Annotated in this window: 52 protein-coding genes and 1 CRISPR repeat array (1 of these 53 running past the window's edge); of the genes, 20 read left to right on the forward strand and 32 right to left on the reverse strand. The window is 48.6% G+C overall.

All coding sequences use genetic code 11. The annotated features are described in order from the left end of the window. Positions 1-33 precede the first annotated feature (33 nt). A CRISPR array of direct repeats spans positions 34-5,561; the repeat unit is 31 nt; unit sequence GTTTCAATCCACGCACCCGCGAAGGTGCGAC. Positions 5,562-5,778: 217 nt separating this feature from the next. The 7 genes from cas2 to LQZ19_RS04975 form a co-directional block, all read right to left on the reverse strand. Beyond that, positions 5,779-6,069: a CRISPR-associated endonuclease Cas2 gene (gene cas2, locus LQZ19_RS04945; protein WP_010259982.1), complete on the reverse strand. Its 291-nt coding sequence runs from the start codon at positions 6,067-6,069 to the stop codon at positions 5,779-5,781. Positions 6,070-6,074: 5 nt separating this feature from the next. Continuing rightward, the gene (cas1c, locus tag LQZ19_RS04950) at positions 6,075-7,106 is read right to left on the reverse strand and encodes a type I-C CRISPR-associated endonuclease Cas1c (RefSeq protein WP_411046549.1); all 1,032 of its coding nucleotides are present in this window, start codon (positions 7,104-7,106) and stop codon (positions 6,075-6,077) included. Further along, the gene (gene cas4, locus LQZ19_RS04955) at positions 7,090-7,764 is read right to left on the reverse strand and encodes a CRISPR-associated protein Cas4 (RefSeq protein WP_411046550.1); all 675 of its coding nucleotides are present in this window, start codon (positions 7,762-7,764) and stop codon (positions 7,090-7,092) included. The genes cas1c and cas4 overlap by 17 nt, the downstream gene beginning before the upstream one ends. Further along, positions 7,757-9,976 carry a CRISPR-associated endonuclease Cas3'' gene (locus LQZ19_RS04960; protein WP_411046551.1) on the reverse strand — a complete coding sequence of 740 codons (2,220 nt, stop codon included), beginning with the start codon at positions 9,974-9,976 and terminating at the stop codon, positions 7,757-7,759. Before LQZ19_RS04960 ends, cas4 begins: the two co-directional genes overlap by 8 nt. Further along, positions 9,973-10,857 carry a type I CRISPR-associated protein Cas7 gene (locus LQZ19_RS04965; RefSeq protein WP_411046552.1) on the reverse strand — a complete coding sequence of 295 codons (885 nt, stop codon included), beginning with the start codon at positions 10,855-10,857 and terminating at the stop codon, positions 9,973-9,975. Before LQZ19_RS04965 ends, LQZ19_RS04960 begins: the two co-directional genes overlap by 4 nt. 69 nt (positions 10,858-10,926) lie before the next feature. Further along, on the reverse strand, positions 10,927-13,059 hold the full coding sequence (locus LQZ19_RS04970; protein WP_411046553.1) for a hypothetical protein: 2,133 nt from the start codon (positions 13,057-13,059) through the stop codon (positions 10,927-10,929). Next, complete coding sequence (locus LQZ19_RS04975) at positions 13,049-13,549, reverse strand: Cas5 family CRISPR-associated protein (RefSeq protein WP_411046554.1); 501 nt, start codon at positions 13,547-13,549, stop codon at positions 13,049-13,051. The genes LQZ19_RS04970 and LQZ19_RS04975 overlap by 11 nt, the downstream gene beginning before the upstream one ends. A gap of 489 nt (positions 13,550-14,038) precedes the next feature. Here LQZ19_RS04975 and LQZ19_RS04980 point away from each other — a divergent pair, with 489 nt between their 5' ends. The 3 genes from LQZ19_RS04980 to LQZ19_RS04990 are packed head-to-tail and all read left to right on the forward strand — an operon-like array spanning position 14,039 to position 16,945. Continuing rightward, on the forward strand, positions 14,039-16,027 hold the full coding sequence (locus LQZ19_RS04980) for a DUF5724 domain-containing protein (RefSeq protein WP_411046555.1): 1,989 nt from the start codon (positions 14,039-14,041) through the stop codon (positions 16,025-16,027). A 60-nt stretch (positions 16,028-16,087) separates the two neighbouring features. After that, positions 16,088-16,327, forward strand: coding sequence for a DUF7737 domain-containing protein (locus tag LQZ19_RS04985; RefSeq protein ID WP_486401702.1), 240 nt, complete (start codon positions 16,088-16,090; stop codon positions 16,325-16,327). Between the two features lie 3 nt (positions 16,328-16,330). After that, positions 16,331-16,945: an MBL fold metallo-hydrolase gene (locus LQZ19_RS04990; RefSeq protein WP_411046557.1), complete on the forward strand. Its 615-nt coding sequence runs from the start codon at positions 16,331-16,333 to the stop codon at positions 16,943-16,945. Between the two features lie 200 nt (positions 16,946-17,145). Here LQZ19_RS04990 and LQZ19_RS04995 read toward each other — a convergent pair whose 3' ends face one another. Continuing rightward, positions 17,146-17,958 carry a WGR domain-containing protein gene (locus LQZ19_RS04995; protein ID WP_411046558.1) on the reverse strand — a complete coding sequence of 271 codons (813 nt, stop codon included), beginning with the start codon at positions 17,956-17,958 and terminating at the stop codon, positions 17,146-17,148. Between the two features lie 124 nt (positions 17,959-18,082). On the opposite strand from LQZ19_RS04995, the gene LQZ19_RS05000 reads away from it, so the two are divergent. The 7 genes from LQZ19_RS05000 (at position 18,083) to LQZ19_RS05030 (ending at position 24,735) form a co-directional block, all read left to right on the forward strand. Next, entirely contained in the window at positions 18,083-19,330 is a 1,248-nt protein-coding gene (locus LQZ19_RS05000) for a hypothetical protein (RefSeq protein WP_411046559.1), read from the forward strand. A 218-nt stretch (positions 19,331-19,548) separates the two neighbouring features. Continuing rightward, complete coding sequence (locus LQZ19_RS05005; RefSeq protein ID WP_411046560.1) at positions 19,549-21,237, forward strand: hypothetical protein; 1,689 nt, start codon at positions 19,549-19,551, stop codon at positions 21,235-21,237. Positions 21,238-21,247: 10 nt separating this feature from the next. Then, positions 21,248-21,616 carry a hypothetical protein gene (locus tag LQZ19_RS05010; RefSeq protein ID WP_411046561.1) on the forward strand — a complete coding sequence of 123 codons (369 nt, stop codon included), beginning with the start codon at positions 21,248-21,250 and terminating at the stop codon, positions 21,614-21,616. Between the two features lie 127 nt (positions 21,617-21,743). Further along, the gene (locus LQZ19_RS05015; protein ID WP_411046562.1) at positions 21,744-22,466 is read left to right on the forward strand and encodes an amino acid ABC transporter ATP-binding protein; all 723 of its coding nucleotides are present in this window, start codon (positions 21,744-21,746) and stop codon (positions 22,464-22,466) included. Between the two features lie 21 nt (positions 22,467-22,487). Further along, on the forward strand, positions 22,488-23,276 hold the full coding sequence (locus tag LQZ19_RS05020; RefSeq protein WP_411046563.1) for a transporter substrate-binding domain-containing protein: 789 nt from the start codon (positions 22,488-22,490) through the stop codon (positions 23,274-23,276). Positions 23,277-23,281: 5 nt separating this feature from the next. Continuing rightward, entirely contained in the window at positions 23,282-24,046 is a 765-nt protein-coding gene (locus LQZ19_RS05025; protein ID WP_411046564.1) for an amino acid ABC transporter permease, read from the forward strand. Next, the gene (locus LQZ19_RS05030; RefSeq protein WP_411046565.1) at positions 24,043-24,735 is read left to right on the forward strand and encodes an amino acid ABC transporter permease; all 693 of its coding nucleotides are present in this window, start codon (positions 24,043-24,045) and stop codon (positions 24,733-24,735) included. The genes LQZ19_RS05025 and LQZ19_RS05030 overlap by 4 nt, the downstream gene beginning before the upstream one ends. Before the next feature lie 105 nt (positions 24,736-24,840). Here the strand turns inward: LQZ19_RS05030 and LQZ19_RS05035 are convergent, their stop codons facing one another. From LQZ19_RS05035 to LQZ19_RS05060, 6 genes are all read right to left on the reverse strand, one after another. Further along, positions 24,841-25,845, reverse strand: coding sequence for an RNA ligase (ATP) (locus tag LQZ19_RS05035; RefSeq protein ID WP_411046566.1), 1,005 nt, complete (start codon positions 25,843-25,845; stop codon positions 24,841-24,843). 3 nt (positions 25,846-25,848) lie between these two features. Then, the gene (locus tag LQZ19_RS05040) at positions 25,849-26,445 is read right to left on the reverse strand and encodes a hypothetical protein (protein WP_411046567.1); all 597 of its coding nucleotides are present in this window, start codon (positions 26,443-26,445) and stop codon (positions 25,849-25,851) included. Between the two features lie 115 nt (positions 26,446-26,560). Then, a complete protein-coding gene (locus LQZ19_RS05045; protein ID WP_411046568.1) occupies positions 26,561-26,818 on the reverse strand; it encodes a hypothetical protein in 258 nt (85 codons plus the stop codon). After that, positions 26,806-26,964: a hypothetical protein gene (locus tag LQZ19_RS05050; protein ID WP_411046569.1), complete on the reverse strand. Its 159-nt coding sequence runs from the start codon at positions 26,962-26,964 to the stop codon at positions 26,806-26,808. Before LQZ19_RS05050 ends, LQZ19_RS05045 begins: the two co-directional genes overlap by 13 nt. Before the next feature lie 219 nt (positions 26,965-27,183). Next, positions 27,184-27,354, reverse strand: coding sequence for a hypothetical protein (locus LQZ19_RS05055; RefSeq protein ID WP_411046570.1), 171 nt, complete (start codon positions 27,352-27,354; stop codon positions 27,184-27,186). Positions 27,355-27,593: 239 nt separating this feature from the next. Next, complete coding sequence (locus tag LQZ19_RS05060) at positions 27,594-28,499, reverse strand: CsgG/HfaB family protein (RefSeq protein WP_411046571.1); 906 nt, start codon at positions 28,497-28,499, stop codon at positions 27,594-27,596. A 415-nt stretch (positions 28,500-28,914) separates the two neighbouring features. On the opposite strand from LQZ19_RS05060, the gene LQZ19_RS05065 reads away from it, so the two are divergent. Both LQZ19_RS05065 and LQZ19_RS05070 read left to right on the forward strand, forming a co-directional pair. Then, positions 28,915-30,030, forward strand: coding sequence for an ATP-binding protein (locus LQZ19_RS05065; protein WP_411046572.1), 1,116 nt, complete (start codon positions 28,915-28,917; stop codon positions 30,028-30,030). Next, positions 29,991-32,750, forward strand: coding sequence for a DUF5682 family protein (locus LQZ19_RS05070; RefSeq protein ID WP_411046573.1), 2,760 nt, complete (start codon positions 29,991-29,993; stop codon positions 32,748-32,750). The genes LQZ19_RS05065 and LQZ19_RS05070 overlap by 40 nt, the downstream gene beginning before the upstream one ends. A gap of 51 nt (positions 32,751-32,801) precedes the next feature. On the opposite strand, the gene LQZ19_RS05075 is transcribed toward LQZ19_RS05070, so the two are convergent. The 3 genes from LQZ19_RS05075 to LQZ19_RS05085 all read right to left on the reverse strand — a co-directional run bounded on the left by LQZ19_RS05075 (position 32,802) and on the right by LQZ19_RS05085 (position 35,848). Further along, the gene (locus tag LQZ19_RS05075; RefSeq protein WP_411046574.1) at positions 32,802-33,026 is read right to left on the reverse strand and encodes a hypothetical protein; all 225 of its coding nucleotides are present in this window, start codon (positions 33,024-33,026) and stop codon (positions 32,802-32,804) included. A 71-nt stretch (positions 33,027-33,097) separates the two neighbouring features. Beyond that, on the reverse strand, positions 33,098-34,291 hold the full coding sequence (locus LQZ19_RS05080) for a PD-(D/E)XK nuclease family protein (RefSeq protein WP_411046575.1): 1,194 nt from the start codon (positions 34,289-34,291) through the stop codon (positions 33,098-33,100). A gap of 39 nt (positions 34,292-34,330) precedes the next feature. Then, positions 34,331-35,848: a hypothetical protein gene (locus LQZ19_RS05085; protein ID WP_411046576.1), complete on the reverse strand. Its 1,518-nt coding sequence runs from the start codon at positions 35,846-35,848 to the stop codon at positions 34,331-34,333. 349 nt (positions 35,849-36,197) lie between these two features. On the opposite strand from LQZ19_RS05085, the gene LQZ19_RS05090 reads away from it, so the two are divergent. The 3 genes from LQZ19_RS05090 to LQZ19_RS05100 are packed head-to-tail and all read left to right on the forward strand — an operon-like array spanning position 36,198 to position 39,519. After that, positions 36,198-37,409, forward strand: a complete 1,212-nt coding sequence (locus LQZ19_RS05090; RefSeq protein ID WP_411046577.1) for a VWA domain-containing protein — start codon at positions 36,198-36,200, stop codon at positions 37,407-37,409. Then, complete coding sequence (locus tag LQZ19_RS05095) at positions 37,385-39,223, forward strand: SWIM zinc finger family protein (RefSeq protein WP_411046578.1); 1,839 nt, start codon at positions 37,385-37,387, stop codon at positions 39,221-39,223. The genes LQZ19_RS05090 and LQZ19_RS05095 overlap by 25 nt, the downstream gene beginning before the upstream one ends. Further along, entirely contained in the window at positions 39,220-39,519 is a 300-nt protein-coding gene (locus tag LQZ19_RS05100; RefSeq protein WP_411046579.1) for a hypothetical protein, read from the forward strand. Before LQZ19_RS05095 ends, LQZ19_RS05100 begins: the two co-directional genes overlap by 4 nt. 136 nt (positions 39,520-39,655) lie before the next feature. Here LQZ19_RS05100 and LQZ19_RS05105 read toward each other — a convergent pair whose 3' ends face one another. Then, positions 39,656-41,161: a hypothetical protein gene (locus tag LQZ19_RS05105; RefSeq protein ID WP_411046580.1), complete on the reverse strand. Its 1,506-nt coding sequence runs from the start codon at positions 41,159-41,161 to the stop codon at positions 39,656-39,658. A 110-nt stretch (positions 41,162-41,271) separates the two neighbouring features. On the opposite strand from LQZ19_RS05105, the gene LQZ19_RS05110 reads away from it, so the two are divergent. Then, entirely contained in the window at positions 41,272-43,026 is a 1,755-nt protein-coding gene (locus LQZ19_RS05110) for a hypothetical protein (protein ID WP_411046581.1), read from the forward strand. On the opposite strand, the gene LQZ19_RS05115 is transcribed toward LQZ19_RS05110, so the two are convergent. Then, complete coding sequence (locus LQZ19_RS05115) at positions 42,998-43,387, reverse strand: hypothetical protein (protein ID WP_411046582.1); 390 nt, start codon at positions 43,385-43,387, stop codon at positions 42,998-43,000. The two genes, LQZ19_RS05110 and LQZ19_RS05115, sit on opposite strands and share 29 nt — an antisense overlap. Before the next feature lie 25 nt (positions 43,388-43,412). After that, entirely contained in the window at positions 43,413-43,895 is a 483-nt protein-coding gene (locus tag LQZ19_RS05120) for a hypothetical protein (protein WP_411046583.1), read from the reverse strand. Between the two features lie 136 nt (positions 43,896-44,031). Between LQZ19_RS05120 and LQZ19_RS05125 the strand changes: the two genes are divergently transcribed. After that, positions 44,032-48,078 (forward strand): WGR and DUF4132 domain-containing protein, encoded by a 4,047-nt coding sequence (locus tag LQZ19_RS05125; protein ID WP_411046584.1) that lies wholly within the window; start codon positions 44,032-44,034, stop codon positions 48,076-48,078. Beyond that, a complete protein-coding gene (locus tag LQZ19_RS05130) occupies positions 48,075-49,784 on the forward strand; it encodes an ankyrin repeat domain-containing protein (protein WP_411046585.1) in 1,710 nt (569 codons plus the stop codon). Before LQZ19_RS05125 ends, LQZ19_RS05130 begins: the two co-directional genes overlap by 4 nt. A 6-nt stretch (positions 49,785-49,790) precedes the next feature. On the opposite strand, the gene LQZ19_RS05135 is transcribed toward LQZ19_RS05130, so the two are convergent. The 4 genes from LQZ19_RS05135 to LQZ19_RS05150 form a co-directional block, all read right to left on the reverse strand. Then, entirely contained in the window at positions 49,791-50,768 is a 978-nt protein-coding gene (locus LQZ19_RS05135; RefSeq protein ID WP_411046586.1) for an ankyrin repeat domain-containing protein, read from the reverse strand. Positions 50,769-50,852: 84 nt separating this feature from the next. Beyond that, positions 50,853-51,857, reverse strand: a complete 1,005-nt coding sequence (locus tag LQZ19_RS05140) for an AAA family ATPase (protein ID WP_411046587.1) — start codon at positions 51,855-51,857, stop codon at positions 50,853-50,855. Further along, the gene (gene pnuC, locus LQZ19_RS05145) at positions 51,854-52,585 is read right to left on the reverse strand and encodes a nicotinamide riboside transporter PnuC (RefSeq protein WP_411046588.1); all 732 of its coding nucleotides are present in this window, start codon (positions 52,583-52,585) and stop codon (positions 51,854-51,856) included. The genes LQZ19_RS05140 and pnuC overlap by 4 nt, the downstream gene beginning before the upstream one ends. Positions 52,586-52,618: 33 nt before the next feature. Then, positions 52,619-52,936 (reverse strand): hypothetical protein, encoded by a 318-nt coding sequence (locus tag LQZ19_RS05150; protein ID WP_411046589.1) that lies wholly within the window; start codon positions 52,934-52,936, stop codon positions 52,619-52,621. A gap of 275 nt (positions 52,937-53,211) precedes the next feature. Here LQZ19_RS05150 and LQZ19_RS05155 point away from each other — a divergent pair, with 275 nt between their 5' ends. Both LQZ19_RS05155 and LQZ19_RS05160 read left to right on the forward strand, forming a co-directional pair. Beyond that, a complete protein-coding gene (locus tag LQZ19_RS05155; protein ID WP_411046590.1) occupies positions 53,212-53,799 on the forward strand; it encodes a DUF2281 domain-containing protein in 588 nt (195 codons plus the stop codon). Further along, a complete protein-coding gene (locus tag LQZ19_RS05160; protein WP_411046591.1) occupies positions 53,796-54,212 on the forward strand; it encodes a PIN domain-containing protein in 417 nt (138 codons plus the stop codon). The genes LQZ19_RS05155 and LQZ19_RS05160 overlap by 4 nt, the downstream gene beginning before the upstream one ends. Before the next feature lie 787 nt (positions 54,213-54,999). Here LQZ19_RS05160 and LQZ19_RS05165 read toward each other — a convergent pair. The 8 genes from LQZ19_RS05165 to LQZ19_RS05200 form a co-directional block, all read right to left on the reverse strand. Beyond that, positions 55,000-55,215, reverse strand: coding sequence for a helix-turn-helix domain-containing protein (locus LQZ19_RS05165; RefSeq protein WP_411046592.1), 216 nt, complete (start codon positions 55,213-55,215; stop codon positions 55,000-55,002). Positions 55,216-55,261: 46 nt separating this feature from the next. Next, on the reverse strand, positions 55,262-55,549 hold the full coding sequence (locus tag LQZ19_RS05170) for a hypothetical protein (RefSeq protein ID WP_411046593.1): 288 nt from the start codon (positions 55,547-55,549) through the stop codon (positions 55,262-55,264). Further along, entirely contained in the window at positions 55,539-55,757 is a 219-nt protein-coding gene (locus LQZ19_RS05175) for a hypothetical protein (protein WP_411046594.1), read from the reverse strand. Before LQZ19_RS05175 ends, LQZ19_RS05170 begins: the two co-directional genes overlap by 11 nt. A gap of 135 nt (positions 55,758-55,892) precedes the next feature. Further along, a complete protein-coding gene (locus LQZ19_RS05180) occupies positions 55,893-56,171 on the reverse strand; it encodes a hypothetical protein (RefSeq protein ID WP_411046595.1) in 279 nt (92 codons plus the stop codon). Then, on the reverse strand, positions 56,168-56,782 hold the full coding sequence (locus tag LQZ19_RS05185; protein WP_411046596.1) for a hypothetical protein: 615 nt from the start codon (positions 56,780-56,782) through the stop codon (positions 56,168-56,170). The genes LQZ19_RS05180 and LQZ19_RS05185 overlap by 4 nt, the downstream gene beginning before the upstream one ends. 252 nt (positions 56,783-57,034) lie before the next feature. Continuing rightward, entirely contained in the window at positions 57,035-57,256 is a 222-nt protein-coding gene (locus LQZ19_RS05190) for a helix-turn-helix domain-containing protein (protein ID WP_411046597.1), read from the reverse strand. Between the two features lie 13 nt (positions 57,257-57,269). Then, the gene (locus tag LQZ19_RS05195) at positions 57,270-57,428 is read right to left on the reverse strand and encodes a hypothetical protein (protein WP_411046598.1); all 159 of its coding nucleotides are present in this window, start codon (positions 57,426-57,428) and stop codon (positions 57,270-57,272) included. A 106-nt stretch (positions 57,429-57,534) separates the two neighbouring features. Continuing rightward, positions 57,535-57,671, reverse strand: the 3' end of a protein-coding gene (locus LQZ19_RS05200; protein ID WP_411046599.1) for a hypothetical protein. The gene runs 211 nt beyond the window's last position; 137 of the gene's 348 nt are visible here — the last part of the coding sequence; the start codon falls outside the window, past its right edge — the gene reads right to left on this strand; it ends in the stop codon at positions 57,535-57,537.

Genomic DNA, 57,671 nt, shown 5'->3' on the forward strand with positions numbered 1-57,671 from the left:
GAGCTCAGCCGGTTTACGGGTATTGGGGACGGTGTTTCAATCCACGCACCCGCGAAGGTGCGACCGCCGGCGCCGTTCTTGGCCTACGTGAATCCCCTGGTTTCAATCCACGCACCCGCGAAGGTGCGACGAGCTCAGCCGGTTTACGGGTATTGGGGACGGTGTTTCAATCCACGCACCCGCGAAGGTGCGACTTGCGTACCGTATACAAGGAGTGGAGCCATATCGCAGTTTCAATCCACGCACCCGCGAAGGTGCGACGGATATACCGTCATAGGCAGGGGAAGTCTTTCAAGGTTTCAATCCACGCACCCGCGAAGGTGCGACGATTATGAGTGAAGAGCCTTCGAGGCCAAAGTCTCTGTTTCAATCCACGCACCCGCGAAGGTGCGACCGCCCATGAACGTACCGGAAAAGCTTCAGGGGAAGGGTTTCAATCCACGCACCCGCGAAGGTGCGACCTCGTAGGGTATCATCACCCTTGTACGCGCAACGGGGTTTCAATCCACGCACCCGCGAAGGTGCGACCTAGATACTTTTTTAGCGAGTGGAGTTTATAGTCCTGGTTTCAATCCACGCACCCGCGAAGGTGCGACCATTCCTTCCCCTTGATGCATACCCCAGCAAGGCTGTTTCAATCCACGCACCCGCGAAGGTGCGACATGCGTGTGTCACGCATACCTGCATATATCGCCGGGTTTTAATCCACGCACCCGCGAAGGTGCGACGTACCCGCCGTACAGGGCAACCTGGAATGAAAGTTTCAATCCACGCACCCGCGAAGGTGCGACACCTGGATTTCCGGCGGCCGCAAATGGTGGTATGTTTCAATCCACGCACCCGCGAAGGTGCGACCCCCGGTATTGGTTGGTAAATCCGTTTCTTTTTTCGTTTCAATCCACGCACCCGCGAAGGTGCGACTATTCCGTTTACCTCGACCTGTTCATTGCCAGTCCAGTTTCAATCCACGCACCCGCGAAGGTGCGACTGAGATTGCGCCGTATCGTACTTTCATCTGCGCCTGTTTCAATCCACGCACCCGCGAAGGTGCGACGTCAAGAGAAATTTACGCCGTTCGGAGGAAAAATGTTTCAATCCACGCACCCGCGAAGGTGCGACATGGCTCCTCCCAAAAACCTCCGCTTCAAGCTTCCGTTTCAATCCACGCACCCGCGAAGGTGCGACCCATCTGATCCCAGGTTTTATACAGGCCTGCCCGGTTTCAATCCACGCACCCGCGAAGGTGCGACCTAGCAACGGGGACCGCAGATCGGCAGCGCATTGTAGTTTCAATCCACGCACCCGCGAAGGTGCGACTAGCAATGGGGAGGGCTAGCTAGTTTGGGCTAGCTTGTTTCAATCCACGCACCCGCGAAGGTGCGACGCGCCGTGTATCGCTCATAGGGGCGCAACCGCTCCTGGTTTCAATCCACGCACCCGCGAAGGTGCGACAGGCGTAGGTACCGCTGATATAATCGGGTATGCGTGTTTCAATCCACGCACCCGCGAAGGTGCGACGATGATACCGAAAAAAGCTTGATCCAACTGTATGGTTTCAATCCACGCACCCGCGAAGGTGCGACATGGCTGGATCATCAGCCACCAGAGATACAGCAGGTTTCAATCCACGCACCCGCGAAGGTGCGACGTTGGTCATAGTTGAAGTCGGTGTTAAGCGCATAAGTTTCAATCCACGCACCCGCGAAGGTGCGACACCAACTTCCTCGATAATTTCATCGATACCAAATTTCGTTTCAATCCACGCACCCGCGAAGGTGCGACCCAGGACACGGCGGACAAATTGATCGCCCTCTATGGCGTTTCAATCCACGCACCCGCGAAGGTGCGACCTGGACACTACCAGCTAGGGGGGGATAGATATAATGTTTCAATCCACGCACCCGCGAAGGTGCGACGCACCCTTACCTTGGATCGTGACTAGTCCAGTCCTGTTTCAATCCACGCACCCGCGAAGGTGCGACGATCGCAGCGTTTGCCTTTATCTGCCGTTGCTCCCGGTTTCAATCCACGCACCCGCGAAGGTGCGACAAAATCGGGCTGGAAGATGATTCCCTAGAGGAACAGGTTTCAATCCACGCACCCGCGAAGGTGCGACCTCCGCCGGCAGCACCGCCGTAAAAGAGCTCCAGGGTTTCAATCCACGCACCCGCGAAGGTGCGACGAACAGTACGGCGTTAAGGATTGGGAGGAAAAAGTCGTTTCAATCCACGCACCCGCGAAGGTGCGACGCTCCGCATAGAGATTTCCCCCCTCGTCCCGGTAGTTTCAATCCACGCACCCGCGAAGGTGCGACTTATCCCGGGGTGAGCGGTGCTGCGGGCATTTTTCAAGTTTCAATCCACGCACCCGCGAAGGTGCGACCATTTTTTCTATTTCATGCTTCAGCCCTACCGGCAGTTTCAATCCACGCACCCGCGAAGGTGCGACGTGGCGGAGGTGAAGCCTCAGCCCGGCCATGGCCGGTTTCAATCCACGCACCCGCGAAGGTGCGACACTTTTAAATGATTGGAGTTTTTTTGATGTTTGCGTTTCAATCCACGCACCCGCGAAGGTGCGACCTAACTTCCTCGATAATTTCATCGATACCAAATTTCGTTTCAATCCACGCACCCGCGAAGGTGCGACCAGAGCTTCTATCGGGAAATGTCGTCCGCGTAAAGAGTTTCAATCCACGCACCCGCGAAGGTGCGACGTGAAGCTCATCAAGAAAGAGGCCACTGCGTACCGGTTTCAATCCACGCACCCGCGAAGGTGCGACCCACTGAGAGAGCTGGCTCGGGCTGAACCGCAATGTTTCAATCCACGCACCCGCGAAGGTGCGACTTCCTCCGTCAGTTTCTCGGTACCATCGATCCATGTTTCAATCCACGCACCCGCGAAGGTGCGACGAGGGCGCGGCTACCTACGCGCTGTACGGCAATCTGGTTTCAATCCACGCACCCGCGAAGGTGCGACTGCATATGGCGGATACACCCTTCCTCCCCCTAACTGTTTCAATCCACGCACCCGCGAAGGTGCGACGCGCCGTGTATCGCTCATCGGTCCCCGTATATAGTAGTTTCAATCCACGCACCCGCGAAGGTGCGACGTGGGCTTTTATGTCCACTAGCTAGGTATTCCAGAGTTTCAATCCACGCACCCGCGAAGGTGCGACACCATGCTCTTTTCTTACCCTGGCGATCTGGCTGGGTTTCAATCCACGCACCCGCGAAGGTGCGACTTAGATACTAAGTTTTGGGCTCCGCATTCGCTCTTGTTTCAATCCACGCACCCGCGAAGGTGCGACCGGAGTTTCAAGCGATCAATTCAAGCTGGCTTTCCAGTTTCAATCCACGCACCCGCGAAGGTGCGACATCAGTCTGCACCTGGAAATCTGTCAAGCGTTTCCAAGTTTCAATCCACGCACCCGCGAAGGTGCGACTTCACCGCAACGGTAGAAATTATAAAGATAAAAAAAGTTTCAATCCACGCACCCGCGAAGGTGCGACAGTTTCATACACCATACCAACAACACAAACAATGTGTTTCAATCCACGCACCCGCGAAGGTGCGACAATTGTAAAAAACCTCTTGACGTTTAGGGCTTTATGTTTCAATCCACGCACCCGCGAAGGTGCGACCCCCGGGAGGGGGGTTAATTCTTTCGGCAAATATCGGTTTCAATCCACGCACCCGCGAAGGTGCGACTTTGCAAATCTACTTTTTTCGCTCCGTACCGGGTTGTTTCAATCCACGCACCCGCGAAGGTGCGACTCTATGCGTACAATGCCACAATAGCCGTACCTATGGTTTCAATCCACGCACCCGCGAAGGTGCGACTATATTTTTTGCGATGGACCTTGCCCGAAAAGCTAGTTTCAATCCACGCACCCGCGAAGGTGCGACGTGAAAGTACTCGAGGCCCTAGCCACTGGTACCCAGGTTTCAATCCACGCACCCGCGAAGGTGCGACGTAGGGAGTATCGGATGCATGCATCCACTGCCGATAGTTTCAATCCACGCACCCGCGAAGGTGCGACTTCTGTAAGTCCACCACGGCAGCATCGTGAGCTGCGTTTCAATCCACGCACCCGCGAAGGTGCGACTTTTTTTTGCTATGAGCTCCGGTCCAGCTTTTCTGTTTCAATCCACGCACCCGCGAAGGTGCGACAAGTATCTACTATATAACGTCGCCATTTAGCGATTGTTTCAATCCACGCACCCGCGAAGGTGCGACATGATCTGGGGTATACGACCCACGGCAGAGGTCATGTTTCAATCCACGCACCCGCGAAGGTGCGACGGGATCCGTGTGGGCGGTCATAAGGTCAGAGTGCATGTTTCAATCCACGCACCCGCGAAGGTGCGACTACCGACAACCCGATCAACGGCGACCTGCTGCTCAAGTTTCAATCCACGCACCCGCGAAGGTGCGACTTAAAGAGATACTGTCAGCTATCTATGAGCCCTGGTTTCAATCCACGCACCCGCGAAGGTGCGACATTTCATCTTTTATAAAAAGATAAGGGGTATTTTATGTTTCAATCCACGCACCCGCGAAGGTGCGACGTGGTATACAGGGCCTTGTACTGGGGTAGTGCATCGTTTCAATCCACGCACCCGCGAAGGTGCGACGATATGATCTCCCAGGACTATGGAGATAAGGCCAGGTTTCAATCCACGCACCCGCGAAGGTGCGACTACCTGCATACATCGACGGTGCATATGAGCTCACCGTTTCAATCCACGCACCCGCGAAGGTGCGACGCCGTGTACAGGGTCTTGTACTGGGGTAGTGCATCGTTTCAATCCACGCACCCGCGAAGGTGCGACAAGCTGCCGTCAGGGAAAGAATCGAGCAGGACTATGGTTTCAATCCACGCACCCGCGAAGGTGCGACGATACTGCGGTATACGAATTATAAGCAATTGGGCCGTTTCAATCCACGCACCCGCGAAGGTGCGACGCAAATGGCGCCCTTATATAGTAGGTTTTTGATCTGTTTCAATCCACGCACCCGCGAAGGTGCGACGTCTTATAGCGTGCCAAGCCGTCGATGATGGCTTGTTTCAATCCACGCACCCGCGAAGGTGCGACCCCAGCTCTTGATCATACGCATACCGCAGTATCTTGTTTCAATCCACGCACCCGCGAAGGTGCGACAGTCGTATGTGCCGTCTATGTATGCCGGTATCCTAGTTTCAATCCACGCACCCGCGAAGGTGCGACGGGGTGGCTGGGGTGGTTAAGGCGATTGCTATATCGGTTTCAATCCACGCACCCGCGAAGGTGCGACGAGAATCCGTGAAGCAATGGCGACAGGCGAGACTGTTTCAATCCACGCACCCGCGAAGGTGCGACGCAGTAAGGGAGAGAGTGGAACAGGACTATGGGAGAGTTTCAATCCACGCACCCGCGAAGGTGCGACGTATCGCTCTGATGCTGCCACGGTGCATAGATATCCGTTTCAATCCACGCACCCGCGAAGGTGCGACATGATGAGCAACTGGGCGCTCATCTCACTTTTTATGTTTCAATCCACGCACCCGCGAAGGTGCGACTCACACTCTATTATATTCATATATTACAACAAGTTACAGCCCCTTATTCGCGAAACGTCATATAAAAGGTGCATTAATAGTTGGTTTTCCCTTCCCTGTTTTGTCAAATATCTATCCTGTAAGGAATTATAGTCACTGCGAACCTGCCGGACTATTCTGTGTCATGGGGGTTCGCAAAACAAAAGGCTGATCTGTAAGAAACTGCTAAAAAGGGATTTTAAACGACTAAAGGACCGTCTACGTCGTAGGAAGGTTTTGCGCCCACATGTTCTATCCGCCGTTTGTAATTGGCGCCAAGATAATAATACCGCAGACTGTCTATCTTGTCATCTATTATTTTCTCCAAAGTGTTCTTTAGATTGACCCATTGGGCCGGATCAACCACACATTCAAAGACCGAATATTGAACCCGCTGCCCGAAGTTTGTACAGGCTTTCGCCACTTTTCGCAAACGGCCGGGGCCGCCCGGGCTGGTTACCATCACATCATAACTTACCAGTACCATCATTACTGTTACCTCCAGAAAAAGGGAGGGTACCCGTCAATATCCCCGCGAATATGATGGGCCATGAGGTTTGCCTGAATAAAAAAGAGCAGCCCAATAGGAACCGTTTCCTCAATATAAGGATGATACACCGTATCCTGTTTACGGCTTTGATATTCGGTAAGCACCGTTTTCCGGGTAGCGTCATCCATGGTTACCGCTCCATTGGCTGCTTTACTAAATCCTTTTTTGGTAATCTGCCGGCGATTGATAAGAGAAAGTACCAGCCTGTCCGCAATCACCGGGCGAAACTCCTCCATAATGTCCAGCGCCAATCCCGGCCTACCGGGCCTGTCCCGGTGAAGAAAACCAACGGCTGGATCAAGCCCAACTGTTTCCAGGGCAGAGCGGACATCGTGGGCCAGGAGGGTATACATAAACGAAAGCAGTGCGTTTACCTCGTCCAACGGAGGCCGACGGTTCCGCTCGGTAAAAACAAAATCGTTTTTCTGTTCGATAATTAAATGATTAAACACCTTAAAATATTCCGCCGCCGCCTGACCTTCAAAGCCCCGAATCTCATCGGAACTTTCCGCCCGGGGAATCTTATCAATAATGCGATCAATCGCTTCGGAAGCGGCCTTCAATGCCGGAGCATCAACCTTTGCTGCGTGGTCCCGAATCGTCCGGTTCATCACAATACGGCAGTTTGCCAACTTGCCGCTTATTACCTGGGAAGCAATACGCCGGATCGATTCATCATCATCGGCCATCCGGTACTGACGGCGCCGCAAGAGAACATTCCCGCTTACCGGCCCTCGGACCGATGCCAGAAACCGTCCATATTCACTTAAAAAAGAAACCGACACATCCCGTTCGGCACAAAGCCCTAATAAAAAGGGAGAACAGAGTACATTGCCAAAACAAACAATTCCGCCAATGGTATGGATCGGAAGCTGCAAGAGCCGCCGTCTTTCCTTCTCCACCACCACGGTTTCCCCTTCCTTTTGAAGATAGGTTCCCTGGGTACTCACATAAAGGGTATTAAGAAGCTTCCTCATTTTTACCTTCTCCGTTTTTTATTAACCGAAGTTGATTTTGTATAAACCGATCTACCTTTTTAGAAGCTGCTCCGCTATTTTTCGGCATACAAATATCGACCAGAGAGCATTTATCGCATTTTCGTTTCTCATATTCCGCGACAGGAGTCTTTCCCATTTCTCGAATTCTTATGATTCGTTCAATTAGGGCCTGGGTTTTATCCCGAATATCCTTGTCAAGACTTACATCTACTCTGCGGTGCTCTTGTAGATAATAGAGCTGTCCGGACTCAACCGCAATATCAAGCATCTTTTCAAGACATAAGGCTTGAGCGCAGAGCTGTATTCGATCCACATCGCTTTCTTTCTCCCGGCCCCGCTTGAATTCCACCGGCGATACTCGGTTCACTCCGCCACCATCGGTATACCAGAGCTCAACCAGATCACATTTACCGATAAGCCCCTGTTCTAAAGACCTTACCGCCATCCCATATTCCTGCCGAAACAAACGCCGGGATTCGTGATGTTCCACATCCACCCGCTCATGCAACGCCTGCCCTTCGGCGGTAAACTGATTTTCTTCCCACTCATGTTCCAGATGTACCAGGGCATAACGCCGTTCACAATAACAAGCATGGGATAAGGCGGAAATAGGAATTAGATCGTCCTCATTAAACATTGATATCAGCCCCGCTGGTAAATTTTGCTACCGGTAATACACCGGCCATATATCCTATAAAATTATCATAAGTCAGCGGCCATTCATAGATACCCGAAAGAATTTCTTCTGCCTTAGTTTCTTTCAGAATACATTTCCTAATCTGTACGGAATTTTTCTGTATAGTCTGCCAATCTACTTTTTTATGCGCCCTTATTTTTGCAATTAGTTCTTTATCTACCAGGGTTATCCGGGTATCGGTGCTGATAACTTTAAATAATTCTTCGACTTTTTTAAATTCATTATTTCTTTCATATTTAACCAATTCCATAAATTCTGAGGATCTTCCATAGGCGACTATTTCTTCTTCAATGGATTGGGTGCTTAGTTCGGGTGTGATTTTTATATTATCTTCAAAATATTTTTGGAGTATGGCTGCGGAATCCTTAAAAGAAGGATGTTTTCTCAAAAGCCCTCCTTCGGCGATCTTGAATGTCCATATTTCAGAATCATCGTATTCGTCATTGCGGTTTATACGCCCCGATGCCTGCAGCAATGATACCAGGGAGCAGCATTCTCTGAACCCGTTTCTGAATGAAAAATCAAGTCCCGCTTCCACACAGGATGTGGCTATAAAGGTCCAATCGGTGTCAGACTTATCTTCCAGGCGTTTCTTTACCCTATCAATTATGTCTTCTCTATCAACAGATGTTAAAGCCGTGGACAGATGTTCCACATTATCTTCTCCATAGTGTTTTCGGAAATAATCTGCCATGGCAGCAGCGCTTTGAACAGTATTTAATATCAAGAGCCTTGGGCCTTTAAAGCTTGTTACCCATGATGCGATTTCCTCAATGTTTTTAGGTGCAGAATCATATTGATAGCGAATCCGCTTCTTTTCACTTTCTAATAATTCAGAGCGAAGTTTATCATCAAGTAATTCGGGCACATTACAGGTCTCATCATTGTTGATACCCTTGATTTCCCAGAACCGGTTTAGAGAACCTGAAGCCAGAACCCAATAACAATTCCACTGGGCCGCGTATATATTGATCCACCTCCAGGCCAAAGGAAGCAATTTAGCGGGCAAGGCGGCGTGGGATTCGTCAATAAAAACGGCGCTTCCCGGCAGTTCATGGAGACGGCGCAGTGTGGCGGGGGAATCGGATGCCAGGGTTTCAAAAAAAGTGACCGCCGTGGTTACAATAATCGGCGCTTTCCATAGGGCGGTTAAATGCCTGCTCTCCGGATTTTGAAAATCCGCCCGATGATGTAATTCGGCAACGATCTTTTCAGGGTCTTCCCAAGGGAAAACAAGTGTTTTACGGTACCTGTCAACCGATTGTTTTATGATATTGGTAAAGGGCAGAACAACTATAATTCTGCGGAGGCCCCGTTTTTTCGCCTGTCTTAAAAGATGAGCCATTACGGCGGTGGTTTTTCCGGAGCCCACAGGGCTGTCACAGGAATTGACGGTGCTGTTGGTATCGGCGTCCCTGCATGCGTGATACATTTTGTTTCTCAAGGGAGACTTGGGATCGTCTTTATTTTTCATGGAATCAATACAGCTATCTAATAGCTTAAGTCGTTCTGCGGGTTTCAATTCTGCCGCATATTCGGTTTCATCATAATTTTTATAATGAACCGCCGTATCGGTATGATCTGCATCGGCCATGCAGGAGAGCATAAGCCGTAATAGTACAGGCATATCTCCCTTTGCCGGATCATACTTTTGATCGGTATTTTGTATCAGCGAGCCATGAATTTTTACCATATCCGGCAAGGTTTTATTTACATATTCCATAACTGTTATATCATTCTGATCCCCCGCTAATGAATTAAGGTTACGGAATATTGCCTGTTCTTTAATTTTCTCTTCGGAGAGATCATTATAACCACTATGATGAGCCTGAATTATCATGGCGGGAAAAAGAAGTCGATTTGTTCTGTTTAAAAAATAGGCGGCCCCCGCATCAGCATGAGGTATTGGTAGTCCTTGCGCTTTCTTTTCACCTGAAAGTATCTCCTGGTTGGCCTTGTCCAGTTTTCCCAGATCGTGAAATTCCGCCGCCTGTTTAAGCGCCCCAAAAAACAGCTCCCTGTCATTGTGGGCATATTTGCAAAGTCTCTCCGCAGCCTTTTCTGCCCGCTTCATCACCCCACAAATATGCCCTTCATAGGACTGAGCCCCAATGCCTTTCTTTTTATCAGGACTATGGGCGTAATACATCATAGAGTAACCAAATCCACACAGGATTCAATCTTCTCTTTGATAGCCTTAGGCAAATCGTATACATCTTCATAATCCTGCCAGGATGTAGAAAAATCATTGATATTACCTTTCCGTTTTGGAGTTAGGGCTTCAAAAAGTACATAATCGGGGCAGCTTCCCAGACTGTTTTTATGCTCAATGAACCAGGCGTGACGCAGCCGTACATCCGGCCTGATAGCCGATTTGGTCTGATCATAAGCGTAGGGTATAAGGATCTTGAGGAGTTCTACATCCTTTGCAGTGCAACCCGTCTTGTATGCGTAATTTGGGTTGATAAAAAAGGGCATACAATAGACAGCATGTTCAACAATGCGGTACGCTAGGGGTGCCATGCCCTGGGACTTGTCCGATTCCACCCCGGCTTTGTTCGTATTGGTATGCCGGATAATATTAATGGGAGATATTGAAACCCCCACTGCAAACTGGGCAGCGCCGGTTTTTATATACCCCTTATTGGCTTCTTTTTCGAGAAAAGTATTGCCGAAAAGCCGGGCATCCCAATATTTTCTTACAAATTCACTTTCAAGAAATTCCTTCTGATCGAATTTGCTTATATTCTTGGCCATTTCCTTTATTATTGCAGGTCTATCCCTTCCCCGGGATTCTAATATCCGGTAATTTTTGGAATCCAGAGAGTGTTTTTTGCATATTTCCTTGAAAAAAGGACTGTCCGCATCTTCCACTAAATCCCGGAGCTTGCGCTTGAAAGAAACCGGTGAAATTTCCCCCCGCCCATTGGGCCTCTGGCGGGGATCGCTTTCCCGGTCAGGATCGCCGTTCGGATTGGAATTAACCGCCTCAATAATCAATAAACCGGTAACCCTTTTGATTTCGTTAGCCATGCTTTTCTCCTTCAAAAAACAATTGAATTACTGTCAATACTCATGTTGACAGCCCGACCTTAAACTTTTCTACTTAGTTCCAGCAGCCTTCCCGGCGTCTTCCGTTTGTTTATTAGAAAGATCCGCAAGATACCCGATAAAAAGCTGGGATTTTTCAAGATCATCAAATCTATGCGATTCGGTAAAATCCATTTTACTTGCGATTTTCCCATACAACTTGAGATACCAGCCAGCCATCCAGGGCTTTGGTTCATTTTTATTGCCTTCAGCTTTATCCTCACCTTCTTTTTCTTTGTTGTTACTGTATTGCTTCGCCCAGGTAATATAGGGGAGCATCCGTTGGCATAATAGCCTGAGCGCCTGATCCGGGGTATCCATAGCGGCAATCACCAAGCCATTTCCCGCTAATTGGGGGGGGACTTCCCCTTTCCTCACTACCTTGCAGTAGAGTACATGCAGTTCATCAGATATTTTTAATATCTGTCCGAGTAAATAGGGAATAGTTTCCATGTATTCCTCCTTCTTTTTATTGAGTTTAAATAGTAGCAGCCCGAATAGAGGCATTAAGAGCAAATAATAATACGGGGCGATTTTTTCGGAAATTAGTTTGTTCCTGTACAATGTATCACCCAGATGTACAATCAACCCCTGAGAATTAGCGACCAGGGCATGCAATATATAGGATTCCAGCCCGGCAAGATCACTTTCAAAAAGCAATTCGAGTCCCTGATAGTATTTTACCCGGTTCACGGTTCCGGAGCTGCTTCCATCCATCTTCCATACCCGGTTTACTACACCGGCTATTTCCAAAGGTTTGGGGGTTCTCGACTCCGACCACTCGGGATTTTTACTTCCCTTTACCCAATGGTTAAAATGCATGGAGGGAATATTATCGCAGGCTTTTTCCCATTCCCGGGCGGATTTAATGAGCCGCGGTGCGTCATAGTTGCGGTAATACACCACCTTGGAGCGGGCTTTGTCCATTTTTCTGATAGAAAAAATTTGTATATTTACGGGGTTGCCTGTATGGGAAAGTTCATATAGTGCATCAATAACCTTTTTAGAAAGAATTTCAAATCTTTCCGGGGTATCATCATCAACTGTGGCTGCGCCAAACATTGCGGTAAGGTCTATATCCACCTGGGGCAATACCGAAGGGTATACAAAAATCAGTTCCTTTCCATCGGCCTTTCCCCAGGTCTTCATCTTGCGCTCCGGGGCGCTTAGCCATTCCAATGCACCCTTTATCTTGGCCCTGTTTTCCCCGTTTATGGGATAGGAGCCGCTTTCTATCAGTTCGTAGCGAAATTGGCAGGCGTGATCCTTGAACAGGGATCGGAGCTTAACATCCCCAAGCCCTTCAAGTTTAACGCTGGGCATTTTCTCATCAGTATCCTCGTAGGGGCCGCCAAAGGCATCAATAGCATTATTTTTCCCGCCAGCTTTGGCCTGCCCATTAATAAGAACAGCATTGATCCATTCCATGGTTTTTGTATCCGCAATGGGTCTTCTCGTCCCCTGCCGCTCCAGGTCAAGTACCACCGAAAGGGCGCCCCGATCTTTTTTTGGATCCTTTGAAGGATCCCCGGCATAAAACAGTATCCGCAGCAGGGTATGCTGGTCCTCCTTTTTTATTCTCTGAAAAATATATTTTTCCAACTCTTCCCTAAAATCTTTCCTGTCCCTCTTGTGTGATTTTTCTGACACATCAAAATTACTTAACAATCCTATCAACTCCACAACCGAATCTCCGCCCCTTGTCTTTTTTTCAATGATTTTTTCATGCAGTCTTGACGGAATTTCGTGAAGGCATTTTTCAAGTTTATTGCTAGTGTTTTCGTCCCAATTATCTGCATCCGGGACACACCAGGATTTTATTTCCTTAAAATCAAAGGGCGTTTTGCCTTTCAACATACCATCCAGCTTCTTGATTTTTTCCTGTTTGTCTATGCGGTACAAGGGCGGGATATTAAGAGCCGGAAAAGACGAGCCGTTATTCGGTTCCCATTTTCTCAGGATGACCGCAAGTTCCGCAGAGATAGTGTCTACCTCACAGATAGACAGATCCGGCGAAATCCGTATCCTGAAGCAGGGTGCCTTCGCGGTTGCCTTTGGCAAAGGCTTGAATTCCCTATGCCATTCCTTGGGGCTGATTTCTGCCTTGTCCATGGCCTCGGAGAGGGCGTATAGTTCATTTACCATAATCAGACTCCTTTACCGGAAATTCCAAAATCCCATTGACAATTTTCACATCCTGATCAAAAACAACCGAGACTTCGGAATTGTACCCCTGTGAAAAAACCTGCCGTAACATGGAAGGGATAGTGGTGTTGATATCCGCCTGCACCTTAGTTGCCTCCCGGAAAGGGCCGAAATAGGATGGGGCAAATTCTTTCCAGCCCAAAAAGGGGATAGCATAACACTGTCCTCTTTTCAGGCGCCGGTTGAAAATTTCCTGGTATGCGTGGCCTGGGGAAGTGGTTCGCTTGTCCCATTGCTGAGTTTTGTCCGATAAACCGGTTTTGACCTGGACTGGGACAATGTCGGCATAGATCCGGTATCGAACATCTACCAACACCGTAGCCAGAAGCTGGAAGCTGTTTCCTTCCTTGACCGCACTGGCCTGCCGCAGCGGTCCACCATAGTTAGTGTAGTAAGGATGATATTGAAGCGGAGCACATATAGCCGCCATTCTGGGGACCACCATCGAGTCCATCCCCAACAAAACTGACTCAAATATTGCCTTAACACTCGCGAATGTTAGACATGGATAACTTACTGGGGTATCCCCCGAATCGGGTCTGGTCCACATCGCTGTCTGTCCTTCAATCTCCATTTGTATCGAATAATTATGCATATTAATACCTCTAAATAATAAAATACTATTTTCCTAATACTAACAAAAATATTATATACTCTCTTACTTGTATTTGTCAAGAAAAAAATATAAGCTAACTAAGAAATTTGCGTTCTTAATTAGTGCATGATTTGAAATTGGGGCAGCCAAGGATAGTATTCCCATAACAAGTCGTACCTTCACGGGTACGTGGATTGAAACAGTATAAGGAGTATAGTTTTTTGGCATCAGGGTATCTGGATTTACCGGATACCCATCCCTCACCAAGGAGGCCCGCCCCTGAACATCTATATCCGCGTTAAAGCCGCCGGAAAGCGGCGGGACATGCTGGAAAAGCGGAGCTTGCCCATTCTCGACGATCTCGACACCGCGGAGAAGCTCATTGCCCATCTGGTGCGGGAGAATGTGCGCGCCTACAATGCGCGGGCCGTGGATGGGGCGTTCTTTCGCTGTCTTTCCCAGCGGGAGCTGGAGGATGGGGTGTACACCGGGAAAGTGGGGTTCGGCGGCCGCATGAACGAAGGGCAGGCTGACGAAGAAGAGGCGGTGCGGAACGCTCTCCAGTGTTTCGAGGACGGTATTTTCCGCATTGTGCTGAACGATACGGAGCTTGAGGGGAAAACCGTCTGTGTCCTCCGCGAGGGTGAGTCAAGCATTGCTGATATTTATCAGAGACTCTTTCGATCCGCTTTTGCGGCGGTACACGGCGAGGCGGTTGCGGAGACCGCGGGCAAAGCGGCAGGACGGCTCAACCTGTATGTGTATTCCTCCTCAATGTACCGACGGTCTTTCCACACGAAGGATCCCTATCCCTACTTTGAACGGTTTGCAGAAATTTTAAAGACCCTCTTTTTTTCCTGGGGAAAATTCGATTTTCTAACGGATCTGGGCGCGTGCCGGAATGATAACCGTGCTATTCAATGCGATAACAGCAGCAGTGGTGATGACAACGAGGATGGCAAGCTCTCCATCCTGGTGTACGGCGATTTTCTTGCCCTTCGTATTGATGAGGGGGATGCGGCCCGGGAGCTGCAGAAGGCCCTGTCCCTCGTTATTACCTGTGTTATGGGCGAGAAGCATCAAAAATTGGCGGGCCTTTCCTTTTTGTGCAGCACGGAAAATCCGTGGTTTCAGTATAGAATTGCATCAACTCTCCTGAACGAAACCGGCCTGGATGTGCTCGCCCTGGTTCTGGTAAATTATCCCCTCAAGTTCGGCTGGAGCTGGCCCAGGTCCAGAAAAGATATTTTCCAAAACTGTACGCAGAATTACTTTCTTGCAGACAAGAAAGACCGGGACAGTCAGTTTGAAAAGATCCTCGTTGCCGCAGGCTACGACTGCGATTCTGAAAAGACAAGCCGCCTTATGGACTGCATCGCTTCCACGGATTCAAACAACCGCGCCATTTTTGTCCGCTGCTTCCTCGAAAAACCCGAAACGAGGCGGGAGCGTGATTTTCTCTTTGCCGCCCTCAACGACAAGAGCATGAGCGTCCGTACCCAGGCGCTGGAAACTATTCTTACCATCAAGCCGCCGCCGGACGAAGCTGTAGAACTGCTCTCACTGATGCCTGCAACAACAGATACGGAAGCGGTGCTGGTCAAGGCCCTACGTACCGAAGAGGCAAAATACTCTGCGGCCAACGGTTTCGGCCTCTATGATCCGGACTATGCTCCCCAATTTCCGCCTTTGCAGAGTGACGGTGTCCACACCCTCAAGAGCATCTTTGATTTTTCCGCCGAAATGATGGAGACCCTCATCGGTTCACTCTGCCAAACGATCCGGGAACACCAGGACTATACCTACCGTGTCCATTCCTGGGATGACAGCGTTACCATGGCGATGTTGGGAACCCTTGAATGGCCCCAGCCCCGGCAGGAAGTGTATAATGACGATACGCTTTCGCATTTTGAACAGTTCGTGCTTCACGATGTCTGGCAGGAATGGCTTAAAAAGAATGCTCTAAGCTATAACGAAGTGTTTCTTTTCAGCTTTCTCCTTAAAGTGGAAGGCTATCATAAAAAATACGAACCGGATTATCTACCCTGGGCGCGCACGCTGACAGAAATACTGTTTAATTCTGCGGGGATCAACCGCCTTATTAAATATTACCAGCAACAGGAATACGGAAAATTAGCCATACATATAATTGATATGCTTAAAACCGAGTATCCTGAAGAAGAACGTTTTGCTGTACCCCGGGGTATCCTGCTCGATCTCTTTACCATGGTTGGGGAAGATGACTGGAAAAACCCTGTCCCGCCGTTATGCGGGTCATCAGGTACAGCCGTCGAAAACGGTCGCCCTCCTTAAAAGCCGCCTCTGGACCGTGGACTACGAAGAGGGGCTCCAGCGGGTTTACTATAGGGAAGTCTGGGGGAATATACGGTTCACCTGGGAAGCGCCCAGGTACACAAGATGGGCCGCGGGGCAGTAAACATACTTGCCGTCCCCAGCCAGCACCGGGGCCGTATCTTCCTCCCCTTTGCCGACGAGGACCCCCGGACCGCAGAAGTTATGAGTAAGATCATCCTCCTGGCGGAGGACAAAACCATCAAGGACCCGGCGATTCTTTCGCAGATTGGGTATGAGGATTATACGTTACTGGAGTAAACAATGAACGTAATGCCAAAATTATACTATCAGGGACACGGCAGCTTTCGTATAAGCGCCAATGATGGACGAGTGATATATGTTGACCCCTATGCGGGTGACGGATATACTTTGCCCGCCGATATTGTACTTATCACTCACCAACATAGCGACCATAACAAGATAGAACTGGTCACACAAAAAGACAGCTGCCGCGTTATTACGAATGTCGAGGCGTTGGCCGGTGGTAAACATAACAGTTTTGATATAAATGGAATTTATATTGAAGCCGTTGAAGCAAAAAATCTTATGCATAACCCAAGCAAGTGTGTCGGATATATCATCTCACTTGATGGTATATCTTTGTACGCTTCCGGTGATACATCAATGACAAAACAAATGGAAAGTTTTGCGGAACGTAAACTTGATTACGCATTATTTCCCTGCGATGGCGTTTTCAATATGAGCCTCAAAATGGGGACGAAATGCGCCGAGATGGTCGGGGCAAAACACAACATACCCATTCATCTGAAACCTCTAGCACTGTTCAATAGGAAACGCGCAGATAAATGGGATGCTCCAAATAAGCTCATTATCGAACCAGGACAAGAAATAATCTTGAGTTCAGAGCATGGGTAAAGAGATTTTATGCCATGCCTTTTGCCGATGGCCTGTCCGCAATGGTTTGCTTTGCGTTTATACTATATGAATTAAAACATCTTGGGAAATTACTAAAACAGAAAAAGTATTAAAGCGGGCGTACTGTGCATCAGTTCTTTAATATTAACAAACAGGCGGCAGGGACTTTGCTGTGCAATAGACCTTGCCGCTGAAAATATTCATTTCCGTTTTTTTTCACACTCCGCCAAAATGTCCAGATAAGGTTTAAAGAATTCTTCCAACCTGAATTTTTCTGTTTTGGGACGGCAGCCCATATACAGCGCCTCCCGGTCGTTAATTTCGATCATCACGTATTTTTCGATTTCATCTTTCCGGTTCCACCGGGCCGCAGAATAGGCAAGCCCTATGGCAAGCTGGCTGTTTGTTGTTTCCGCGGGAACATGGCTGCGGATAAAACTGTCCAGCTTTTCATCGTTCTGAATAGCCGCAACCCGAAGGCCGTATCCGTAGAGGCTTACAAGATCATTCGCCGTTTTTTCATCCGCGCCCTCCAGTTTGGGAAGGCGATAGGTAAAATCGGTAATGGCGTCAAATTTGACTTCTCCGTGACATTCAACCCTAAAATAAAAAGCCGAAAATAAACTCCACACCAAGTCTGCAATCCCGTAGTTCACCCGCAGCGGTTTATCCCGTTTGTCCATCTCCGCCAGTACCGCGGGCAGTATCGAATCTTCTTTGTGATGGTGGAGGTATTTGATTTCATTATACAGATTGATAAACACTTCTTCCTGTTCCGAATACCCGTCTTTGATTTTTTTGGCAATAGCTTTTTCCGCCTCTTTTGCACATTCGGCCTCGGTATCAAACATCTTTTCTGTCTTTGTGCCAACCGAACAGAGTTCGGGGTTCCTTTTCATGCCGCTTGCACGGTCATAGCTTTTGCCGTAAAAAGTAACCATCTCGTCTTCGTTAGTCTCAATCACCCAAAACTTGTCGGATTTTTCATCCCGGTAGGTAAAATAGCGTTTCATAATGGCCCCCTGTTTGGGATAGTGTACCGCTTTATATTTTATTGTTTCAATACTCCGGCTATTTCGTTGACCGGGGAAAGGGATGGATGTATAATGACGCTTGGCATCATAAAAGGAGTTTGCCATGACCAAAAAAGAATTTGAAGAAGAATTGCTGGACAAGCTGACCCTAAGCTTTCGCCGTAAGCTGCCCTCGGGCGGAAAAATCGAATTTTACGCCAACCCAAAAAAATACCATGAAGAAATTACCGAAGAAAAAAAGGCCTTTTGGAACGAGACCCGCGCCTGGGTTAGCGGGAACGGACAAGCTCCCGAAAATACGGTTATAGATTACCCCGACAGTATACAGGCGGCAATCAGAGACGGACTGCGGGAGCCGGAAGTACGGGAACTTGCCTTAACGCTCCTTAAGAGTCTGTCCAACATGGAATTCTTCAAGGCAGATCGTATAGGCGCCAAAGATCTTAAGGATATGGGCTGGGATTTTCAACGCTACCTTGCGGGGAACATCAAGCAGGATACCCCCGATCACCGTACTACCGTTCCCGAATCTTTTGCCAGAGGCGCCGTCAAGGTTTTCCCCGAAGAGGCGGAGGTTTGGACAAAGGAGACCCTTAAAGGAGAGCCTGTCGATACCGACAGCCCGTATTTGCGCTCCATTTATTGCGCTATCAATTTTTTGCTTTTGGACAGCAAAAAATATGCTTGTTTTCAGGAAACTATAAACCGTCATGTGCAGGATTCCTATGCAGGCTACCTGAAAGATCCCGCTTACAAGCCCAAATACTACGCCCTTCGTGATCTTATCAATGACTACCGCCCGGCAAGCGCGGAGATACTCAAGGTGTTCAAGCAGCTTTCCGAAGAGCAAAAAGCCGACATGGTTTCAAAAAATTCCTGGGGCGCTCTCTGCGATGAACTGGAACTGCCCGATTTTACCTATCCGCTTATGATTATCCGGGAACAGGCCTTTACCCCGATAATAGACGACGAGCGTATTCCTGTAGCAGCTTTTTTTACCGATATGCTTAAAACAAATCCGGACCGCTTTATTCATACCTACGAAAAATTACTGGAAGAAAAGGACCCCTGGCTTTTGCGACTGATTAAAATAGTACACGTTACAGGTGCGGGCAAGGAGCTCAAGCCGCGCTGCGATGCCCTGATCAAGGCCGAAGGCGCAGCAGAGGCGGCGTTCTGGACGCAAATAGAAAAGAGTTCCGCTTCCGATTGGGAGAGTCCCTTCCTTGAGTCTTTAGCTGCGGCCTCTCGCCTACGTGCCTGTACTGGGCAATACATCGAAGAAGGTAGTGGATATCGCGGAAAAGTTTATCTGCGCCGCTGCTCCCGCAGACCGGCCTGCGCTCATTGAAGCCGTCAGCACAGCGCTCCCCAAGCTAAAGAAAAACGGCGCCGTTGCGGCGGAACGGATATTGATTAAGCTAAAGGCCGCAAAATAGGAAGAATAATGAACCACGAAGGAGGAAATAGAATAATGATAATTTTGAATTCCTTTGTGTACTTCGTGTCCTTTGTGGTGAAATTCTTCTTACCTGTTAAGGCAATGGTACCGCCATAAAGGAGTTTTCCATGACAAAGAAAGGACTGACAGACGCTTTAATCGATCACTTGGACGCAGCCTTTAGCCGGGATACCCCGCAGGGCAATATTGAATTTTACGCAAAACGGGCAAAGACTCAGGCGGAAAAGGATTTTAACACCGAAGTGCGCACCTGGATAGGCGGCGGCAAATTTCCCAAGGGCGGGAAATTTTTGGGATTCCTGACCTTTCAGCATCTGCTCTGTGATGCACTTGAGGAGACGGGGGATGTGCGTGATCTTGCCTTAAAGCTTTTTGATGATATTTCCCACCTGAAAAAGTTTAGTTCCACCCGGCTGGATGCCGCGGACCTTAAAGACATGGGCTGGGATTTTAAAAAGTACCTTGCGGCGAGCCTCAAGGACAAGCGCAGCAAACTCCCTTTTGCCGAAGGCGCCGTCAAAGCATACCCAAAAGAAGCGGAAGAGTGGGCGGGGGAAATTCTAAAAAACCCACAGGACGAACTATATCTCTGGGCGATTTATTGCGCTCTGGAATTTTTAAGTTTAGACACGAAAAAATATACCGCTTTTCAGGATACCGTTGACGCCTATGTCCGGGTAAGTTTTGCGGAATTTCTTAAAGACCCCAAGAAAGATTTTTCTGCAGGGCAGCTTATCAATTCCTACCGTACGGCAAGCAGCGAAATACCACGGCTGTTTTTGGAACTTTCCGAAGCCCAGCAGATCGCCCTTGTTTCAGAGTATGCCTGGGGCGGCATTTGTGCCGATCTTAAACTGCCCGGCTCTACCTATCCGCTTATGGTCATTCGAGGTTTTGCCTGGACCCCGGAAATAGACGCGCGCCGTAACGTTACCCTCTGGGATTTTTTTCATGGGCTGCTCAAAAATGATAGAGAGAGTTTTATCCAATGCTGCGAAAAATTATTGGAAGAAAAAAACCCTCAGGTCTTGCGGCTGATTAAAATGCTCTCCGTTGATGCCAAATCAGGCCCCGGCAAAGCAGAGGCGGCGCAGGGGGTATCGGCGGCGAAGTATGTGGATGCCCTGAATACCCCCGGCCCTGAGGCAGAGGCTTTCTGGAGCCATCTGGAAAAAGACTTTGCCAAAGACCGGGATGAGGACAAACTTGAATCCCTCGCCGCCGCCTCTGACATAATCCCCCGTGCGCGGGGCATCTATACTTCGATCCTTGATGCGGAACGGCAGCTAAAAATAAAAAAGCAGAGTAATAAATTCAACGCCCTGGTAAGCAGTTATTTTAAGGGACGGGAAAAATGCTGGTACGATGAAAAGCCCGGCGCTATTCTGGACGAGCTTGTTTCCAATAAACTCATCAGCACAGAAGAATTTTTTACCGTGTATGCCGAATTAAGGGACCGCAATAAAGCTCTGCCCGACGATGCAGCGAACCATGCCCTAACCCGCTATGCAGACAAAGCGGAAGCCTACACCCTTGCTGCGGCCAAGCTTCTTGATAAGGACGCTTACCTGGAATGGCTTACGTTTACCGAAAATAAACTGCGGCCCCTGGCCTATGTGCCCATACTGGGCAATGCCTCAAAGAAGGTAGTAGACCTGGCGGAAAAGTTTATTTGTACCGCCGCCCCCGCAGACCGGACCGCCCTTATCGAAGCCGTCAGCGAAGCGCTCCCCAAGTTAAAGAAGAACGGCGCTTCCGCGGCGGCGCGGATTTTGGCGACATTTAAGGCCCGCTAAAAGGATGCTCATGAACTATAAAAAAGAACTGCCGCTCAAAACAAAAAAAATCATCCTCTCCATCCATGACTGGAAAGTGGAGGGAAATATGATTATGGGCGTCTGCAATGAGCGTACCATAGAAATTACCGAAAGCTCGGAAATCAACAAGATAGCCGGTTTTATCAGCACTTTTAATGTACCTATTATTAAAGGGCTTGGCATTCAGGGTGAAATTCTCTGGTACGATGCGGATAACCGGCTTCTTGTTTCCATGTCCTTTGATGTGGTTTGCGATACATTTCAGTTTGAGTACAAAGGCCGGCTGTACCGAAAACGGATTGCCGGGGCGGGAAAACAGTATTTTGAAGGACTTGTACGTTCATACCCGTCAGCCTGAACGGTAACCTTCAATATAAATTGTACTTCTACCGGCCCTTGTCCCTGCTGTATGCCAATCCACCGTCTTGCATAAATTTTCATCTTTATGTATAATTATACACGATTGGAGCTTATGGAGGGTTTTGATGATCGAACTAAAGGGGGTTTGCAAATCTTTCGGCCATTTGAAGGTCCTGAAGGATATCTATCTCCATGTCCGGGCAGGTGAAAAGCTGGTAATCATCGGCCCCTCGGGGTCCGGCAAGAGCACCCTTATCCGCTGTATCAACGCCCTGGAAGATCCTGACGATGGGGAGGTTTTTCTCAATGGGGAACCCCTTTTGAGGACCACCCGTACCCATCTGGTGCGATCCTACTGCGCCATGGTGTTCCAGCAGTTCAACCTCTACCCCCACATGACTGCCCTGGAGAACATCACCCTGGCGCCCATCAAGCTGCAAAAGAAGAGCAAGGCTGAGGCGGAGGAAATCGCCTACCACTACCTGGATGTGGTGGGGCTCCGGGATAAGGCTGCGGCCTATCCTGCAACCCTGTCCGGGGGGCAGCAGCAGCGTATCGCCATTGCCCGGGCCCTGGCGACCAAGCAGAAGATACTGCTCTTTGACGAGCCTACCTCGGCCCTGGACCCGGAGATGGTTCAGGAGGTGCTGGACGTGATCGTCCGGCTTTCCCGGGAGTCCATCACCATGGTGGTGGTGACCCACGAGATGGGCTTTGCCCGGCAGGTGGCGGATCGGATTATCTTTATGGACAACGGGGTCCTGGTTGAGGAAGGGAAACCGGCGGATTTTTTTGAACATCCAAAAAACGAACGCACCAGTGCGTTCTTAAGTAAAATTTTGCGTTAAAAGGAGAGGAGAATGAAGTTTATGAAAAGAATGGTATGTGCGGCTTTGATTCTGGGGTTTATTGCAGGGCTTATGGTTTCCTGTGAAAAGAAGGAAACCGCCCAAGGCGGTCCGGCGGACAAGATCAGGAACGCCGGAGTTCTTCGGGTGGGGGTCAAATCGGATGTGCCGGGATTCGGGCTCCAGAACCCGGCCACCGGGCTCTATGAGGGTTTGGAGATTGAGCTTGCCAAGCGTATCGCCCAGGAGATCTTTGGTGATTCTTCCAAGGTAGCTTTTACCCCGGTAACAGCCAAGACCCGGGGCCCCCTGGTGGATAACGGGGACGTGGATCTGATCCTCGCTACCTTTACGGTTACTGAGGAACGGAAGCTGACCTACAACTTTTCTACCACTTACTACACCGATGCGGTGGGTATGCTGGTAAAGAAAGCTGCGGGTATCTCGGGCCTTAAAGACCTGGGGGGCAAGACTATCGGGGTTGCCCAGTCCGCTACCAGCCGGGTGGCGATTAAGGATGCGGGGGACAAGATCGGGGTAAGTTTCAGCTTTTCGGAATTTGCCACTTACCCGGAGATCAAGGCAGCCCTGGATTCCGGCCGGGTTGATGTGTTCTCGGTGGATAAGTCCATCCTGGCCGGTTACCTGGACAATGAAACGGTGATCCTGCCGGAAGCCTTTTCTCCCCAGGAGTACGGTATTGTCAGCAAAAAGTCCAATACCGAATTAGCCTCTTATATAGATGGCCTGATTAAAAAGTGGCTCAGTGACGGAACCATTGCCGGCCTGGTCAGCCAGTTTAATCTCTAGGAAACGTGAGCAGCGGACCGTTTGCCCTGTGGCGTTGGGGGCGTTTATTTAAGGATTTCCCGGGCTTTCTGGAGGGCTTTAGGATCACCCTGCTGGTGTCGATCCTGGCCCTGCTCTTAGCCTTGATCCTTGGAATCATTTTTGGCCTTTTTTCTACTTCCAACAAAAAAATACTACGGGCTATTGCCAGGGTGTATGTGGAATTTTTCCAGAATACGCCCCTGGTGGTCCAGGTGTTTTTTGTGTATAACGCCCTGCCCTATGTGGGGATCACCCTGGATGTGTTCTCCATAGGGATGCTCTGTGTGGGTATCTACCACGGGGCTTATGTGTCCGAGGTGGTCCGGGCGGGGATTAGCTCCATAGCGAGGGGGCAGATGGAGGCCGCTAAGTCCCAGGGCTTTTCCTATCTCCAGGCCATGCGCTGGATCATCCTCCCCCAGACCCTCACCATCGTGCTGCCCCCCCTGGCAAACCAGGCGGTAAACCTCATCAAGAACACTTCGGTGATGGCCCTTGTCGCCGGGGGGGACCTTATGTACCGAGCTGATTCCTGGGCGTCTAACGGTACCCTGAGTTACGGCCCGGCCTATATCATTACCGGGGTAATGTACTTCATCCTCTGCTTCCCCCTGGTAAGCTGGGCCCGCCGTCATGAGCTGCGAATCAAAAACCGGGACACCGGGACAGGACCTATCGGCCCTGCAGTTCCGGCTAAACCCGGAATTGCTGCAAGTACGGACTCTATGCACCAGGAGGCGGCGCTATGAACACCCAGGTTTTTGCGGATATTTTTACCCCTCCTAATGTCCGGTATATCCTGATCGGCCTGCGGACCACCTTGTTCATTTCCCTTGCCACCGTGGCGGCCAGCGTTGCCTTAGGCTCTGTGCTGGCCCTATGCAGAAACTACGGGCGCCGGTTTTTTGGCAGGATAGCTTCTATATATATAGAAGTGTTTCGCAGTACCCCTCTCTTATTGTGGATACTGATCTGCGTGTTTATGCTGCCTTTCGGCACCTACCTTATCCGGGGTGGTCTGGCCCTGACTCTCTACACTTCCTCGGTGATCGCAGAAATTGTGCGGGGCGGGCTTAATTCCATCGCCAAAGGGCAGTTCGAGGCTGCGCGGTCCCAGGGGTTCAGTTTTCTGCAGGCCCTCAGGTACATCGTGCTGCCCCAGTGCTTCATGCGCATAGTCCCCTCCCTGATGAGCCAGATCATCACCACCGTTAAGGATACTTCCTTTTTTGCCCAGTTCGCCATTGCGGAATTTTTCTTCAACAGCAAAAACCTCATGGGAGTGCTTTCCAAAAATACCGTGGTGAGCAGCGCCCATATTTTTGTGCTCTACTGCTTTATCGCCTTGGTTTACTTTGTCATCAACTTTTCCCTTTCCTGTATTGTGCGGAAGCTTGCTAGAAATGAACAAGGGCTGTCCCTGCACCCGGAACAGTAGGCTTTTCTCTGAGCGAAGAAAAGCATAGGGGAAATCAGTCATCATCTGTGTTGAAATCATCGAGGGGACAAGGTCAAGAAAAAGATAGGCGACTGGTTTGGATTCTTAGTCCTTCTCCTTGAGCAGCGCATCGTTGTTAAGCACCTTGAAGGACACCTGGTGCGGCGATTCTTTATGACGCACGACTATCCCCTCTTTGTCCAGGCCGCTGGGATATTTGCCACGCGCTTTTTCCAGGAGCGTTTCCAGGGTGTATGAGAAATGTTCCCCCTCTTCCTCAAGCGGCACGGTCGGAACACCAAGTGCGGCGCATGCTTCTACCATTTCTTTATAAGAGACATAAACGCCGCTGTCCCATTCTTTATAATCAAACACATACCATTCATATTGGGGCAGGCGTAGTTTGTTTTTTTGTATGCCCGGCCCGCAGAGCTCGCCGGTTAGCACTGCATTTTTGCCGAGGACTTTAAGCTTTTCTTTTAGTCCATAACGATACACCGGCGCCCAATACAGCGCGGTCTCTTCGTCCTTGATCTCATGATTTCTGCTGCAGCAGCCGATTTTTCCGTCAATATAATACACGATGCAGGAGGTACCGTCCATTTTTGTAGTAATGTAGTAGGGTTCTCCGCCGAGGCTTTCCAACAGCTCCGTTGCCGACTGAATGCGTATCTCGTCCGAAGCCGGTATGCCGTAAGGCCTGTCTCCGATCATCACGCCTGTAGCATTGGCGACCTCCGGAATATACCATTTTTTAACATTGAGGACCTCGGTGACATCAGCGCCCACAGAACAGCCCGCCAGTTCCGGAAAACCTCCGATCGGAAGGATCAGCCCCTGGGATAATTGACCGCGCAGTTTTATAGTTTTGATACGAAAACCCTGCCCGTTATCAACGTTATCCCGCCAGGATGTTTTGCGCAGAAATTCATAACGAGCGTCCTCGGGCAAAAAGCTGTCTACTTCAAAATACACAGCCAAATCGCCCGGTTTGAATTCGCCCTTCTTTACAACACACTGCCAGCCCATCACATGGGCAAGCTCCAGAAAATCCGAATCCGCAATGGGGGTAATGGTTCCAACTTTTTGAACACTGGCTAATGAACGCATAGATCACCATACCCTGAGCTTGGCTTCATCAGGGGCAAGAATATTAAGTGTATCGGCCGACTGCTCAATGACATAGAAGCCTTGTTTGAGAGCATAATCCCGGACATTATCGGGGATTATGGCCCCTGCAACAGCGCCGTAGAGCTGACGTTTATCATCATGCAGATCCGCCCATTGACGTAATTTTTCCATGCGTTCCACATGATCACGAATATCATTATTATTGGGCTGGGTTTTAATTTCCACCGCCATTGCACAGTCTCCGTTCTCAAGGAAAACATCAACTTCGGCATGAATTTGATGAACGCGATCCTGAATAAGCACATTCGCCGAAGATTTTCCAAAGGTGTAGCCGAATTGATGAAAATTTTTATGCAGATTGGGAATAAACATATGTTCAACAACACTGCCCAATTTTTGCCCCAGCTCGCTGAGAAATTTTCGGGTTTCCTTGATCTGCCGATCATTTTCTTCCCGCGATTTTTTCATATCTTCCTGAAATTTCCGGTCACTTTCTCTAAATTTTTGATCAGTTTCCTGAAACATGGCCCAAACCTTTTCAAAGTTTAAGTCTGAATTATGTTGAATCTGTGCTTCCATCACCTGCTCCTGATAAAACATACCATACAGATGTTAAGATGTCAATAAAAATATTAAAAAAAGTGTTTCCACAACTGTGATTATAGAAACACTTATACTGTTGCTCATGCCCATTCTATTTCCCCAGTATTGCGGGTTCCGATATATCGGAGTTTATCTTTTCCCGTACCAGTTCGCCAATAAGACGTGATACCGTTTTATGAGTGGATGCTGCCTTTGTAATAAGATAATTTGCGGCCACTTCGTCAAGAGAACGCAACAATTCCCGCTGACGAGTCAGAGGACCTCCAACACCTATCCGTATGGGAGGGATCTTTTTTGTATATAGCTCATCAAGGGCATTCGCTTCTTCTTCGGTCATTATAGCTGCCATAGTGTTCTCCTAAATATTTGCAGATATTTGTCCTCCTCACCTTCGATTGGCTCTTCAAGGACAAAGGTTTTAAAGGCCCATCGAATATCAGCTTCCGTAACTTCATGCTTAAAGGCTGATTCATGGAACGAAATATCTAATTCCATAGAATAAATTATACCCTTTTTACCGTTAAAGTAAAGACGGAAATTAGATGTCTGCACCGCTGTGTTGCCTCTGAACTAAGGTGCTTTTTCCTGTAATTTACCAAATAAAGGAAAAAACTTTAGCTTGGAACACAATAAATACGCCCTATAATCAGAGCATAATTTTTGGGTTTTAGCCTAGAATTTACAAGTTTTAGGGCAACTTGGGTATATTTTACCCTATTTTTGCGCTTCGATGATAACGGTATCAATTCCAGAGGCCACTTTTGCAAGAATATCCGACTTGATTGCCTCTAAATGCTCCATTTGGGAGGGTTTTATGTCCTTTGCCGTCGTCTCGTCGTAAAAAAGCTGATAGGCTTCGATGTCCAGAGCTTCGGCAAGTTTCACAATAAGGGCAAAAGAAGGCGTTCAGGGCGAAAAAAGGTACCTGTCACCATACGCGTTCACTTTAGAATAGATAGGCATAAAGGACCGATGAATTACGGCATTAAACATAAGTTAGAAGGGCTTAAAAATGCATACTTGCCAAAATTCTCATCCTAAGTAAACGCGTATGGTACCTATCACCCAAATACCGTCTGGTTATGTGCCGTAAAACTTGCAACAATAATTGCTAACAATTTCCCCTAAAATTGTTCTCTTGTCATTGTAATAATTTCAGCAGTTGTTATATCAAGAGCTTTTATTGTAAGTCTCTGTGCTGATCCACTACCTGTGATGCTACCAGTAATCACAATATTCGCGCCCAGCATTTTACCAATTGAAACGGCAGACTCATCACTTACTTCTCCTGACATCTGAAAATTTTGTTCCGAACGTATAATATCCAATGTTTGCCTGTCAACCATTCTAAATTTGTGTGATTCTACTAATTTATATTCAAGTTCACTAATTACATATTCAGAATTCGTTGTATCGTTTGAAGAAATATTCAATACCCCAACAATAGAATTACGGGGCAGTTCATTTAGTATTCTGATACTGGTTCTATTTATAGCACCCTCAATACCACGATTATTTGAATTTGCTGTTGGTAGAGCCCTTCTATATTCACCTCGAGCAACTATGTCGCCAGTTGCAGTAATTTTTTGAAAACTTCCACTTAAAAAAGAGCCAAGCACCAAACCGCTGGCCGCACCAATATACTGTCCAACGCTCATTGAGCCATTTGGTTCGGATTGGGGAATATTTCCACCAATAAGAAAACCAGTAAATGAACCAGCCGGTACTGTCAATAAATTCCATGCGGAAAATGATCCTTTGACATTAATATTATAAACATCCATTTCACCCTGATATTTTTTATTCGCCTCCGCCAATAATTTATTATATGCTTTTTCAAGAATACTTCTTTCCGATATGACAAAATGCAATGGGTGATAAACTGTGAATTGCACTGTGACTGTTTCAAGCATTTCAGTCCCACTTGAATCAGATGTATCAATTTGTTTACCCGAAAAAGAAACACAAGAAGCAAAAAAAATGATTAATCCCAAAAAAACAACCAGTTTAAATACCCGCTGATTTTTCATAACATCCTCCATTATTTTGTACCACCATGCATGACAAATTTTCTTACTTTATATCTTTTTTTTAATATTGTCAAGTAATCCTCAAATTTTATGGCGTATAACTTCTTTTATGCGTATTTTGTATAACATCCTCAGCCAATGATAATATGCGTGCAATAGCTATACTCTCCATGCGGAACAGGGGGAATCAGTCATCATCTAGGTCGAAATCGTCGAAGGGTCGGGTGTCAGTCACCCTTGGGGGCGTAACAAAGGTGACTCCTTCCGGCGGGGGCGTTGCGGGGGTGGAACCCCCGCTGAGGGGGGTGCCGGAAGCCCAGAGGGCTGGAGGCAGGGGGGAGACTTCCCCTCCTCCTCTGTTTTTACAAATTTTAAAGGGCTTGTACGTTCGTCATGAAATTCTTTATAGTAGACCATGGACTCAAATAACATCCAACGGCCCTTGGCGGAAACCCGCTTCAAGGAAGAACTGGAAGCTCTCAAGGCCAACGATTCCGGGGACAGGCCGGCCAACTGGGTACTCTCACCCCGTGCGGTGCGGGCCTTTATACTCGGCGCCGATAAGCCCCTCCCCCTGGGCGAAAAAAAGCTGACGGTCATCCAAAAATTCTATGGCGATGATGCTCTGGTGGAGCGGGCTATTGTGACCCTGGCGGGAAACCGGGGGCTCATGCTGGTGGGGGAACCGGGGACGGCCAAGTCCATGCTTTCAGAATTGCTCGCCGCGGGGATTTCCGGGAACAGCGCCAATACGATCCAGGGGACCGCAGGAACCAGCGAGGACAGCATCAAGTATTCCTGGAATTACGCCATGCTCCTTGCAAAAGGTCCCGTGCCGGAAGCACTGGTACCGGGGCCGGTGTATATAGGCATGGAAAAGGGGCTTATCACCCGCTTTGAGGAGATTACCCGCTGCCCCCTGGAGATACAGGATAGCCTTATCAGCATCATGAGCGACCGGGTGCTGCATATTCCCGAGTTCGGCGCAGAAGGGGTGCGCTTTGCCATGGGGGGGTTCAACATCATTGCTACCGCAAACACCCGGGACAAGGGGATCAATGAAATGTCCAGCGCCTTAAAGCGGCGTTTCAATTTTGAAACCGTGGAAGCGGTCAAGAGTGTTCAGCTTGAGGGGAGGATCATTTCCGAACAGTGTGCGGATCTCTTTGTTTCCTCGGGGGTGGAAATGCAGATTCAGGATGATGTGGTGGAGGTTCTTTCAACTACCTATAACGAATTGCGTTCCGGCGCTTCCTTTGAAAAGGCGAAGATACAGAAACTCGACGCGGTGATGAGTACCGCCGAAGCGGTCTCGGTTTACTTTCAGTCCGCCCTGGACGCCCACTACTACCGGGACGGCAAGATACGCATGTCGAATCTGACGGAAAATCTTTTGGGGGCGGTGATGAAGGAAAACCGGGATGATCTGCCCAAGCTGAAAGACTATTTTTCAGGCGCGGTTAAACTCAAGGCAGAACGGCTGGGAGGAATATGGCAGGAATACTACGAGAGCCGCAGAGTAATCAAATAGAGGACAATCTGGCCGCGCACGGTCATGTTGTCCCGGCTTTCAACGCCGCGGAGCTTGAGGAACGGTACCGCCGGGCCTTTGATTTTTCCGCACCTCTCCTCTATTTTCCGGTGCGCCACCACTCCCCTGCTTGCTCCGTGCATCTGCAAAAAACCATAAGTCGCTATAAACCGGACATTATCCTTATTGAAGGGCCTTCGGATGCGGACAGGCTCATTCCCCATATCGCTGATGCCGGATCGGCGCCGCCTTTCTGTATCTACTATAGTTACGACGATAAGGAAGAGCTAATCAGCGGCGAACAGGAAAAGTACCGGGCCTATTATCCTTTTCTCGAATATTCCCCGGAACACATCGCCATCAAAACTGCGGCGATCCTGGGGATTCCAGCCACTTTCATCGATCTGCCCTATGCGTCACTCCTGGTAAACCGAAAGGAAAAGACCGGCGTCCGCTATAGGTATAATGAAGATACCGAATACGAAGTTAATTCCTATTCCGCTATGGTTGCCCGAAAGGCGGGGTTCAGGACTTATGCGGAATTCTGGGAAGCGTGTTATGAGATCCCCGGCGCGGGTATGGAGACTGAGACTTTTGTGCGGGCTATGTTTTATATGGCGAGTTTTATGCGGATGGCTGAGGATGATGGGATTGAGGATGGAAGAGAAGATATAACCACGAAGGACACGGAGGAAGACACAGACAATATAGAAGACAGAAGAGAAACCACAGAGGACACGGAGGGAAGCACAGAGGTCACGGAGGAAGAAGGGAGGGAAGAGAAGAGGGAAAATCGCGAAGGCGAAGAGGAAAACGAAGATAATATAGAAGACAGAAGAGAAACCACAGAGGACACGGAGGGAAGCACGGAGGTCACGGAGGAAAACGAAGAGAATGCAGAGATCTCAGGGGACAGGCTGGAAACCCTGTTGCGGGAAACTTGTATGGCGGAGCATATCGCTGGGGCGATGAAAAAGTATGCCAAGGTTTTAGTGGTGTGCGGGGCTTTTCATGTGCCGGGGTTGATGGATATTCTGGGCGCGGACACCGGGGAAGGCAGCGCTGCCAGCAATGCTAATGGAGCTGCGGCTTCCGATCTGCGGAACTACGACAAAAACAACGCGGCGGTTTACCTCATGCCATATACTTTTGCCGAGATGGATGGCCGAAAGGGGTATGCTGCGGGGATGCCCTTTCCCGCTTACTATCAGGAGATATGGAAACAGTTCACCGCAGGGACGGGTGGCAGTGATACTGTTTTTGACAACACCGCTCTGGACTTCATCGTCAGGACTGCCCGCTTTTTACGGGGGAAAAATCCCGTGTCGATCCCCGACGAGGTGAACGCCCTTAGTATGGCAAAGTCACTTGCGAGCCTTCGGGGGAAAAAAGCGCCGGGGGTGTACGACCTTATCGACGGGGTGCAGAGCGCTTTTGTAAAAGGCGACATTAATCAGACTGTTACGACGGAACTTGATTACCTGCTGCGTATACTCTCCGGCCTGGGCGCGGGGAAGGTCGCTTCCGCAACCGTTGCCCTCGTTCCGCCATTGGTACAGAACTTCCGCGAGCTTTGCCGGGAGTTCAGGATCAGGACCGATACCATACTCCATCAGGAAGTTACCCTGGATATTCTGAAGAAGAGCGGCCATTACCGGAAGAGCCAGTTCTTCCATCAGATGAGTTTTCTCGAAACCGGGTTTTGCAAACGCAGTTCAGGGCCTGATTATGTTACCGGCGCTTCAAAAAATCTGGTCCGGGAGATCTGGACCTTCCGTTTCGGCCCCCAGGTGGAGACCGCCCTGATTGACCAAAGCGTATACGGCGCCACCATCGCCGAAGCCTGCGGGACAATAGCGGCCAGACAGTTCCGGGACAGTATGACCGCTGCGGAAGCAGGGAAGCTCCTCATCGCAGCGGAGGTGATGGGCCTCGACAGTTTTTATGATACCTGGCGGGACGAAATAGACGAGGTCCTTGACCGGGAGGGGAATTTTATCAGCGCCGTTTCCTGTCTGGGGAGTCTCCGCTACCTCAAGAATCTGGAAATAATGCTCCGGTCCGAAGCGGACGCCTTTCTCCTCCCCCTCATTGCCCGCTGTTACCGCCGAGGGGTGGAGCTTATGGAAGCGGGCCGTAACTCAGGCGGCGATGAAGAACAGAAAACCTGCGAAAGTCTCCGCTCCCTTTACGCCCTCACGGTTGAGGAACCCGCTCTCTGCAACCCCCGGCTTTTAGCAGATCAGGTGGAGGCGATTCTGAACGAGGGCTTCTGCAACAGCCGTTTCTACGGCGCCCTTTTGGCTATCCTCGAAAAGCAGGGGCGCATCGACATGGCGGAATTCGCCCGGCGTATCAACGCCCGGCTTGTCTCATCCGCAGACAGCCCGGATGAGGCGGCCTCCTTCATAGGCGGTGTTTTCCTTCTGGGACGGGACGCTCTTTTTGCGGGCCAAGCTATTCTGGAAGAAATCGACCGGGTGATAGCCCGCATGGATGACGATGAATTCCTCGCCCTGCTCCCCAATTTCCGCCAGGCCTTCACCTCATTCCTCCCCACGGAAACCGACCGGCTGGGCCGCATGGTCGCCAAACTCTACGGCGCTTCCGCCAACGATGTTATCCGCGCAGAAATTGTCAGCCGGGAAGAACTGAGCCTGGGCATGCAGTTGGACAAGCTGGCAGCGGCGGCCATGGACAAGTGGGGTATGTTGACATAATACAGATAACAACATTCATTCTTGCTCTATACATGGGTAACCTAACTTCCATTACGGATCAACCTTTTTACCTATTCTCGCCATATTCATCATCAGTTTAACCTGTGCCTCCCAAATGGTGGACATACTGGTTGCATATTCCTTTGCCAGGAACGCAGTGCTTGGGTATTTCCCAGAGGCAATCTCCCTATCGATAAAGTAAATCCGCGGTAAAGCAACCTTTTGAAGGCTCTTTTTGTCTTTTATGGCCCTACTATAATATGATTGGTCTGTCATATAAAGACAGATCAGATTGAAATTTCCGCAAAACTTACTTCTCAGAACATACTTAAATTGTCATTTTTGATTCATATTTTTTTTAATTCTGTTTCAATATAATTATGCATATCTGTAATGATTGTCTTTATTACTTCTATGCTTTCATTACAATCATCCAATAAAAATAATAATGTCTGACCAAAATTTCCTTCAGGATATTCCCAATGGGAACCAACTTTAAAATACTGCAATTTTGACGCCCTAATCAAAATATCATAAATTTCACCTGTATATTTATCTTTATCTTGATTTTTACAAGAGACACAAAAAAATAAACCATTTGATTCAAAGACGATTGATATATTATTAGTCAAAATCTTCAAATAATGAGAATTATCTACCTTTTCATACGATAAAATAGAACAAATATCTTCAGTGATAATTTCACCGATTAGCAGCTTCCTGCGTCCATAAATATCAGAAATATTTTTTGCCGCCGTCAAATTTTCTCTATTAGAAAATATGCCTTTCAATACTTCCTTGTCAATTTCATTTGTCATACTATTGCCTCCTAATTGTTTTAACAGGTTAGAATAATGATTAATATAAACTTTTGCCGTCTCATTATTTGCTGTTTTTGAAACAGTGTCTAAAATATTTTCTGAGAATTCTTTTGCCGGTAAAATAACCAATTTTTGTTTAATTTCATTAGTATATATTTCATATTTTTTTGAGTAATTGAATGGCGGGGTCTTATAATATAGTGGTAAATATACAATGGCAACTGTATTATAGTTTTTTTGCTTTGCATATTCGATATACCTTGCAAGTTGATTCGGCATATTTGGTGCGTTATTAAGTTTATTTTCTATAATTATACAGTTTAAACCAATCTTTATAAAAATATCTATCCTGCCATTTTCGGTTGGTTCTTCAGAGGTTAATTTAATGCTTTCAATCTCATCTAAATTTAAAATAGATATATCAATTTTATTATTTATTACGCAAAGATAAGTAACAAATCGTTTTAGTATATCAATGTTTCCGATAGTATTCGTATGTGGATCTAGTATCTTTGTTAATATTTCACTATGAAAATTTTCTTTACGGTATAAATCAGAAAATGATGTAAAGATATTAAAATCTTCATTTATTGATAAATCTATTTCTGTTTTTATTTCAGCTTGAGGCGAAATATTATTCACCAATTTGAATATTTGTTGTATCTGCTTTGTGCATAAAGAATTGTATAATATAAATAAGTTTTTATAAGGACTTTCCATGTTTTATTTCCTGATTACTCTTTTTTTACTGACAATAAATTACTTAAATAATTCCGCATATTGTTCAATCCTTCTGGAAAAATCCTTGCCTTTTTTCATATTACTAAATATGATATTTTCCTTTATCCCTATATCAGAACTATATTCCAATTCATAATAATGAACCATTGATTGTTTTGGATTATTACCAAATCGTCTATCAGGAGAGTGAGGGTCATCTCTATTTACATGCGTATAAGTATAATCATAGATATTTTCTTTTGCATCTGATGGAACCTTATCATAATCAGCTATAAAATTATAAACATCATGTTCGATTTTGAGATCCTTATAGTCAATAATATGATATTCATCTTTATTTTTTATATATAGGAATATAAAGGCAGGATAAAATAAATAATACCAATCTGATAAAGCAAGGAAACCTATCCCAATCATGCCTTTTTGGAAAAGCCATATATTACCAACTATTGATTCTATTTCTCGATTATCTGAATTCTGTTTTGCATATGACTTCTCTTGCCAATCCACATCAGTTGTTTTAGCAGTAGACCAAATAGTATCACATTTAACAACTTCCGCAAAGGCCTGAATTACCTGGGCATACTTCTGTTCTACAATATTACTTACTTTAAATGTTATATTAAAACTACAATATTCATTTTTCTCATTAATTAATTTGTAATATTTTCTACACTGTTCTATGCGATTTTTAAAAAAATCTATAAATATGCCTAATATAAAAACTTTTGATAGCGTTCTTAGATTCTTAATTTTCATATATTCTTTTATCAATAAATACTTATTAAAAATCAATTGCTTTTTAAATATTTTTATATATACAATTGCATCTTTCAATGTATAAGAGCCTTCTTCTCCATTTATATCCTTTTTATTAAAAATTAATAATTTAGATAATCCACCAGATATATTGGCTTTTCCATTAATTGAACCTGATTCTATTAAAAATTCGTTTTCACTTACTGTAATAGAAAGATCGGGAAATTGTTTTTTCATGTATTTATCAATTTCCTGCATAGATAAAGAATCTCCGTTTATCATTATATTATTTTTAGGATCATCTTTATTTTCCAATATAGATTTACATTGATTTTTTTTGTTTACTTTAAATATTTTTTCATTGTCAATAAATACCATTGATTTAATATTGCTAACGGGTACGAATATAATATTCGAATCAACATTTTTATTTAATACTAAATGGTTTTTTTCAGTGAGTTCATATAATTTTGCAATCATCCCAAATTTTGTTTTTTCAATATCGATAGATTTTGCCAGTACTGTAATATCATGCTTTTCCCCAAATATGTCCTTATATATTATTTTAAATTTACTATTTTTAGACATCTGGTAAATATTGATTTTTGTTTTTCGTATGTGATTTTTATGTACTTTAATACATATTGGCACCAATATTATTCCAATTATGATCACTAAATACCTTGGTGAAGTTGTGAAAAAATCAACCATGAAGGCAACGCCTATAATAGCAACAGCTGCTAGAAATCCAAAAGGGCTTACTCTACTTTTACTCAAAAATTTTCCTCCATAATTCCCTTCATTCAAGGCCCTTTGTTAAGGTCATTAAGGTGGTCACTGTCTTCAATATCAATCCTTGTCTTTGATCTGTTGGCAAGGCTGATTTTCTCACCTTCAGCTTATAAAATAGACTTGTGCCCAATCTTATCTCTCCCGATCTATCAAATAATGCCAGACAGGATTTTCAAGTACAGATCCATCAAGTTTTATGTCTGCAATCAAGGTATATCGTTATGATGATAATTAAAAAGTATACAATCGTCAAGCCCTGGCTATAAAGTATTAAAAAAATATTACGAGAAATTATCGATACATACCTTGCTGCTTTTGAGTATTATAAGTCATAATGAGAATTAATGAGGCGTCACGAAATACCATGGGTAACGTAAACAATCCGGCCGCATCACAAGCCGCACGCTGGCGGCTCATACTCGGCGATTTTGCCGAAGACGCCCTGCCCCTGGACGGCGAAAATCAGGAACTCAACGAGGCGCTGGAATTTCTCTACGGCAGGGAGTATGGTCCCGGTCAGGGTATACGGGATGATGACGGCGATAGTGAAAGCGACGGAGAAGGGGCGGGGGTGGACGCTGCCGGTCGCAGGGGAGGCAATGGTGGAAGCCGGCTGACAATACCGGGTTGGATCGCAAAGATACGCAAACTTTTCCCCCGGCGGACGGTGGAGCTCATGCAGAAGGAAGCCCTGGACCGGTACCACCTCACCGAAATTCTCACCGACCCCGAGGTTCTTAAAACCATGGAGCCGAACCTTGATCTCCTCAAAAACATACTCACCTTCAAACACATTATCCCCGAAAATGTTAAATCCCTGGCCTATCAGATAGTAGAAAAAGTGATACGGGATATTCAGAAAAAACTGGAAACCCAGGTAAGGAGGACATTTCTGGGGAAGAAGCTTCCCAACTCAAGTACGGGTTATAAAATTTTCCGCAACTTTGATTTCAAACGGACCATCGGAAAAAACTTAAAACATTACAACGCTGAATATAAAACTATCGTGGCGGAAAAACTCTACTTTACCCAAAATGTCCGGCGCTACAATCCCTGGAACATCATCATCCTGGTGGATGAAAGCGGCAGTATGCTGGATTCTGTGATCTATTCATCGGTGATGGCCAGCATCTTTGCAAAGCTCCCCTTCCTGGCGGTAAAGCTGGTGATCTTCGACACATCCCTCGTGGACCTAAGCGATCATATTGACGATCCTGTAGGAATACTGATGAAGGTCCAGCTTGGCGGCGGGACCGACATTAACGGCGCTTTGGAATACACCAAAAAACTTATCACTGCCCCGCAGAAAACCATCGTGGTCCTGGTGAGTGATCTTTACGACGGTAACGATTACCGGCTCATGTATAAAAGTTCCCGGGACATCATCGAATCGGGGGCAAAACTCTTTGTACTCCCTGCCTTGGATTATCAAGCCTCCAGTGTTTATGACAAGAATGCCGCCCTCCATTTTGCAAAGATGGGCGCCAATGTCGCCGCCATTACCCCGGAAGACCTCGCCGAATGGATAGGGAAGGTGATCTCGTGAATTTAAATGCCAGTCCGGAAGCCGCCGCCCTTGCCCCCGCTTTCAAGGTCTTTGCGGAAGAGGGCTTTCTCCTCACCCTAACCAACAGGGGCGTCTACAACCGTTCCCGCAGGGACTACGAAGCCCTGGCCGATCCGGTAACGCTTTTCGCAGCAGAAGGCCGGCTCGCAGTAAACTTTGGTGATGTCAAGGTTCTGCTCGACAGGAACATTGCACAAAGCCGTTGCAGCTGTCCCGCCGGGAACACCTGCCGACATATCGTTATGGCCCTCTTTGCTGCGGAAGAATTTGCGCGGCAGCAAGCCGCTGCCGATTCATCGGGCACGGATGCCGCAGGACAGGCAGCAGCAGGATCCACCAATGCAGACGCTGCAGAACGAACAGCAGGCTCCGCCGGCTTTGCCGAGTTGGAAGAGATTAGCCTTGAGACCCTCAAAAAAGAATGGGGAAAGAAAAACTACGAAGCGGCCCTCAACTTTCTGCGTGAAGACTTTGAAGTGGAATTCACTGGTGGGCAGGAAAGCGGTGAAATGCTGGCAGCCCACATCGAAGCCTTTGACATCACGGTCTACTTTCCCTGGGAGAACAGTATAAGTACATCGATCTGCAAGTGCGGGGAGAGGGAACTCTGCCTGCACCGCATCATAGCTATACTGGCCTTTCAAAGGGATAGAGAGCTTATCGGCCTTGATGCGGAGTTCGCCGCAGTAACAAATGATACTGATGGAACCGGAGTATCGGTCCTAAGCCTTCTCGAAAACGCTCGGGTCTATACAGCGTCCCTCATCGACAAGGGGCTTATGTCCGCAGATGACACGGACATTGAGGGGGCCCGGCAGCTTTCGCTCAAACTCGACGGCGCCGGTATTGGCAACCTCTCCCGGCTTTTCAGGAGCGCCGCCACGGATATGGAAAACATGGGGGCAAAAAACGCCGCCTTTGATCCTGTGCGGACCTTTTCCACCCTTTCCCGTATCTACACCACCATTTCCCTGATCCTCGCCCGCCCCGAGGATACCGAACGCCGAACAGCTCTTATCGAAAAGAGCCGCAGCGTGTACCGGACTCTGCCCCTGGGACATTTTACCGGCCTCGGCGCCCATCCCTGGCAGACCCGCTCCGGTTATGCAGGGGTTACGGTCCTCGTTTTTCATAATGAAAAAAATGTCTTTAGAACTTATACGGTGAGCATGGCGGATTTTTATGAGGGAACACAGGGCAAAACAAATTTTCACGGCCTTAAATCGATGATGACACGCGGCGATCATTGGGACGCAGGCTTTTCCCTTCAAACCATTTCCCGAAGCGCTTTTACCCTGCGGAACTTTAAGCTCAATGATGAAGGGAGACTTTCTTCTTCCAGGGGAACCCACTATTCTTCCCAGGGGAAGACCACCATGGAAAAAATTAACGAGATAAAAGACAGCGTTGCTGCGGATGTGGCAATCGAAGAAATACCCGCGTATGATTACTTTGAAAAGAGCTCAGGACGCAAATACCGTTTTGCAATCGCCGAGAGCATCAGTGACTGTGAATATGACAGGGTAAACCAAAAGCTGACCTTTACGATCAATTCTGATGGTGATGAACTTCCTTCCTTTATCAGCTATTCTGCCATCAACAAGGGCGCCATAAAATATATAGAGGTTTTGGCAAAAATAAATTTTACCCGCCGCTGCTTTATCGGCGAAACCAGCCCGCAGGGATTTATCCCCCTCAGCATGATCACCTGCGCGGGGGTAGAAAATTTCTACTTTTCCGACCCTCCCAAGACGGACCTTTCCGAAACTGGCGCTCCGGAGGCGCAGCCATGAACGCCCTGGGAAAGCTTTGCCGTGAACTTGAGACCCTGCTCGCAGATATTTGTTTTTCGGGACTGAAAAACGTTCACCCGGAAATTCTTGAAAAACTCACCCTCCTTGAAGGGACGGCAAAGGAACTGGGTATGGAAAGGGGTGCGGCGCTGATAAACCAATTCGCCGCTTCCCTCAGAGACTACCGCGCCGGTACTTCCAACGAAGTTTCCCGCAGTGAAAAAAACGAGCAAGCTTTGAATCTCCTCTGCGCCCTGGACTTTTACAACAAAAACATCTTGGGGAATATGCAGTAAAAAACGATACTTGTTTTTCAGAAATACTAAAATAGTAATTGGCAGAATACTGTGACTATGTTATAATGAATCCGGGCCCTTCCGATAAAGGCGATGAGCCCGGCGGAACGCCAAGAAAGCTAAATAAGCGATACGATTACGGGGCTGCCAGTAATACTATCGACTCCGGTTTATTACGTATGCCGAACAATAAATATCCCGGCTTGGGCGCGGTGATAAGCCCATAGGCAAGACTTACCAGCTGGTTCAGTTTTGCCGTAAAAAGGCCGCCGTACAAGTTCCCAAGAGCTCTATATTCGCCGCGCAAGTTCAAGGGGATTTTATGCTTGTTCTCCCTGTATAAATCACAAAGCCCTTCATTTTCATCGTCCTCATCATCATCGTCGTCTTCGTTTGTGCCGGGAACCCAGGAATCAAGGACATCGGCAACGGTACCAAAGCCGTTATTCTCTTCGTCAGGCGCATATTCGGGTTCCCCTAAAGCCTGAAACGGATTCTCCCTGTCTTCAAGGTGATATTTCTTTATTCCGGCGCCGGTGGTTTCCATGGCGTTGTAATCCCAGGTAAAATACAGGGCATCGTAGGCTTCGACCAGATCAAGAAATTCCAGACTGCTTTCAAGACCCTCTTTGAAATAGGCAGCTATCTCGTTTTCATCAAGTTTGGAAAGCCCCGAAAGTATCTCCTTTGGCTTAACGGTGATTATTTTAAGCAAATCGGGATTAATCTCCTTAAGGCCGGCCGCTTTCTTTTCAAAGTCAGCTTCCAGAGCCTCCTGTAGTTTGGTACGCTTGATATTTTTAATTTTTATTTTCGGAACCTTGGTTTTTTTCACTTTTCCCAGCTCTTGTTTTAAATAACTTTTCAAAGCGTAGTATTCATTCCTGCTCATCTGTCCATGATCCCTGTCATCCCCATACAGGTCCCGCCGTTTTTTCGGATCAATTTTATTTATGAGCTTCTCACATTCATCAAGACGATCGGTATCCAGATAAAGATCGCAGAGGTGAAAAAAGGCCTCGCCGGTTTCTTTAAGAGAAAGCGATTTTTTTATATACTTTTCGGAATTGACCGTGTCCTTTTCTTCATAATAATGGCGGGAAAGCAAAGTTAAAGGAAGGGGATTGAAAGTATCATGGATACACCAATCTTCAAGGATAGAGCGCTGCTCTTTGCTCCATTGGCCTTCCAGCGCCGCAAGATAATTTTCTTCACAGCGGTTCAGCTCCAGGGCCTTCATATAACATTCCTGCGCTTTTACTCCGTCAATCTTTTCGCTTGTAAATCCTTCTGTCTTTTCATCATAATTGGTAAGGATGTACTGATCATACATTCTGCCAAGATTGATCCAACTTTGTTCCCGGGCCGGCTCAAGGACCAGCGCCTTTTTAAAAGCCTCTATCGCCTTGTCAAAAATGGCGCGGGTTTCGGCCAACGCTTCCGGCCCTTTTTCAAAGGAGTTCTCTTCGGCGAGATTCTTGTAACAGAGCCCGAGGAGGTCCCAGCCGCCTGAAAATTCGGGGCTGTTTTTTACCAGCTCATCGGCGCAGGCTTGGGCCTCATCGTAACGGAAGTCTTCATAATCATCATAACCCGCCTTGAGCATTTCCTCGTCCCGCTTTCGGTCGCTGGAATTTTTCATAATCTTACCCCCGGTTAGAAAAATTATAGTAGAATATGCTATAAACGACAATACTTGCCTCAATGATACATATTCTTTATAATTAGGCAGCTTGCGGATAAGGAAACTTTATGACCGAACAAAACCTGCTCCACGACTTTCAGCAGCTTGCCGATGTTTATTTTAAACCCAAAAAAGAAAAAGAGTTCGAGGCCTATATCAACGGGAAAGGTCCCTGGCCCAAGGGTATTACATATAAGTATAGCCATTTCCCCGAAATATCGGAAGCTGGACTCGGCGGTCCGCACGATGCGCTGGCTCTGCGCATACTCCAGGCGGTGGCGCTATCAATGGAAGAAGAAAACATTCCCTACAACGATGCAGGTATCAGGGTGCAGCAATCATTGGGTGTTTCCTTCGAGAAAATTTTTAAAGGCGTCGGAAATCAGCATATCGGTTCCTGGAATATCGCCCGCCGTCTTTTCAAATATTATCCCGAGGAGTCCCGCGCCTTTTTGGAAGCCAACCTGTCGGCGAAGGGAAAGTCAAAGCTGTCCCAAAACCCCCTTTACGGTCTCATCATCGTCATGGCTGCGGAAGCCCTGGCCGCGGAAAGTGAGAAATATAAAAACTTTATCCCTTTTATCGAAGAGTTCGTCACCAAACAATTCGATGAAATAGAGGCCCTTCAATCTATTGAAGATGAAACTCCCTGGCAAAACGCCCGGCTTGCCTGTCTTATCACCGGCTCTTGCTCTCCGGGCCTGGAAAAACTACGCCGCCGTCTTTTCTACTACATGGGTTATAAGTGGGGGGTCTCAGGCTGGGTTGGTTCGTTAATGAACAATGAAGATACATTTTGTACAAAAGAAAAACTGTGGGAAACAGGAAAAAAGATCAGCCTTCCCGATGAATGGTTTGAGCTGCTCTATCTTTTTGGCTATGCGGGAAAAATAAAAGCCAAGGACATTCCCTACATTACTCCCCCTGACCGGCAGTTTCTTGCAAAACATTTCAAGGCCCTTTATGCAGAAAACCGGCCCCTCTTTGACACGGTACACCGCGCTTTTTATTCACAGTTTGACGGAAAGACATCGAAAGATGAAGTCCCGCTTATTCCCAAAAGATTGTTTGCATATTCATTTTATCTTCTTTCCATCAAACTTGATAACGGCGATGAAGATGCTATAGCTTTAGTTAAAGAGTTGATAGAAAATTGGGACACCCTTATCAAGGTTAATAAAGGTACCCTCGACCCCGAAGATATTGCCCCCTTCGCCGTCCTCTACGATCTGGGAATTCCGCAAATAGAGGCGTACTTTACGGAAAAATTTGCCCGGGAAGCATCACCCGATTATGACTATAAAAGTAACCTGATCCGTTTGATCATTGAACTCCGCAGAGACTGGGCGACTCCTTCCCAAACTGCCAGAGCCTTTATTGCCGGAAGACATTTTAACGCTGAAGATTTTCATAATTCCTTTAATACGAAAGGCCGCTTAAAGGATATGGAAGACTGGGAGGCATGGGAATTCCCCGCCGAGGTGGTCCGTGAATACACCGCAGCCCACCCTAACGAAACCCGCACATATATTGAAACCCACCTTGCTGACCTTGGATCAAAACCCGAAAGCCGCCTGCGGGCCGACGACTTTGGCAACTGGGCAAAGACTGTCTTTTCGCCCGGCAGCGGGCTTGGCGGCATGGACGCGCTCATCCTCTTTGGAGCAAAGTCAAAGCGGGTGTTCAAGGTACTCGAAGAGATACTCCTTGACCGGGAGGACGAGGTACGCGCGGAACTTGAGAAAAGGCTGCCCAAATTCAAGAAGGATGCTTCCGAGAGCGCGCAGAGGCTGTTTATTCTGTGGAATGCAAAGAAGCATTAACCCAGCGCATCTTTTTTGCAAGCAGGGCAATAAAAAAGCCTTCCGCATAGCGAACCGTAATACCATCCAGGATGTCTGCATTTTCTGTTTTGAATTTTGGTACGGAATATAAAAATCTTTTTATATTATCGAAGTTAATTTTTATGAGCCAATTCGTTGCGTACCCTATGGCGATTTCTATATACTGAATAAAAATATGAACGCCGTAAGTGATTGCAAGGGAATCCCGCTTGTCAAGTTCATCCAATGCCGCCTGAAGAATTTTTATTTTCCCGGGATCGCCTGATTGCGGTCCTTTGCAATCTTCGTCCAGCTTTTTATCTTGAAAAAGCTGCATTCCTTCATCAAGATCGATAAACAATTTTTCCTGTTCCGCATACCCTTCTTTAATTTTTTTGGCGATTTTGATAGCCGCGAAAGCTCGAGGACTTATCGCTTGAAAGAGCAGTTGAGCTTTCATTGTACACCATCAGAGCCTGATCCTGCGATTTTTCCGCGATGAACATACCTATACCGATAACATACTCCCGGAAATATCCGCCGATGCCGGTATCAAAAGCCAGCGTTTCCCGTATAGCGCTTTTGATTTGATCAGGCTCTCCCTGATGAAGGCCCGCCTCAATTTCAACTCTTAGGCGCCTTTCTTCTTCCGTAGGATCGTCCAGATCCAATACCAAACGCCAACCCGGCCAGGTTCTTTCTGCAATTAGCTTTTCAATACCTTCGCGGCATTCTTCCGCCGTTTCAAAATCGTAGTTTTTTTCTACCTGCAATTCGCCGCCCAGCTGCCCTGTACCGATGGCGGCCTCTGCTGCCCCGGTCTCTATGTACACGACAAGCCCCTTGGGAGATATAAAACGCTTCTTCATTATATTATCCTTTGGCGAGGGATGATGAATTTAACATCATTTTAGGATAGGTTTCAACTGTTTTTCAGGAATACTAAAAATATTAATTGGCAGAATACAGTGACTATGGTATACTGAACCTGGTTGGAGGCCCCCCATGACTGAAAAAGAACTGGTAAAAGAATTCTGGCACGTTTGCAGGAGTTGCGAACCCTGGAAGAAAGATGAATTTGAGGCTTATATCACCGGGAATGGCCCTTGGCCCAAGGGCATTAAATACGACTTCCTCTTTCCCGATGAAGTAGCGGCGGAACTTGACGGCAAGTACGGCGCCCTGGCCCTGCGCATAGTCCAGGCGGCAATCCTCTCGACCAAGGATGAAAAAATTGATCCCGCAGAAGATGCGGAAGTACGGGTCCTCAAGTCCCTGGGGAGGCCCTTCAAGGATGCGTATAAGTTGGTCAAAAAAAGCGAAGGCGGCGGGGACCGGCACGGAACCTGGAACGCAGCGCGTAATTTTTTAAAATACTACAGCGATGAAATTCCGGCCTTTCTGGATGAATTATTGACGGACTTGCAGTCCGACGACCCCAAAATGCTGGACCCGAAAGAGAAACTTTCCGGCATCAACATAGCCTTGGCCGCAGGAATCATCGGACAAGCGGACGCCGCTACCGCCGAAAAATACAAAAGCTTTATCCCCCTTATCGAAGCCTTTGTGGCCAAGCAGGTTCACGAAGACGAAAACGACATCGACCTCAAAGAATGGTTCATACAGCGGGAACACAATTACTGCGGGCACCTGGCCGCTTTTTTGGCCGGTGACTGTTCCCCGGTTTTGAAAAAATTGCGGCTCCGCATCCTTTTTAACACCTGGTTTCCTTACTGCCCCTATTCGGGGGAGGAGCTTTGGGAGCTGGGCAAAAAAATCGGCCTTCCCGATGAGTGGTTCGAACTGCTCCTCCTCCAGGGAGATATAGAAAAAACACCCGCTGAACTGGCGGCGCATTTCAATACGCTTTATAAAGAAAACCGCCCACTCTTTGAAAAAACCAACCGGGCTTTTTATTGGCCGCTTGACGGCAAAACCCTTGATGACGAAGTCCCCTGCCCCAGCAAAAAATCATTCCGTTTTTCCCTTTATTTGCTCGCCATCAAACTCGCCAACGGCGAGGGGCAAAAGGAGGTTAAGGAACTGTCGGAGCATTGGGACGATCTTATCGAGATTAAGAAGGATTCATATTTCTGCGACAACGCATCTTCCTCCCCCGATTTTACCCGTCCCTTTGCGGCGATCTACGAAAGCGGCATACCCGGCCTGGACAAGCTCTTTGAAGAAAAATTCGCCAAGCACCGCAAAAATGATGATGACCGGATCGACTATATGTCGTATATCATCCGCTTCATTATCGATCTGCGGAAGGAATGGTGTACCCCCGAATCTACCGTGTTGGCCCTTCATACGGCGAACCGTATTAGTGTGGAAGAATTTCACAACGCCTTTAACGCGATACGGTGGAATCTTGATACCCCTGACTTTACCTTCCCCTCCGAAATTATACGGGACTATACCCACCTTCACCCCGAGGAGACCAAAGCCTGGCTTGTGGGCCATCTGGCGACTGTCGGGACCAAGACCGTTCATAATGAACAATCCGAAGATTTTGCCAGATGGCTCAAGGCGGTATTTTCGCCCGGAGCCCAGGACCTAAAAGACGCAGTGATCCTCTTCGGCGCCAAATCAAAGCGTGCCATCAATGCGGTAGAAGAACTGCTCTTGAACCATGAGGATGAAGTCCGCACGGAGCTTGAAGCGGCGCTGCCCAAATTTAAGAAGGATGCCTCCGAAGCTGCACAGCGCCTTATCGCCCGGTGGAACGCTATGCCCGGCGCGGCGGAACGGGCCGCCAAACGGGCAGCCCAGCCGGCTGCGGCGCCTGCCCAAGCCGCGCCCACTCAGCCGGCAGCGAAAGCGCCTGCAAAACCGGCTCCCGCTGCGAAACCAGCGGCAATACCCGCGAAAGCGGCTTCCTCAGGGGTGCGCAGTTTTGTTTACACCGACGACAAGTCAAACAAGTTCTGGAATATCGAAGTAAGCGGCGTCAGCTTTACGGTAACTTTTGGCCGAGTGGGAAGTGCCGGGCAAGTATCGGAAAAAAGTTTTGATACCGAAGGCGCCTGTGCCATAGCGGCCAACAAGCTTATCGCGGAAAAAACTCGGAAGGGCTATGTTGAACAGGGCGCTCTTGCTGCATCCGCAGCCTCGACACCAAAGCCTGCTGCCGCGTCAAAGTCCGCCGCTTCTGCAGCTCCCGCTCCGGTGGTGCAGCCCGCTCCGGCGGCGAAAGCGCCCGCTACATCTGCTCCCGCAGCAGAGGCCGCACCCACCGGGCCGTCAGGCATACTGCACCGCAGCTTTATTTTCGATGACGGCAAATCCGGCAAATTCTGGACCATCAAAGTAAAGGGCGCCAATTTGATCACCATTTACGGCAGAGTAGGCAGTGACGGAGAAAAAACAGAAAAAGATTTTGATAGCAATGATGCTTGTACAAAAGAAGCGGAAAAATTAATTACGGAAAAAACCAAGAAGGGCTACGTAGAACAGGTTGTGTCGGAACCCACCATCGTTCCGGCAGCGGCAGGGGCCGATCCGGCTGCCGCCGCTCAGGACGCAACATGGGAAGCAAAGGTAAACCCCTCCCGGAAAAAGCTCATCGCCTGGGTTCCCGAAGAAATCTTTGCCGCCGTCCGTTTTACCGACGGGAAAATCCCCGCCCCCAACGCTTTGCGTTTTGTTTTTGCGGAACATTTCCTCCTGGCCTCTCCCATCCCCCTTCCCGAATGTGGAGAAATAATAGCGGCCCTGGACAAAAAATCGGTGCAGCAGGCGCTTAGGGCGCTTTACGAAAACTGGCTTTCCATCGGGGCGGACGCAAAGAAAAAGACCGTTCTTATTCCCTATTGTTTCTATACCCCTATAAACGAACTGCTGGCCCTCAAAAAACAGATCTACGACTGGGTTGATGCAAGCCGGGGAGCTCTGGCCGCCTTTGCCGCCGAATGTTTCGCCGCCAACGGGAACGACCTAGCCTTCCTCGCTGTGGACGAAATATCCCAAAAGGCGGGAAATAAGCAGGTCAAGAAAGCTGCCCGCGGCGCATTGCTCAAGGCTGCCGCCGATTTGGGTATCACCCTTGATGAACTTCTGGACAAGATCGTCCCCACTCTGGAATTTGACAGTAACGGTAAACGTATCTTCGATTTCGGGCCCCGGCAGTTTGAAGCTAGTTTGCAGAAAGATTTTTCCGTAGCCCTCACCGACCTTTCCGTGGGAAAGCCTATCAAGAGTCTCCCCGCGCCGAACGCTAAGGACGACAAGGAAAAGGCTGATCGTGCAAAGGCGGAACTTTCTGAACTCAAGAAGTTTATCAAGGCGGTGGTAAAGAGCCAGACCATGCGGCTTGAACGGGTGCTCATTGATGGCCGGCCTTGGAAAATTGAAGCCTGGAAAAAACTTTTTGTGGAAAATCCCATCATGCGCTGTTTCGCTTCCGGTCTTATCTGGGGCGCTTATACTGACGGCAAACTCCTTGAAACCTTCCGCTACATGGACGATGGTACCTTCAACACCGCCCGCGACGAGGAATACACCCTGCCGGAAACGGCGGCCATCTCCCTGGCCCACCCAATAGAGATGGGCGAAGAAACTACCGCCGCCTGGAAACAGCAGCTTGAGGACTACGAGATCATCCAGAGCATAAAACAGCTTGAAGTAAAAGTCATTCCCTTAAAGGATGATGACATCGAAACGGAAAAGAATTTCGGCGTCAAGCGTTACCTGGGGAACACGGTCCCCGAAAGCGCCCTTACCGGTTTGGCGAGGAAGTACGACATGGAACGGGGCCCCACCGGAGACAGCGGCTCCTACTATTCCTACGCATTCAACGATACCTGGCTGGGCCTTACCGCGGCCATCACCTTTGACGGCCCCTACATGGGCGGCGGCGAGCCCGGTGAACTGCAATATGCCTACTTCTACAAACTAAGCGGCCCTGATACCGAGGACCCCATGGGCTACGGCGATATCGCCAAGGGTGCGGGGCTCGATCCCCGGACGCTTCCCCAACGCTTTGTGAGTTCCATTCTGTCTATCTTCGATAATTTGCTCAAGGCGGCGGAGGGTGCGGAGGAAGATGAATGAAGGATCAGAAGCCCGAGTTGTCTGTTTTCGATTTTAAACCCGGCGTCCGTTATTGGGTAATCTACAACTTTGACGACACCGATGGCTTCTGTCATCCCGCAAAGGAAACCTGGATCCTCCGGGCTATTGAAGGGGACAAGGAACAGCCCGTGCTCGTGGTGGACATTGAGGGCAAGCTCCTCCGTTTCAGCCCCGAGGAACACATTGCCAGAAACGCTGCGGAGTATATTTCCGAGGCCAACTTCTCCGTTCAGTATTTTCGTGAAGCCTACCAAAATAAGCACTTCAATATGGAAGCGATGTACGAAAACCTCAATAAGAAAGATATAGAGGAATCCGACGGCAGTAACCTCTACCATTTAGCGGCGGTTTATTTCGACATCCGGGCGATTAAGTACCTCCATTCTCAGAGCGTTAAGCTCACGGCAAATGAGGACAGGAATACCCCCCTCCACAAGATATGCTTGAGCAGCCTCGGCGCGAGTGAGTACGCCAGGGATTACGACGCAATGTACCAAACCGTCTGCGCGCTTCTGGACGCCGGGGTAAATCCCCAAGCGCCGAACAAGCAGGGGAAGATAGCTTACCTTGAGGCAGCGCGGTATGGCGTCTTTCCCCTGATCCACGCCCTTGCCGACCGGGGGGTCAGAATGGACGCCGCCAATTCAGAAGGAAAAACCGTTTTGCATTTTATCTGCGATAAGCTTGATGTTCTTAAATATTTTGCCGGCCACATTGAGCAAGTGAAAAAGATGCTCGCCATCCTGGTACAATCCCCCGCGATAGGCCTTGATATTGATGCCAAGGACGGCTACGGCCTTAGCCCCCTTTATTACGTCCAGCGCGCGGGGCCGGAGGCAAAGGAAATCGCCGCCATCATCGTTGCTGCAAAGACGGCAAAGACGGGAGGAGATGACACAGCAGCCTCCATAGCCGCCCTCACCGGGGGTATGGATATCTGGCAGGCAGTTCTCCGCGAGGACCCTGAGGCAGTGGAAGCGCTGCTTAAAAACGGCGCCGACCCCAACATAGTCCATGACGAGGACGATCTTACCCCCCTGCAAATCCTATGCAAAAAAGAACCGCGCCTGCCCGTTCCGCCCCATGAGGAGAAAGACTTTTATGCGGTTATGGATCTGCTTTTTGAACACGGCGCCGATATTAACCGCATCAACGAAGTAAACGAAACTTCCGCCCTCTTCTGGCTTCTCAATTCCCCTTACCGGTGGACATTGGAGGTTTTGGAACACCTTATCGAAAAGGGTCTTGACCCCAAGGTACCGGTAGACCGCGAAGGCAACACCGGCCTCCATGCTATGTGCCATCGTTTGTATGACCAGCGGATGAATTTCCTGTTTATCGAAAAGCTGCTGGACGCCGGGGCCGACCCCAATCAGGCAAACCGTAACGGCTTTACCCCCCTGATGCTCACTGCCGAAAACGGCCTTGAGTTTGAACAGGAAATCGCCGAGCTCTTGTTATCCCATGGCGCCGATCCGGGCCATGCGGACAGTAATGGTAACACCGCCCTGATCTACGCCGCCGCCAATTACCACGAAGCCTCGGGCAAGCGTGTCATGGAACTGCTCTTTGACTCAGGCTATACCGATATTGCCCACGTTAATAACAGCGGGGAAAGCGCCCTGGATATTGCCCAGGGGAATAATCACGACCGTATAGTGAAGCTGCTGGTGGAGAGGGGATAGGGAAGCTTAGGCCCCCGCCTCAATGAGTTGCCCGGCAATTTCCGCAAAGTCCCCATCGGTGGCGTACCATAGAGCGTTGTGCTGCAGGTTATCCGCCGCCTTGATATCCACGCCCTTTTCGATGAGCAGAGCGGTAAAATCGTTGCGGCCCTTCATGGCGGCCACGATAAGGGGCGTTTCACCATCGGTGTTTTTCAGGTTTACATCGGCGCCTGCGTTTATCAGGGCTTCGCCGATAAACACATTGCCCTCCGCGGCGGCGTAGTGCAGGGGCGAACTGCCGTTTAAAAGTTTGAGGTTCACATCGGAGCCGGCTTTTACCAATATCTCTGTTATGGCCAGATTGGAATTCCGTACTGCCAGGATCAGCGCCGTCTCCCCTTGGTCGTTCAGGGCGTTTAGGTCAGTGCCGCCCTGTTTCAGCAAGGCCTGAACAAGCTCGCTATGACCGCTGTATGCGGCCTGGTGCAGGGGGGTGTTGCCATAGTTATCCTTGTGCTCCCCGACGCCCGAAAGCATGGGAAGCAAATCCCGGAGGCCCGCGGCAACCGCATGGTCCAGGGCGGTCTGTCCGTTTGAATCCTTCAGGGAACTATCCGCCCCCAGGCTCAGGAGAAATTTTGCCGCCTCTGTTTTCCGTTCTACGATGGTATAGATCAGCGCGGTCTTGCCCTGAGCGTCAGCAGCGTTAAGGTCCGCTCCGGCGTCGGCAAGCATCTTTACTATTTCCCGGTTGCCACTTGAGGAAACGCCGTGGAGGGGACTTATCCCATCATTATCGCTAATGTTCACGTCCGCCCCGTTGGCGATGAGGAGCTTAACCACATCCCGGGCGCCCTTTTTACAGGCGTAGAACAGGGGGGTATGTCCATGTTCATCCCGCTTGTTTACATTGAAGCCCCCCTTCCTGAAAAGGGTTTCTACAATTTCCTTTTGTCCGTTTTTGCAGGCGTTAAGAAAGGCGGCGTCCAGGGAATTAATCATGGCAGGCTCCTTGTATGTTCCGTTTTTGGCAATATCCTTAAGCGCCAGAAGCGCCGATGAGTGCAGATATGTATACGCATTAGCTCATCGGTTTCCAAAATAGTTGCTATAGGGTACAAAATTTTTCAGCGCCCTGTCCACCTGTTCCATCCGTTCCTCCAGGGAACCGCGCAACGGTATGTAGGGAATCTTCCGCGCTAGAAGATCCGCCACAGTCTGGCGGTGAAAAACTTCCCGCTTGCCGCTTCCGCTGCGATCCCAGGTATCGTCGTAGGGTATATCGTCCTCGCAGAGAAAAAAGAGATCGTAGCGGGAAGCGTTTTCCAGAGCAAGCCGGGTGAGGAGTTTCGGCGCCCTGCCGTGGTAGTCCAGGGCGTACATATAGGTGGTGATAGCGTTGGTGTCCACAAAGAGATAGCGGTTAGCTTTCTGAACCGCCTTTTCTTCCTGCTCAATGTGCCGCGTTGCGATAATGTCAAAATCCTTAAAACCTATGCGACGGTTCACCTGATGGTCTGTCCAGTAATCCCGGCCATACTCGGACGCAAAAACCGTGTGGTAACGCTTTGCCAGAGCCTCGGTAAGGGTGGACTTCCCGGTGGACATGGCCCCCACAAATACTACCTTAATGATAAGGTCCCGATACACAATGCCGTCAATAAATTCCCGGTACTTGAAAGGGTCCTCCCGTATCACTGTCCCCGATACGGGCACAATTTTACGGGCCTCATCAATACGGCGATCCTCGCAATGCAAAGCCCGGCTCATGTGTTCCCCGTAAAATTCGCCGGAATAAAAAGCGCTGATTCTGGTTTTCCCCAAAAGTTTTTTGATATACTCCTCTTCCTTAATTTCATGGGAACGTTCATTGGAGTATCCCTCGGGGCCATCCCAGGCTTCGATGACCGTGAGCTTTGGATAGAGTTTTCGTATCCAGGCGGAACGGACGCAGAGAGGAATGGGAGTAACACCGGTATGGTAGATCACCAGTATTCCTGCGTCCATTTCCTTGAGCATGGTGTCTACTACCAGGGCGTGCCCCTTGTGAAAGGGCGCGTACTTTCCCAGGGTAAGGCCAATTTTTTTCACCGGCCTTCTCCGGCAGGCGCGGCATTTACGGCATCAGCCTGATTTTGCGAAGCCCCCTTTGTCCATGTGTACATGCCGTAGAAGGCATTGATAAGGTAGGCCGACCACATAAGCACCATAAGGGGTCCTTCGGGGCTGTTGTTTGCCCAGCGTATACTCCACATGATCACCGAGAGGATGTTGAGACTGATATAACAGAGCCACTGTTCCCGGTAACGCCTGACCATGAGAATAGTGGCGATGATCGAAAGAACGTTGGTAGCGGCGTCGATGAAGGGCGTGTTTTGTCCCGGTATAAAAGAAAGGCCGAAGCCTCCGGCGGTGACGGAAACAGCGCAGATCAGTACCAGGAGCAGTATACCCCGCCAGCCCATCTTCCGCATACGGACGATGTCCTGATCCACATGGCCCCGCCACATCAGGAAACCTATTATATTCATGGGGAGGTAAAAAAGCATATTGAGGCCCACTTCGCCCCAAAGCCCGTTGTGCCAGGCTATCCAGGAATAACCAACACAGTTGAAGGTCCCCGCAGGATAGTTGAGTATGCTGCCCTTGGCGGCCATGAGTACGCAGAGTACCCCGGATAAAAAAACGAGAAAACCAAAAAAGTTGTCCTTCGTTGCTATGGTGATAAAGACCGCCATGCCGAAAAAAAGCAACAGCCAGATAATTTCGTAGGGGGTCCAGCGTAAGATACCGCTTAAAATGCCTTTATCATTTTGCATGATACTTCCTTATCTCCGCATAACCCCAGACCACTAGTATATCGTTTTTATTCTATCTTGTTTTGTAGATTTGTCAAGACCATCAGTATTATTGATAAAGGGACTAATAAAATTGACGATGAGAAACGGTGAGTACGACCATTGAACATTGAGATATTCCTCTGATACGGTTCCGATACTTTTTTCTTTTTCGAATCGGCTGCTATCCCGGATAGTGTTGTTATAATTGCGGGGTAATGGAAAAACCGCAAAGGCGCAGGAGGCGAAAAGGGAAAGGGAAAGGGAAAGGGAAAGATACATAGGGATCTTTTTTTCTTCTGCGCCTTTGTGTGCCTTCGCGGTGAAATTCATCTTACTCCTTGATGTGGGTCAAGTTTAGCCCATAACGAACCGGGAAAATTGAAAAACGGGGAAATACGACAAAAATAGTATAAAATATCGTGATACGGAAAGAATTGTGCTATATTATACTTATATTCTATTATAAAGGGTGATAATTTTGTCCGGTGGCCTGTTTATCGACTGTCTTGACCAGTTAAAATGTCATAAAAAAATACTTACTACTCCCCAATTCCGATAGATTTATTAGGTTACATTCTACCCCTTTTTGGACAAGGGGCTGTTGTATGAAAGCAGCGTGCTTTTTTGTCCTGGCTCGCGGTATTGCCCTCTTATTTGCAGGATGCGACCTTTTTCTCAACACCCCGGAAAAAGACGCCCGTTCCGGGGCGGAATACGAGGTATGGCTGGCCAAGGCGCCCCATCTTAGGGCAGCGCAGAGGTGCCAGGCATCGGATTTGGCTTGCGAACCTGACTGCAATCACTTTCAACCCATACTTCCCGTCAATTCTTCCCCTAGTTTCCGGGCTCCTGGTTGTCATGACCGCAGCTTCGCTTGCCCCGGCATGAGACTTGTAGTATTCTGTATGCAGGAGGCCGATATGAACGATGCGGCAGTTTTATTAGATGAAATCCAGTCCCTTCCGCCCAATCTTGTGGCGGAGGTTCTGGATTTTGTAGGGTATTTGAAGCAAAAAAGCCGGAAAGCGGAAAAGTCCATCCTTCCGCATTTTACGAATGCGCAGATTGAAGAATGGGCACAAGCGCCGGAGATACAGGCGATTGTGGGCGCGCTTAAAGGCGCCGACCTTCCCCCTGATGTTACCATGAAGGATATTCGGGAAATGCGGCTTGCGGAAAAGTATGGTATATGAACATCCTGATAGATACCAATGTCGCCCTTGACGCGCTGCTGGAGCGGCAGCCCTTTACCGCCGCCGCCACCAAGATTCTGGGCTTATGGCGAGGGGGCGTTGGAATTTTTGTCTCGGCATCCGCGATTACCGATATTTACTACATTTCCCGCAAACACATAGGCAGCAAAAAGGCCGCAATGGAACTCTTGAAACGGTTGCTGCTCAACGCCGATGTCGCAACGGTCAGCAGCGCTGAAATCCGCCGGGCCATTGCCCTTGAATGGGGCGACTTTGAGGACGCGGTTCAATATGCCGCCGGTGAATGCCTCACGGTGGATTATATTGTTACCCGCAACCCCGCCGACTTTACCACCGCCGCCCTTCCGGTTGTTACGCCGGAAGATTTTCTGAGTCTGGTGGTCTCCGGTTAGAGCGTTATCCCGTGAGGCGCCAGGCGCCAAAAATGCCTTCCCTTTGGCGCCTATAACGACAAAACCCATCCTTACGGATGGGCCTCTAGCTGTTGCCGCCAAAGGGAATTGCCTTCCGGTCGCAAACTTCCTGTTTGCTCCCTACAGGCCGCCTACGCCCGCTGTCGGCGCCATCCATGGCGCCTTTTCCTCACATTCGTTCGGCGCGGGCTCCGGTTCAATTCCCTTTGGCGCCTATGCGACAAACCCCATCCTTACGGATGGGCCTTTAACTGTTGCCGCCAAAGGGAATTGAACCCTTGACACAAGGATTTTCAGAACGACCAAGGCGCTTGTCAACCTGATATTATTATAGTATATAATGTACAAAATTGTCAATATTTTATCATCATTTATCAATAGTTTTGTGAGTTATGTAGTGAGTTAGCATTGCTAACCTTACTCTGAGTAAGGTTAGGATCTAACATCATCATTCCTGATCTTAGGGGTATACACCGGACGTATCCCACCCTCAAACCACTATAACCATTGGCGATAGTAGTTCCATTACGTTATGGAAGCTTGAACCTACTGATTAAAGAGCGCCCCCGGCGGCTATTCCAGGGGCGCGGTGCAAAATATAGAAAAACGACTAAATGATATCGCTCCTTTTCTTTTTGCCTGACAACTCTGGCCGGGCGAGATACGTTCCCCATGCGGGGGACGCTATAATGACCGAGGCCAACGGCCCGGAGATTACCGGAATAATAACTTGTTCACAGCCTGGCATTTTACTTCATATCTGGTACTAAATTTCTCCTCCATGTCCATCGGTTTCCGCTCCCTCGTTGAGCCATTCGGCGGAGATACGGATTACCTTATCCCCGAAGCGGCGGAGATACTTTTCTTTAATCCGCCCATCTTTGATCCAGCGCTGTAGCGTTACCTTGTGGACCTTGATACAGTCCGCCGCCTCCTGATAGGTAAGCCACTGGTATACAGAAACAGTGGCGCTTTCATTCATTTGAGTGCCTCCTAATATTTATCCACCAGAGCTATCTGCCCGGGCGTTACCGATATCTTAACACCTTATCACTTTCCGTACTATCAAAGTCCCAGGGGTCCGCCTGGTCTGCTTCGGGTTTACAATTCCCGGATTGAGAATCAAGCGGCGCCGCTGCCGGCCGGAGCTGGGCAAGGTAGGCTTCCATTCCGTACCCGATAAGGACCGCCAGGAAGTCCTGAAAGGTGAGGGCCCTATGGCAGCCCCCGGCCTCATGTTTCCAGCAATCCTCTATCTGCATAAAGTAGGATGCCGGAAAAGACACCCGGGCGCCTATTTGTTTTTCACGCTTCATGGTTTTCCCTCCAAATATGCCGCCAGATAGACAGGATAATACACCGTTCCCCTTGCGCCGTATCATGGCCGGACTTTTCAACCGGAAAGGGGATAACTTCGCATTGAGCGGGGCCATGTCGACATACCCGCAGCTCTTTGCGGATCGCTTGCCGGACAGCTTCTTTCAGGTCCCATAAATCCTTAATAGACACCTCTGGTTTTTTCATCTTTGCCGCCTGCCCCTTTCAGAAAAAAAGCGTTTTATCTTATCCCTTAAAAAATGCTTTTTAACCGATACCGTAATTATGACAATGCCGCCGGGAATATTTATCGGCCATACGCCGCCCATGATTCCGTCTTGCCTATACACGGGAAGCCCATGTTATCCCCTCCGCTCCGATACTGCGAAGGAACCGATCGTTATCCAGAGCTTCACCCAGGGCCGCCATTTTGAAAATATCTTCCTCATCCGCCCAGGATTTTGTCTCACTTGCCTTGTCATACATCCGGGCAAAGAAAACACGCAGAGCCAGGGCTTCCCCGTCCGTCCCTATTGCCTGGTCCGCTTCCTGGAAAGCCGAAAGGACATCCTTCTCGGGCCAGAATTCAAGGGATGGGATAAATTCATCGGTGTAGATCATTTCACGCCCCCGGTAATGCTCCGGACAAACGCCGCATCTTCCGCCGCTTCATGTTGGGAAACCCGCAGGAAGATCTCTCCGTCGTCAATCCAGGTATGGTTTTCCTCCGCATCTTCGTACAGCCGTTCCATACGCAGGGCAAATATTCTCAATTCCGCCGCTTCCCGGGGTGTACCCATTGCCGAGCGCATCCGGGAAAATACTTCCTCTACCCGTTCCGCCGGGTAAAAATTCACCGCATTGATACCGTCGGCATGGCCACCGCCATCGATAAAGGGTTTCATTACCGGGACAGGTTCAGGAGCAGTAGGGACGCCTTCTACCTTTTCCCCTGCTATTCCGGAAATGTCATCCTCTCCTTGGTCTTCCTCTTTTGGGAAGCTGGCTGCCCAGGACAACTGTTTCCGTGCGTGCCTATACAATTTTACTGCGAGATTGTCCACAGAAAAAGCCGTTTCATCCGCCATCACGAAAAACAGCGACATCCGCTCGTGAAACACCCGCAGGGCCGCTGCTTCCATATCGGTGCCCATGGCCGCCGCCGCTTCCTTAAACGTCCGGCGGATCTTCTTTTTCGGCCAGAAAATCAGACTGTCATATTCATAACCCATTCTCTTTACTCTCCTTGCTATGATTCCGGACCCATACAGGCCCGGTAAAAATAATGGGGGAAGGCGGAGCGAAGAAACCGAGGGCTTCAATACCCGGATTAGTTCTCTACCCTCCCCCAAAGATCACCGATTACAACCGGCTTCTGATGGCCAGCCCCAGCCGGATAAGGGCGCCGCACTGCCAGCGTTCCCCGCGGTCCTTCACGGCTATTCCCAGCCGGTACATGAATCCCCTCATGGTTTACCTCCCTGTTAAATGATTTCATCCGGCAGTTTCACCTCTGAAATTACCTCAGCCTGCCGTATTGGATGCTTAGCCGATTCCATGAGTTCGGCAAGATCTGACTCCATGAAAAAATACCTCGCGCCTATTTTCCGATACCCGATCTTACCGGCATAAATCATCCGGCGAATGGTTATACTGGACAGCCCGATCTGTTTTGCCGCTTCCGGAATGGTAAGGGGCTTTGTCATGGTCTCCCTCCTGTTAAATGATTTCCCGCTCTAAGGCGTCCTTGATTGCTTCAAGCGATTTGAGAAAAAAGCCCGGTGAATGGGGAGGGTAGAATTTCACCTCCTCAATCATGATTTCAATAAAGGCAATCGCATCCAGCCGGTTCCCGATGCGGGGTTCGTTGTCTTCCATGGCTCAAGCCCTCCAAGGCGCTGCGATATAGCCCCAGGCGTCCCGTTCATACCGGAATGACTTCACCCGCTTCGGGCCTTTATAAACAACATAGACCCGCCTTTTCTCACTGTAGGAAACTGAATAGTCCATTGCCTAACCTCCTATTGGTATCATTTCCCGGATTTTCCGGGGCGCGTTCATTTACCCCCTCTGTACCCCCCACTTTTTCCGTACAAACGGCATCCAGGGATGGTTTCCCGG

Origin of the sequence: Treponema primitia, from assembly GCF_046533075.1 — a bacterium.
In the GTDB taxonomy this organism is placed as follows: Bacteria; Spirochaetota; Spirochaetia; order Treponematales; family Breznakiellaceae; genus Termitinema; species Termitinema primitia_B.

Bases quoted from the DNA above. Each gene is read 5' to 3' on its own strand.
- cas2 (WP_010259982.1), bottom strand. From the start codon at position 6,069: ATGATGGTACTGGTAAGTTATGATGTGATGGTAACCAGCCCGGGCGGC.
- cas1c (WP_411046549.1), bottom strand. From the start codon at position 7,106: ATGAGGAAGCTTCTTAATACCCTTTATGTGAGTACCCAGGGAACCTAT.
- cas4 (WP_411046550.1), bottom strand. From the start codon at position 7,764: ATGTTTAATGAGGACGATCTAATTCCTATTTCCGCCTTATCCCATGCT.
- LQZ19_RS04960 (WP_411046551.1), bottom strand. From the start codon at position 9,976: ATGATGTATTACGCCCATAGTCCTGATAAAAAGAAAGGCATTGGGGCT.
- LQZ19_RS04965 (WP_411046552.1), bottom strand. From the start codon at position 10,857: ATGGCTAACGAAATCAAAAGGGTTACCGGTTTATTGATTATTGAGGCG.
- LQZ19_RS04970 (WP_411046553.1), bottom strand. From the start codon at position 13,059: ATGGTAAATGAACTATACGCCCTCTCCGAGGCCATGGACAAGGCAGAA.
- LQZ19_RS04975 (WP_411046554.1), bottom strand. From the start codon at position 13,549: ATGGCGGCTATATGTGCTCCGCTTCAATATCATCCTTACTACACTAAC.
- LQZ19_RS04980 (WP_411046555.1), top strand. From the start codon at position 14,039: ATGCTGGAAAAGCGGAGCTTGCCCATTCTCGACGATCTCGACACCGCG.
- LQZ19_RS04990 (WP_411046557.1), top strand. From the start codon at position 16,331: ATGAACGTAATGCCAAAATTATACTATCAGGGACACGGCAGCTTTCGT.
- LQZ19_RS04995 (WP_411046558.1), bottom strand. From the start codon at position 17,958: ATGAAACGCTATTTTACCTACCGGGATGAAAAATCCGACAAGTTTTGG.
- LQZ19_RS05000 (WP_411046559.1), top strand. From the start codon at position 18,083: ATGACCAAAAAAGAATTTGAAGAAGAATTGCTGGACAAGCTGACCCTA.
- LQZ19_RS05005 (WP_411046560.1), top strand. From the start codon at position 19,549: ATGACAAAGAAAGGACTGACAGACGCTTTAATCGATCACTTGGACGCA.
- LQZ19_RS05010 (WP_411046561.1), top strand. From the start codon at position 21,248: ATGAACTATAAAAAAGAACTGCCGCTCAAAACAAAAAAAATCATCCTC.
- LQZ19_RS05015 (WP_411046562.1), top strand. From the start codon at position 21,744: ATGATCGAACTAAAGGGGGTTTGCAAATCTTTCGGCCATTTGAAGGTC.
- LQZ19_RS05020 (WP_411046563.1), top strand. From the start codon at position 22,488: ATGAAAAGAATGGTATGTGCGGCTTTGATTCTGGGGTTTATTGCAGGG.
- LQZ19_RS05030 (WP_411046565.1), top strand. From the start codon at position 24,043: ATGAACACCCAGGTTTTTGCGGATATTTTTACCCCTCCTAATGTCCGG.
- LQZ19_RS05035 (WP_411046566.1), bottom strand. From the start codon at position 25,845: ATGCGTTCATTAGCCAGTGTTCAAAAAGTTGGAACCATTACCCCCATT.
- LQZ19_RS05040 (WP_411046567.1), bottom strand. From the start codon at position 26,445: ATGGAAGCACAGATTCAACATAATTCAGACTTAAACTTTGAAAAGGTT.
- LQZ19_RS05045 (WP_411046568.1), bottom strand. From the start codon at position 26,818: ATGGCAGCTATAATGACCGAAGAAGAAGCGAATGCCCTTGATGAGCTA.
- LQZ19_RS05050 (WP_411046569.1), bottom strand. From the start codon at position 26,964: ATGGAATTAGATATTTCGTTCCATGAATCAGCCTTTAAGCATGAAGTT.
- LQZ19_RS05060 (WP_411046571.1), bottom strand. From the start codon at position 28,499: ATGAAAAATCAGCGGGTATTTAAACTGGTTGTTTTTTTGGGATTAATC.
- LQZ19_RS05065 (WP_411046572.1), top strand. From the start codon at position 28,915: ATGGACTCAAATAACATCCAACGGCCCTTGGCGGAAACCCGCTTCAAG.
- LQZ19_RS05070 (WP_411046573.1), top strand. From the start codon at position 29,991: ATGGCAGGAATACTACGAGAGCCGCAGAGTAATCAAATAGAGGACAAT.
- LQZ19_RS05075 (WP_411046574.1), bottom strand. From the start codon at position 33,026: ATGACAGACCAATCATATTATAGTAGGGCCATAAAAGACAAAAAGAGC.
- LQZ19_RS05080 (WP_411046575.1), bottom strand. From the start codon at position 34,291: ATGGAAAGTCCTTATAAAAACTTATTTATATTATACAATTCTTTATGC.
- LQZ19_RS05090 (WP_411046577.1), top strand. From the start codon at position 36,198: ATGAGAATTAATGAGGCGTCACGAAATACCATGGGTAACGTAAACAAT.
- LQZ19_RS05095 (WP_411046578.1), top strand. From the start codon at position 37,385: ATGGATAGGGAAGGTGATCTCGTGAATTTAAATGCCAGTCCGGAAGCC.
- LQZ19_RS05100 (WP_411046579.1), top strand. From the start codon at position 39,220: ATGAACGCCCTGGGAAAGCTTTGCCGTGAACTTGAGACCCTGCTCGCA.
- LQZ19_RS05105 (WP_411046580.1), bottom strand. From the start codon at position 41,161: ATGAAAAATTCCAGCGACCGAAAGCGGGACGAGGAAATGCTCAAGGCG.
- LQZ19_RS05110 (WP_411046581.1), top strand. From the start codon at position 41,272: ATGACCGAACAAAACCTGCTCCACGACTTTCAGCAGCTTGCCGATGTT.
- LQZ19_RS05120 (WP_411046583.1), bottom strand. From the start codon at position 43,895: ATGAAGAAGCGTTTTATATCTCCCAAGGGGCTTGTCGTGTACATAGAG.
- LQZ19_RS05125 (WP_411046584.1), top strand. From the start codon at position 44,032: ATGACTGAAAAAGAACTGGTAAAAGAATTCTGGCACGTTTGCAGGAGT.
- LQZ19_RS05130 (WP_411046585.1), top strand. From the start codon at position 48,075: ATGAAGGATCAGAAGCCCGAGTTGTCTGTTTTCGATTTTAAACCCGGC.
- LQZ19_RS05135 (WP_411046586.1), bottom strand. From the start codon at position 50,768: ATGATTAATTCCCTGGACGCCGCCTTTCTTAACGCCTGCAAAAACGGA.
- pnuC (WP_411046588.1), bottom strand. From the start codon at position 52,585: ATGCAAAATGATAAAGGCATTTTAAGCGGTATCTTACGCTGGACCCCC.
- LQZ19_RS05150 (WP_411046589.1), bottom strand. From the start codon at position 52,936: ATGAATTTCACCGCGAAGGCACACAAAGGCGCAGAAGAAAAAAAGATC.
- LQZ19_RS05155 (WP_411046590.1), top strand. From the start codon at position 53,212: ATGAAAGCAGCGTGCTTTTTTGTCCTGGCTCGCGGTATTGCCCTCTTA.
- LQZ19_RS05160 (WP_411046591.1), top strand. From the start codon at position 53,796: ATGAACATCCTGATAGATACCAATGTCGCCCTTGACGCGCTGCTGGAG.
- LQZ19_RS05165 (WP_411046592.1), bottom strand. From the start codon at position 55,215: ATGAATGAAAGCGCCACTGTTTCTGTATACCAGTGGCTTACCTATCAG.
- LQZ19_RS05170 (WP_411046593.1), bottom strand. From the start codon at position 55,549: ATGAAGCGTGAAAAACAAATAGGCGCCCGGGTGTCTTTTCCGGCATCC.
- LQZ19_RS05175 (WP_411046594.1), bottom strand. From the start codon at position 55,757: ATGAAAAAACCAGAGGTGTCTATTAAGGATTTATGGGACCTGAAAGAA.
- LQZ19_RS05180 (WP_411046595.1), bottom strand. From the start codon at position 56,171: ATGATCTACACCGATGAATTTATCCCATCCCTTGAATTCTGGCCCGAG.
- LQZ19_RS05185 (WP_411046596.1), bottom strand. From the start codon at position 56,782: ATGGGTTATGAATATGACAGTCTGATTTTCTGGCCGAAAAAGAAGATC.
- LQZ19_RS05190 (WP_411046597.1), bottom strand. From the start codon at position 57,256: ATGACAAAGCCCCTTACCATTCCGGAAGCGGCAAAACAGATCGGGCTG.
- LQZ19_RS05195 (WP_411046598.1), bottom strand. From the start codon at position 57,428: ATGGAAGACAACGAACCCCGCATCGGGAACCGGCTGGATGCGATTGCC.